Source organism: Marinifaba aquimaris (assembly GCF_013328345.1).
In the GTDB taxonomy this organism is placed as follows: Bacteria; Pseudomonadota; Gammaproteobacteria; order Enterobacterales; family Alteromonadaceae; genus Marinifaba; species Marinifaba aquimaris.
This window is the reverse complement of sequence record NZ_JABULX010000009.1, coordinates 57,672-114,242: the sequence shown is the minus strand read 5'-3', so window position 1 is coordinate 114,242 and position 56,571 is coordinate 57,672. Positions and strand designations below refer to the sequence as shown.

Sequence of the window (56,571 nt, the reverse complement as noted above, 5' to 3'; positions counted from 1 at the left end):
TAACCAAGGATGGCTTCGCAGGTTTGACGATGGATAAACTCGTCAATGCCTCCCCTTATTCCAAAGGCACCATCTACAACCACTTCTCTAGTAAAGAAGATTTGATCTCAGCACTAAGCACTCATTCTTTGAGCTTATTAATTGAAATGTTCAAAAAGCTTGAAGATTTCGACGGCAATTCAAGAGAGCACGTGCTCGCCGTCCACTTTACATATCAATTGTATTGTCAGCTAGAACCCACGCTATTCCTATGTGTATTAAGCGCTAGAACCCCTGCGGTGATGGAAAAAACCTCTCCTGAGCGCAATGCCATCATCAAGAAAAAAGAATTAGAAGTCACGGCAATGTGTGACCATGCCTTTCAACAAGGCTTAGCCGATGGCAGTTTAAAACTCTCGACTGGCGTTGCCATGCACGACTTAGTTTTTGCCAGTTGGGCAACCGGCTTTGGCACCAACGCATTATTGATAAATGCAAAAGCTGTCGAAGGCGTTTCTCGACTAGAACAAAAATACGCGCTGTTGCGCAACGTTAATTTTCTACTAGATGGCATGCAGTGGCAGCCATTATCAAGTGAATTTGATTATCACGATACCTGGAAAAAGCTCGAATTATTCTTTGCTGATTACCTCAAGCTATTAGAAGAAAGATAAAAAATTTAACCAACAAATGACGAAACGTCATTTATGTATAAAAAGACTACAGAACTTACAAAAAATACTAAACTTTAAACTTAACTGGGAGAACAGTGATGAAACTGAGCTTTATCAACGCAGTGCTCAGCCGCCCAATAATCACTATTTTATGTTGTATATTGATTGTAGCAGGGCTTGGCTACGGAACGTCTTACCTCACATTCAGAGGTGATTACAAAGTCTTTTTTGGTGACAATAACCCACAATTGCAAGGTTTTGAGGAAATGCAAAAAACCTTCAATAAAAACGACAATGTGTCGATTGTGATTGCACCAAAAAATGAAAATGTTTTTACTAATGAAACGTTCGAACTGATTTTTAAAATCACAGAAGATTCATGGCAAACACCATACTCTACCCGCGTTGATTCAATAACGAATTACCAACACACATCTGCAGAAGAAGACGACTTACTGGTTGAAGATATCTTATTAGATCCAGCCGATTTATCACCTGCAAAACTCGAATACGCCAAATCCGTTGTACTCAACGAACCTATGCTGGTTAATCGCCTTATTGCGCCTCAAGGCCATGTTGCGATGATCAACATCACGGTACAACTACCAGAAAAAGATAAAAACCAAGAAGTACTGGACGTAGTAAAGCACGTTCGAGACATGGTTGATAAATATAAGGCAGAGTATCCAGATACAGACTTCCATTTAGCCGGTATCGTCATGATGAACAACGGCTTTATCGAAGAAGCGCAAAGCGATGCCCAAACCTTAATCCCTGGCATGTTCTTAGCCATATTTATCATGCTATTGCTTATGTTGCGCTCATTCACTGGCATGTTTGCCACGATTATCGTCATTATCACATCGATTGTGGCCACTTTAGGAGGTGCAGGCTTAGCCGGTTTCTACATTTCAACACCAACAGTTAACGTACCAGTAATGGTCATGACACTCGCCGTAGCTGACTGTGTGCACATTATTGCGTCGATGCATTACTACTTACGCAAAGGCTTAAGTAAAAATGCAGCCATCACAGAGGCTGTTAATACCAACATCACGCCTGTATTTATCACAAGTGCAACCACGGCAATTGGTTTCTTAACGTTCAACTTCTCTGATGTTCCACCGTTAAGAGACTTAGGTAACATGGTTGCTTGGGGTGTAATGCTGGCATTTGTACTAGCCATCACACTATTACCAGCATTGCTAAAACTATTACCTGCAAGAGCAATCAAGCAAACTGACAATTCTAATTTCATGGAGCGTTTTGCTGAAGTTGTTATCGAAAAACGCACACCGATTTTAATTGGTTCGACCTTACTAATTGTCGCCGTGATTGCATTAGTGCCACAGAATAAAGTCAACGATGTACCTATTGAGTACTTCGATGAAAGTATTACTTTCCGTCAAGATTCAGACTTTATGGATCAACACTTAATGGGCGTTTCAACTATTGATATTGAAATCAGCTCAGGTGAAGAAAACGGTATCAATAAGCCTAAATTTATCAAACAACTCGATGACTTCTCTTTGTGGTTACGCGAGCAAGATAGAATTGATCACGTGTTCACCCTATCAGATACATTTAAGCGCTTAAACAAGAGTATGCATGGTGATGATCAAGCTTACTATCGCCTACCAGAAGACAATGAGTTAGCGGCTCAATACTTACTGATGTATGAAATGTCTTTACCTTACGGTTTAGATTTAAATAACCAGCTGAATATCGATAAATCAGCCGTCCGTTTAACACTCGCTATGGATAACGTTGGCTCTGACGAAATCCTAGCAATGGAACAAAAAGTACTGGGCTGGTTTAAAGATAATGCACCCGAATTAACAGTCCGAGGCGCAAGCCCTGCTCTGATGTTTGGTCACATAGGTGATCGCAACATGTCGAGCATGTTGATTGGCACAACGGTAGCGACAATTTTGATTTCAGGGTTATTAATCGTCGCATTGCGCTCATTAAAACTCGGCACAATCAGCTTATTGCCTAACTTACTACCTGCAGGCCTTGGTTTTGGTTTCTGGGCACTTTATTCAGGTAATATCAACTTAGGTTTATCGGTTGTAACCAGTATGAGCTTAGGTATTGTTGTTGATGATACCGTGCACTTTTTAGCTAAATATAAACTAGCAAGAGAAGCAGGAAAAACGGCGGAAGATGCTGTTCGCTACGCCTTTAGTCGTGTTGGACGCGCATTGTGGATCACGACACTCGTATTAGCTACGGGCTTTATGGTGTTGGCACAATCAGCATTCGCTTTGAATGGCAATATGGGCTTATTAACCGCTGTGATTATCGTCCTAGCCCTTATTGTTGATTTTCTATTCTTACCCGCATTTTTAATTTTAACGGATAAAAAGCAATATCCAGTCAAGGAGTCTGCGCATGCCGCTATTCAAGTTCAAAACTAAACGAATTTCTACTTATCTAACCGCAGGTTTACTCACTGCTGCGTTAGCCCCGTTTGCACAGGCACAAACGCCTGAAGAAAAAGGCTTAGAAATTGCAAAAACGCGTAAAGCAACCGACAGAGGCTGGAATAACAGCGAACAAGACATGAAAATGATCTTGCGCAACGCCCAAGGTAACGAAAGTGTTCGTGAAATGCGTAGCCGTGCGTTAGAAATAACCAATGACGGCGATAAAGGTTTAACTATTTTTGATAAGCCAAGAGATGTAAAAGGCACTGCCTTTTTATCTTTCTCTCATACGCTAGAGCCAGATGACCAATGGTTGTATTTACCTGCGCTTAAACGCGTTAAACGCATTTCTTCACGCAATAAATCAGGTCCATTTATGGGCAGTGAATTTGCTTATGAAGATATGAGCTCGTTTGAAGTCGAAAAATATGACTATAAATTCCTTCGCGATGAAGCGTGTCCAGTGCAACCTGAGCTCACTTGTTATGTTGTTGAGTCTAATCCAAAAGATAAGTTCTCTGGCTACAGCAAAACCATCGTTTGGATTGATCACAAAGAATATCGCATGTTCAAAGCTGAGTACTATGATAAGAAAAAAGACTTATTAAAGACGCTAGAATCAAGTGAATATAAACTTTATTTAGACAAATACTGGCGTGCTCATAAGCTATCTATGGTCAACCACCAAACGGGTAAAAGCACAGTGTTATTAACCGATAATATCCGTTTTAATACAGGCTTAACCGATAAAGACTTTGATAAAAACACTTTAAAACGCATTCGATAACGCGCACAGGGGCAAGTTACTTGCCCCTTCTTTTTATGCATATTATGAAAAAATTCAATCTGATCACACTCGCTTTGGCGAGTTTAGCGAGCACAAGCTTCACCAGCCAAGCAGTCGAGCTGCACAGCCAAATTGGCATTGAAGCTCGCTACTTTACTCAAGACCCCGCTCAATCCGAGCAAACCGATACACAAGGCGCCATAAGAGGCGAATTTGAGTTTTATTGGGATCTCGGTGGAAACGGCAATAACTTTATCTTCAAACCCTACTTTCGTGCCGATAGTGAAGACAGTGAAAGGCACCTTATCGATATCCGCGAAGCCATGTATTTACATGTAGGAGACGATTGGGAAGTAAGAGCCGGTGTTGGTAAAGTTTTTTGGGGGGTAACCGAAACGCTTCACTTGGTTGATATCATCAACCAGACTGATCAATTAGCGGCCTTTGATGGCGAAGAAAAGCTTGGCCAGCCTATGGTACAACTGAGCTTAATTCGAGATTGGGGTGTGTTAGAAGCCTTTGTTTTACCTTACTTTCGCGAAGCTGATTTTGCAGGCGCAGAAGGAAGACTAAGAGCGCCTTTACCTATACTCGATGAAGCGAAGTACGAGGATGATGACGAAGAAAATCACATAGATTTTGCACTTCGTTGGTCTCACACTCTAGGTGATTGGGATGTCGGATTATCATTGTTCGACGGTACTTCCCGCCAAGCAGAGTTCTTACCAACGGTGACCAAAGACGGCCTAGCCCTACAAGCCTTTTATCCTCAAATTCAACAAGCTGGCTTAGATGCACAAATGGTTTCTGGTGACTGGCTTTGGAAACTAGAAGCGATTAATCGCACAGGTGATCTAATTACTGATTACACTGCGGCAATTGGTGGCTTTGAATACACACTTGTTGGCCTATTTGACAGCGATATGGACTTAGGCCTCGTTGCTGAATACAGCTATGATGATAGAGATGATGCAGGTGTCACTGCTAATCAAAACGACCTAATTTTAGGTACGCGTTGGGTGTTAAATGATGCCGAATCAACAGAAGTGTTAATGGGCTTTAGCCAAGATTTGGACTACAGCGACACGCAAAGCCTGTTTATTGAAGGTAGTACCCGTGTTGGTGAATCGACCGTCATTAGCTTAGATGCGTGGTTCTTTACCAGTGACGACCCAGAAGAAATAAGCTACAACGTTCGCAAAGATGATTTCATCCAACTGGATGTCGCGTTTTACTTTTAAGCGACACAATCACTATAAAAAAGCCTGCAAATGCAGGCTTTTTTACTATCAATACTCAGCGGTTATGAGTTCAATTCGCATGAATACCAGAGTGAACCAGTAACGCATCCACTTTAGGCTCACGACCACGGAACGCTTTAAATAAGTCCATAGGTTCCTTACTGCCGCCCATTTCTAAAATATTATTTAAGAAAGACTGACCCGTTTCTGCATTGAAAATACCTTCTTCTTCAAAGCGCGAGAATGCATCGGCGGATAAAACTTCAGCCCATTTATAACTGTAATAACCAGCGGCATAACCACCGGCAAAGATATGACTAAAGCCGTGTTGGAAGCGATTAAAGCTTGGCGGAATAACAACTGCTGTTTGCGCACGGACTTGATCTAGGATCGTTTGCACATAACTTGCGTCAGCACCTTGCTGATACTCTAAGTGCATTCGAAAATCAAATAATGAAAACTCCAATTGACGCACCATCATCATCGCTGATTGGAAGTTTTTCGCTGCTAGCATTTTATCTAATATGGCTTTTGGCAATGGCTCGCCCGTTTCAAAATGGCCAGAAATAAACGCCAATGCTTCTTCTTGGTAACACCAGTTCTCTAAGAACTGACTTGGTAACTCAACCGCATCCCAAGCGACACCACTGATCCCCGATACTGCAGAAACATCGATTTGCGTCAGCATATGGTGAATACCGTGACCAAACTCATGGAATAAAGTCACCACTTCGTCATGCGTGAATAAAGCAGGTTTACCACCTACTGGTTTTGAGAAATTACAGGTTAGATAAGCAACAGGGTCTTGAATTTGACCCGCTTGAGTTAAACGGCGGCCTTTACAATCGTCCATCCACGCACCACCGCGTTTATTTTCTCTGGCGTAGAGGTCTAGATAAAAGCTACCGCGATGCTGACCAGCTTTATCTTCTATATTGAAAAACTTCACATCTTGGTGCCAGGTATCAATACCTCGTTGTTCAACAACCTTGATACCAAATAATTTTTCAACTGTTGTAAATAAGCCAGTTAACACTTTATCTTCTGGGAAATAAGGGCGCAGTTCTTCATCAGATATTTGATATTTAGCCTGCTTAAGTTTTTCTGCATAGTAGCTCATGTCCCAAGCTTTTAGCTCACTGACACCGTGCTCATTTTTAGCAAATTCGGTTAGCTCCGCTAATTCTTGTTCAGCTTGAGGTTTACTCTTAGCAGCTAAATCATCTAAAAAGGCAATAACTTGAGATGGGTTCTCTGCCATTTTAGTGGCCAATGACTTATCAGCGAAGGTATCAAAATCCAGTAGCTGTGCCAGTTCGTGGCGCAGTGCTAATGTCTCGTTAATAATCTCACTATTATCCCAAGTACCAGCATTTGGACCTTGATCAGATGCACGGGTACAAAACGCGTTATAAACTTCTTCTCTTAACTCTCGGTTATCAGAATAAGTCATTACGGGTAGATAACTAGGAAACTCCAGCGTAAAGAGCCAGCCTTGCTTTTCTTTTTGTTCAGCCGTTTGTTTAGCGGCAGCAATTGCCATTTCAGGTAAACCCGCTAAATCAGCTTCATCTGTAATCAGCTTGCTCCAACCTTGAGTAGCATCCAGTACATTATTACCAAATTGGCTACTTAGCTCTGATAAACGCACTTGTATTTCAGCGTATCTTTGCTGCTTCTCTTCAGGAAGAGCAATACCAGAAAGCTTAAAGTCTCTTAATGCATTGGTAATCGATTTTTGCTGTGCAGTACTTAACTCGGTAAATGACACAGCTTCAGAAATTTTGCGATACCCTTTATACAAGCCTTGATGTTGACCAACAAACGTACCGTACTCAGACAACAGAGGTAAACACGCTTCATAAGCGGCTCTTAATTCATCACTGTTCACAACTGAATGCATATGAGAAACAGGTGAAAATAATCGACTCAGTTTTTCATCAACCTCATCAAGCGGCATTACAAAATTAGCCCAGGTAGGCTCATCTATTTGCGTAACTTGTTCAATCACCTTTTTGCAATCGGCAATAGCGTGCTCGACGGCGGGTTGAATATGTTCAGGTTTGATAGCTGAAAACGGTGGTAAATGAAAATCTGATAATAGTGGGTTTGTCATGGTCTTTTCTTATCGTCAAAGGCTTTATTTAGATATGGCAACGACTTACGTGCTATTCAAGGTCAAAACACTAAAAACAATAAAACCACTCATTTAAAATGAAATTTGTAAAAAAACATGACAAAAAAGTCACAAAAATGTTCAAAAATCATCTCAATTAGCCACTTAAGACTTGAATCAGATAAAAACTTAGGCAAAATAGGGGTATTAGCAGTTTTTAACCAACATTGAGACGATGGATCGCTTCATACAAGACTTATCAGAACTTATTAGTCGTTACCAGGAAGAATCAGGAAAGCTTTTTGCTGCCTGCGCTACCAAAATCCAAGACGAATCCGACCTTGTCGATCGCGCCGAAATGATCGAAGCCTTAGATAATGCCTCTTCTCAAGCTCCTGCATTATTGCAATTAAGTACAGCCATTTTGGGTCAAGTTGAAGACTATGAGTCAGTCAATTTACCAAGAGAACCTCACCTTGCGCTAAAGGCACTAATGAAGGAACACAAGGTTAAACAAAAAGACTTAGCTGATATTGCTACTCAAAGCATCATTTCAGAAATTTTGAACCAAAAGCGCCGTATGACTGTTGAGCAAATCAAAGGATTTGCACAATACTTTGATGTACCCGTTACGACCTTCATGCAAAACTAATCGCGCTTAATTTTTAAAACCTTAACCTGCCTGCTCGCTTGAGTATTTACCACTAACAACTATAGTTCTTATAGACTTTCACTAACCTTACTTGGTTAACCCGTTGTTTACAGGTCGGTTTTTACTTAATGCACACTTGGACTTTTCAATATCAATCTAATTCACACTTTACTCAGCAATTAGAAGAACTCGACATTTTGTCACAAGTACATGGATATACTTGCTTAATTCAAGTATTTTCTGGCGTGATACAAAGTCATCACAATTTGCAAATTACCCGGTTACTTAGGGGCTTTTTCCCCGATGCTCATATCATTGGCATGACTACAGCTGGTGAAATATTTCAAGGCCAAGCGCAATCACTCACCAGTATCATCAGCATCACTATTTTTGAACACACCTGCCTACACTTTCACCTGATCCAGCAAACTGAATCCAATCAAAGTTGCGAGCAACAGTTACATTCAATCCTCAACAATACACCCGATAAATTAGCCGGTGTCTTGTTATTGACCACGCCGCTAACAGTAAATAGCGATCAAGCCATGCGAATGATACTGGCAGCTAAAACAGACTCGGTATTATTTGGCGGCGGCGCTGGCGATAATGGCGCGATGCTTGAAAGCTTCTTATTTGATGAAAAAGGTTATCACGACCAAGCTATAGCAGTAGTCATGTTCGAAGGCGAACAACTCAGTATCTTTCCCCATGCCCACTTAGACTGGCAACCCGTTGGTCGCAAAATGACAATCACCAAAACTCAAGGACAATGCATTGAAGAGGTCGATCACAAACCGGCCATCGACATCTACAAAAATTACCTTGGCATTAAAGATTTTGAAGACAGCTTTTTTGCTGAAGCACTTGAGTTTCCGCTGTTAATTGAAAAAGGCAATACCACACTTGCCCGTGTCCCCGTTTCTACAAATGAAAACGGCGGTTTGTCTTTTATCAGTGACGTAAAAACAGGTGATACGGTACAGTTGGGGTTTGGTAATGTTGACTGGATTAAACAATCGAGTTTGCAGAGGTTTGATCAATACAGTCATCAAAAAATTGAAAGCTTTTTTGTTTACAGCTGTGGTTGTCGGCGTTTCTTTTTACAAGAAGGTACCAGTATAGAATCAGCAGATTTAGAGAAAATTGCCCCTACAGTTGGCTTTTTCACCGCAGGTGAATTTTTTAATCACAACCAAAATAAAGACATGCTGAACCTAGCATTTACGTGTGTCGGCATGACGGAGAAAAACCAAAACCAAAACCACAACGTGATTGAAAAGCCAACCATGGCTTTTCAGCAAAAAAGCTTATTGCCCAGCTCCAGCGATTACTATGCCGAAAAACATGTCAGAGTACTGAAAAAGCTGACTAATTTACTCAACATCGCGACTCAAGAAATCGAGAATTCACTCGATAGTGCTAATCAAGCCAGTCAAGCAAAAGGGCGTTTTCTCGCGAATATCAGCCATGAAATTAGAACGCCGTTAACCTCAGTCATGGGTTATGCAGAAAGATTGCTAGAAAAAGACGTTGACCAAGATACCTTGCAAAACGCTGCGGACAAAATCATTACCAATGCAGAGTTTGTTAAAGACATTATTAATGATGTACTCGACTTTTCTAAGATGGAAGCCAACCAATTAGAGGTACACAATACAGAAGTGAGTACTTGCAAACTTTTACATGACATCCTGAATTTAATCGAACCTCAAATACAAAACCCAGACGTCAGCTTTGAACTCGATTTAGACTTTCCATTACCAGCCAAAATTCTAGTAGATGACGTCAGACTAAAACAAGTCGTGCTTAATTTGCTAAGTAATGCCATCAAATTTACCAACCAGGGGAAAATTAAACTATCAGTCAAATACCAAGCAAGTACCTTATCACTAGCCGTGCAGGACACGGGCATTGGAATGACAGAAAGCCAAATTGAGAGACTTTTTAAACCTTTTGAACAGGCTGATTTAAGTACCACCAGACAATACGGTGGTACAGGTTTGGGTTTAAGTATCTCTAAACAACTTTCCAAAATGATGCAAGGTGATATTAAGGTTCAAAGCTTAGTTGATTTAGGAAGTTGCTTTACTTTTTACTGCCAAGCGCCAGCGCTAAATGACGAACAATTGAACCAAGCCATTTGGCTTGAACAGCAAGAGCAAATGCAACACCCAACGGCAGAAGAGTTCAACGTCAATGCCAAGGTGCTTTTAGTTGAAGATCACCAAGATAATCAAGCTTTATTTAAGGAAGTATTTGAATTACACGGCTTGTCTGTAGAAACTGCTGACGACGGTGAACAAGCCGTAGAACAAGCCTTAGCTGAACATTTCGATATGATTTTTATGGATGTACAAATGCCCAAAATGGATGGCATCAGTGCAACTCAATTACTCAGAGCAACGGGGCTTGATACGCCCATTATCGCCTTAACCGCGAATGTGATGAGTCACGAAATAGCAGAATACTTAGCAGCTGGCTTTAGTGATCATTTAGCCAAGCCGTTAAAGCAAAATGAGCTGAGTCAGGTTTTATCTAAACATTTAGCAATGGATATTGATCAGCAGCCTGATATTCAAATTGATATTGGCGAATATGCGGATAAATACAGCCAACAATTAACAGCAGATATAGATGCGATGCAAATGGCATTAGCACAAAATGACATGACAGCAATGAGTAAACACGCTCATCGTATTAAAGGCAGTGCTGCCTCGTTTGGTATGCCAACAGTGGCACAACTGGCAGGAGAAATAGAAGAGCTTGCCAATGCAGGACACGTTAATGCCATCGCAGCACCACTTAACTTACTGAGTGAATTGGCCGATGACGACTTATAAGGTCGCAATCCCCACAATCAGTACCCAAAGCGCAAAAAATACCTTCAGGCGACGCGCAGATAACCGCGCGACTAAATGACGAGCCAATAGCCCCCCTAGCACAGCGCCGGGGCCAGCAAATAACACCACATGCCAATATACATTGGGTTCAAACAGCCAATGTTGTGGTGTTGATGTCCATACGATAATGGCAGACACCACAACTGCAGAGGCAACGGCCATTGTTACATCAAAGCGTCGTAAAATCAGATAAATAGCCATAACTTCACCGACACCGACAGACAACCAAGCAGTGATAATTCCACCAAAATAGCCAATTAAAATTAGCGCTACGACGTCATACCACTTCAATAAGTCAGGCGCTTTATCATGCTTGATCTTATAAACCGAAAATAAGATGCCCACACCCAATACAATGGAGAAAATACTGAAAACGTGGTGCAGAGACGACGGTGAGGCGAGATCAAAGCCATAAACACTCCACAAGCCAAGTATGGTCGGTAATAGCGTCACAAGAACAATGGGTTTAAAAGCTTGCCAATGTTCATCATAGGCTTTTTCTCGGCGATAAAAAGCGCACCAAGTTAGCGCACCGGCAGTCATACCAAAACATTGAATAGTAAAGCTAGTTGCAACAGCCTGCAGCTCGGTAAAGCCCAGTTGATTAAACATGGGAATAAATACGACTCCCCCGCCCGCACCCGTCGAGTTGGCAAAAATAGCGCCGAGCACACCGAGGAATAGAAAAGAAAAGTAGTCTGAAATTACGTCGAAAGTATTGGGAATGCTAAATAAAGTAATTAGCCATAACGTCAAACCAACAACTAGAACGGGGAAGCGTTTTAATCCCAGTGGCATGCGTTTTATAGCGTTTAATCGACTCAACTTGATCTACCTTTGACGAAATAGGTCTGATTTATAACGTGATTTTATTCAGACAACAAGTGATATACGTTCTCTTTCGTAAAGTTGATCGCCTGTAAGGTATTCAAGCTATTTTTGTCCATTTGATAAGCATGCAAGATTTCTTTTGCCTGACCAGGCTCTAAAATTTGAGCCGAAGCGAGTGTTTTATATATACAAAAGCCGCGAGCTTGCATGTAAATACTCGCTTGAATAGGTTGTTCACCCGTATTTTGTACCACATCAACCAAATCTAGATTAGGTGTGTCTAAGGTGGCGCTGACATGTGGCAGCAAGCTAGGTGAAAAGTTAAAGAGCTTGGCCAAAGCATGAGGTGTTGGCTGATAATCCGTGACTAAAGACAACCTGAGATCATCTCTAAGCTGCATGGCTTTTTCTTGCGCTGAAGCTTTTACAATTTTGGCTTGCGCCGTATATAAATGGGTAAAAACAAATTCGGGTAAAATAGCCATCGCAGCATATAAATAAGCACTTACCGCGTCTTCGCCTTTCGATTTAGCTAACTTATACGCCGCGAATGCTGTCATTTTTTGGAATTGTAATAATCGCCCCCAAACTGACTTCATCATTCCTGCGTAAAGTTTATAGCTGTGCTCAATAATTAAGTGCGGTAGTAGCAGGCTCACGCCTTTTGTGCCGAATATATTGAGTGCTGCTTTAACGTCTTTACACTCACCATTGATATTCAAGCCCATCGCATTGCGGACCGACGCACTATTGGCTAATCGAATATAGTCATTAACCAACCATTCGCACGGTGTGACTTGTGCAATAAGTTGGTTGGTAGAAAGTGTAGAGGAAGCTAAATCAGCAAAAATGGGTTTTAAATAAGAGAGATCTTTGCCGTCAGCAAGGTATTTGAGCGGTTTGGTAATGACCTTATCGAGCTGTTTTTCTAGCATTAAATCAATACTGTGGTAAACCGAATCGATTTGCTCTTGTCTGCGTTTTTTCTCAATTGCACGTTTGCGAATGGCTTCTACTTCAATATCTAAGCGGACTCGATTGGCCTCTTCTTGAGCTAGCTCAGCTTCAATATCGAGTTCGTGATCTTTAGGTTTGCCAAGCGCAATATATTGAGCAATACGATTATCAAATTCAGCTAATTGAAACTCATCTTCTTGTGCCATTTTCATCGTGTAAGCGATGAGTTTGGGCGTTTTTTTAAAGAGTTTTTCAGGCAAAGGCGCCGATGCGTCGCCCTCAAAAGGTAAATCGTCAAACATATCACTCATGCAAAGAGCCTAAATTTAGAAAGCAAATATGCTTTTAGCTTGGTCAATACGGCCACAAACCGTTTTGGTATTTTCTGTACTCAGAATACCGTGACCTTTGTTGCCTTGACAATAGTCTTGATAAAAAGCCATTAAGCCCGTTTTTGATTGGACTAGGTCATTGACAAAGTTAGACTCGGCGCGACTGAAATTTGGCCACTCGTTGCCAATGGTTTTTTTGATATCTTGATATGAAAAGTCTTTCAACTTTTGTGTTCTGTCTTTTGCGGTTTCTAACGTGTCATCCACTAAACCGTCAAGCCAACCTTGTACTGGCTCTCTAAACTCGGGTTGCTGCCATGCATAATGAAGTCCTGCAAGTATCATAATTAAATAAAATAATTTCTTTAACACAGCTAACACCTTGCATTATTTGATCTTAAACAGTCTTTCACTGCTTTTATGTTTTTTGTTAGCTTAGAACAACTTATAATTAAGCTAAACTAAAAAGCTAACTATGGACAAAGCTAATTTACCGTATTCAGTGCAAACAGCAAAATAAATCACTGTTTTAACATTTTGAATAAGGTGTAATAGTGTCAATCCACGCTTTCATACGCTTGCCGTTAAAGAGCTAATTATGAGCCACGAGAAAGACAATCAGGTACACAAAATTGAGATCCAGCAACCTGTGGATCTCGTCAGTAAAAAGTACGCAAGTCGCAGCCGCATTTATGTGCGCGCAGTCGAAGGCATCTATCAAAAGCTAAGGCAGCGCATTGGCTTTATCTTTATGGCATTGTTTATGGTCATGCCATGGCTGCAATACAACGACCGCCAAGCGTTATTGTTCGATATTGAACAGCAACAGTTCCATATTTTCTCAATGACCTTGTGGCCGCAAGATTTAACCATACTTGTCTTTATCTTTATCATCGCCGCGTTTGCTCTGTTTGTGGTGACTACTTTTTTAGGTCGAGTATGGTGCGGCTATACCTGCCCCCAGACGGTTTGGACCTTTATTTTCATGTGGTTTGAAGAAAAGCTCGAAGGTTCTCGCCACCAAAGGATGAAACTAGATAAGCAGCCCAACGACTTTAATAAAGTTTGGCGCAAAACCGCTAAACACGCCTCTTGGATAGGCTTTTCTCTATTTACGTCACTGACATTTATCGGCTATTTCACGCCAATCGATAAACTGTTTGTTGATTTTCTAACATTCAATTCGACCTTCTGGTATGCCTTTTGGGTACTGTTTTTCACATTCTGTACATACGGGAATGCAGGCTGGATGCGTGAGATCATGTGTACGCACATTTGTCCCTATGCGCGCTTTCAATCAGCAATGTTCGACAAAGATACTTTTACTGTTTCTTACGACGCCAATCGAGGCGAGAACCGCGGCCCACGTGGACGTAAACAAGACCCTAAAGACCTTGGCTTGGGCGACTGTATCGACTGTAATTTATGTGTTCAGGTGTGCCCTACTGGTATCGATATTCGCAACGGCTTACAATACGAATGCATTAATTGCGGCGCATGTATCGATGCTTGTGATGGTGTAATGGAAAAAATGCGCTACGAAAAAGGCTTAATTAGCTACACCACAGAGCATGCACTTGAAGGTAAACCGACTAAACTATTTCGCTCTAAGCTAATGGGCTATTTGGTTATCTTAACTGTGATGACAGCAGGGCTCATTTATAACATAGCCAGCCGCGTACCATTTGAGTTAGACATTTTACGCGATCGCGGTCAGCTTTATCGCGAAACATTTACTGGCGAAATTGAAAATACTTATACGCTGAAGATCTTAAATAAATCTCAACAAGAGGCAGTATTTACACTTTCTACCCGTGAACTGCCAGAAGCAAAGTGGCTTGGTGATAACGCCATTAAAGTTGCACCCGGCCACGTCACAACACTGCCGATCAGCTTAGTGGTCGATCCTTACCTACTCGATATGCCGATTAACGATTTTAACTTTGTGATCAAAGCTGAATTTGCCGATGGCACGAGTGATAGCATAGAGCAGGAAAGTCGTTTCTTTAAACGTTAGGCGTTAATCATGCTAAGCTATTGAGTAATTTAATTGACGGAAATAGCTTAGTGTCTAACTCTTGTTCAGCCGATGCTTCATCGGCTTTTGCCTTTGCCACTCTCACACCTGAATTGATCTTAGATGCCATCGAAAGTACTGGCATTTATGTCACATCAGGCCTACTCCCTCTGAATAGTTACGAAAACCGCGTCTATCAATTTAACGCAGAAGACAGAGAAGGCAATCAGGCAAAATACGTCACTAAGTTTTATCGCCCTGCTCGCTGGAGCGATGAGCAAATCCAAGAAGAACACGATTTTGCCTTTGAATTAAGTGATGCTGAAATTCCTATGGTGGCGCCATTAAAAATAAATGGCCAAAGTATCATTCACTATCAAGGTCATCGCTTTAGCTTATATCCATGCCGCGGGGGACGTTCTTTTGAAAATGACAATCTCGATCACCTCGAATGGATGGGGCGCTTTATTGGTCGCATTCACACTGTTGGCAGTAAAAGTACATTCAAACACAGACCTACTATCAACAAAACAGATTACCTAGATCTCGCCAGACAAAGCATCATAGATAGCCAAATGGTGCCGATGCAAATTGAGACCGCCTTTTTTACCATTTTGGATCAACTGATCAGTGATACCAAACAAGCTTATCAAGTCACGACACCAGAAATTCGCTTACACGGGGATTGCCACCCAGGAAATATTTTATGGACAGATGCCGGCCCACATTTTGTTGATTTAGATGATGCACGTACAGGCCCAGCAATCCAAGATTTGTGGATGATGTTATCAGGCAATAGGCAACAACAAGAGTTACAACTCGATGTGATGTTAGAAGGTTATCAAGAGTTCGCCGAGTTCAATAGCAGTGAGTTAAAACTGATCGAACCTTTGCGCGCATTACGTTTAGTGCATTACATGGGGTGGATCGCAAACCGCTGGCAAGACCCTGCATTTCCAAGAAACTTTGCTTGGTTTGCCGAGCAAAAGTACTGGGAGGGACAAATTCTCGCGTTAAAAGAGCAAGTCGCCGAGTTAAACGAAAAACCTATACGTTTGCTGTCTGGTTTTTAAATGTTAAGCTAAAGCCAGATAATTGAGATACAAATTTCAGGATCAAGAATGAAAAAATTACTTTTAACACTCGCTACTGTTTGTTTATTACCTTTCGCTGCACTGGCTGCAAAGTACGAAGAAGGCAAACACTATGAAGTGATCGCACAAGCTGCGACAGCTAAACCAGAAGTAAAAGAGTTCTTCTCATACTACTGCCCACACTGTTTCCAGTTTGAGCCAATCATTAAAGACTTAAAGAAAAAATTACCTGAAGGCGTTAACTTAGACAAAGTTCACGTTAACTTCTTACCTCCGCGTAAACCAGAACAAGCGAACTTACTAACAAAAGCGTTAGCCAGTGCGCAATTATTAAAAGTTGAAGAGCAAGTAAGTGCAAAAATCTTTGAAGCGATTCACGTGAAAAAACAACAAAACTTCACAGAATCTGGTATTCAAGGCATGTTTGCTGCTGTCGGCATTGATGAGAAACGCTTCGCTTCTGTTTTCAACAGCTTCATGGTTAACGGCCAAGTCGGTCAGATGGCTAAAGCTCAAAAAGAAGCGCAAATCCGTGGTGTACCTGCTGTTATCGTTAACGGTAAGTACCGCGTATTAGGCGGTGTAGCTACAACTGAAGAATACATTGAGTTAGTTAATCACTTAACAACTTTAAAATAAACAAAGATGAAAATCGCTAAAGAGCCAGTTCTCGTTAGCGCTTGTTTATTAGGCCAGCCCGTGCGTTATGACGGGCAGGCCAAATCCTACCCCCACCCACTTTTTACCGCGCTTTCAGCCCTTAATCTGCTTCATTCATTTTGCCCAGAGTGTGCAGGTGGCTTACCGACACCGAGACCACCAGCAGAGCAACAATCAGATGGCCGAGTGATCACCCATCGAGGAATAGATGTCACCGAACAATTTGCCACTGGTGCAAAAAAGGCCTTAGCCCTATGTCAAGCAGAGCACATTAAATATGCCGTACTCAAAGCCAATAGCCCGTCTTGTGGTAATGAGCAAATATACGATGGCCAATTCGAAGGCCGTTTAATTGCAGGTCAAGGTGTGACAGCTAAACTGCTGACAGCACATCAGATACAAGTATTTAACGAACATCAACTCGACGAATTAACCAAATTGCTCGAGCGTCAGGCATAAAAAAAGCGAGGTCTTTAGCCTCGCTTTTTTGCTTTCATTATAAGTTTAGTTAATCACTTGTAATGAACCAGAACCATCTTCTAATAATTGATATTGGTTAACATTTACTAACTTGATATCACCACTGGCATCAGAGATTTCCGCTTTACCTGCAACATCTGATAGCTTGATATCACCACTTAAATCGTTGATTTTGATGTTGCTTGATGCATTTTTTACATCCACATCACCTGAAGCATCTTCGATATTAATTTGGCCATCAATCGCGACTAATTCGATTGAGCCAGAGCCATCTTCAATATTTAAACGACCCGATACATTTAATAATTCAATATCGCCGCTGCCATCTTCGATGTTCACATTGCCTTGAATTTCGTCTAACTCAATGCTGCCAGAACCATCGACAACAGTAATGCTATTTTTCATATTGCGAATAACAATATCACCGCTGTCATCAGAGATATCCAATGAAACAGAGTTAGGTACAACCAGTTTTAAATCGATGCGTTCTGCTTCTTGCCAGCTGTTTTGAAAAGGCTGCCAAACTTTACTGTTGATTTCTACGGTGTCACCATTTTGTTTAACCGTTAAATTATCCACCACTTCAACTTGGCCTGAACCCGAGTATAAAACAGCGCTTAATTTAATTTGGTTAGTGTCAGCGCCTGTGATGGCTAGGCTTCCCGCACCAGCATTAATATTGACTTGTTGTACGTCTGCCGCTTGATATGTCTTTTCATGCGTTTGTGTTTGCATGTCCTTATCGTGGCCTATCACTACTACGCAACCTGACAGGGTTAATACCGAAGTAGCAACAAAAGCACTGATTGCGGTTTTAACTGGGCTAAACTTAAACATGGTCATCTTCCTAATTGGTTATTTTAATCATATACAACCTATTAGCTACAAACACCGTGCCAAATTTAAAAAACCATAAAAATCAATAAATTAAAAAACAAAACAAAAACAACCAAAACAAAAGTGGTCAAAAACACTAAATTATGGCTAATTATTTAGCCAGCTGTATTTTACCGCTTGCAACGGGTGAAAAAATATCTGTACTGGTGCCAAGTAGATATTCATAGACTTGTTGATAAGCCAATACACTCTTTACGTATTCACGTGTTTCTTTATACGGAATCGTTTCAATCCATATATCTAAGTCGACGGGCTCCTCTTCAGGTAGCCATTCTATCACGCGATAGTAACCTGCGTTATACGAGGCAATCGCAAGTGTTTTTTGGCCATCGAAACGTCTGATTAAATCCGACAAATACCGTGTACCCAAATTAATATTGGTACTGGGGTCGAGTAATTTGCGTGTCGAGATTTTCTTACCTGCTAACTGTTTAGCGGTTCCCGGCATTAATTGCATCAAACCTTTCGCCCCTGCGCTAGAGCTCGCATCATGCATAAATGTCGATTCACGACGTGCTATTGCATAAGCTAATGTCAAAGGTAACTTATTGCGCTTTGCGTAACGGGTAAACTCTTTTTGATAAGCCAGTGGGAAGCGAATTTTCACATCATCGGTAAAGCCCGCCTGTGAGATCGTTCTCAATGCTTGGTCATGCCAACCCCATTCAGCTGCCATTAACGCCGCAGCGGCTTCTTCTTCTTTAGTTAACGAGCGCTTAAAGTGCCACCATTCTCGTCGAGCCTGTGTCAGCCTGCCCAACTCCCTAAGCTCTTTAGCACGTCGAGCTGCGGGGGCTTGTGCTAACGTATCTAAAACATATTGTCGCGTAACATAAGGAATATCATTCATATTGACCTTCTGGCCGGCTTTAGCAGCAGCCAAAAAGCCATAGTAATGACGCTTTTGTCCTATGCTTTGCATTTTACTGGCAGCACTTTGCATCATGCCCATTTCGCTTTGCGCCCGAGATAACCAATATTGATAAATCAATTCTTCGGATAATGGATGAGGTAAGGTTTCAATAAAGCGGGCGACTTGCACCCAATCTCTTTGGTGTAGATAACTCGCTAAATACCAATGCGCGATGCTTTTATCAATTTCTGAGCGTGGGATCTGCTCAAAGTAACGCAGCGCGCGTTTATCGCCTTTGGTTGCTAACGCAATGCCAAAAGCGCGATTAACAATAAAGCGATCGCCTTGATCAAAACTAAACTTAGCCTGTGCTTGTTGCCAAGTAGCCAGCGCCTTTTTGGGGTCACGCCAAATTAAACGCTTTAAGCCATAAACTAAAACGTCAGTATGTTCGCGATCCGTTTTTTTAATTCGGCTTAGGCGGCTGATATAACTAGGATCACGACGCGTTTTATGCCACAACTTACCCCAAGCTTGGTCTTTACTCGGCAATAAACCAATCAAATAGGGTAGCAAGGTATGTTTGCCACCATCAGCGGCTAATTTGATACGCGCTTTAACATGTTCAGTGGTCCGATAACCTTCTCGTGCCCAACGACTAAATAACACATCACATGCTTTTGGCTGTGACTGGCCTACTACCCAAAGCGCTTCAATATTGTCAGCAATAGTATGGAATTTAGCCCCAATGGCTAGGTCTGCACGCAATTTATAACAATTAAGCTCAGTATTTTCGGTTTGTCGGTAGTCATTTAAGAACAGTACCGACTCGCCTTTTTTTGCTAAATAAGTAAGCCAAGCTTTACGCAGTGGCCATTCAAGCGGCGTACCTGTGTAGAGTTTGAGAAAATGGCGAATGCGTTTTTTATTGACTAAATAAGGGTGCTTTTTCAGATAGGCCAATTCAACATAAGGCGCAAGCGGGTAATCGCCCAGCTGTTTAACGGCTTGGCGGTAGCTTTTGGTGCGTCCTTTCTTCGCATCGTACTCAGCTCGTTTAAATAATTTGCGTTGCTTTTCGAGAGAATCGTTTGATGCTACGGCAGAGGTAGCAATACTTGACACTGCGTAAACTGCAATTGCCAAGATCGACATGAGAGCTTTTTGCATTCAGTCCTGATTTGTTCATTAACTAAGCTTAGTATGACTACATACTTATATGAAGGTGAATTTGGATCAAGTCCTAAGCGGCAGAATTCATCGAAATTAAAGACAAAAAGTGTGAACAAAGATTTTCAAACATGCGTTTGAAAATCAGCGATTTAACACTAAGCTAAAAATAATAATAAAAGGGAAAATCCCTCCAACGCTTTGGAGCTCTAAATGATATTTGAAGGCCAAGCCATTAAGGCTGACTTTATTGAAGCAGGAATTGCAGAACTTGTTCTCGATCATCCTGGCTCAGTAAATAAGTTTGACCGTACAACGCTAGCAGAATTTAAACAGTGTATTGATGCCTTAGCAGACAATGCTCAAATTCAAGCGCTCATCCTCAGAAGTGCCAAACCCGCATTTATTGTCGGGGCCGACATCACTGAATTTATCCAAACTTTTAAGCTCGAAGACCCCGAGCTATTAAAATGGATTAAAAACGCCACCGACATTTTCGATGCGTTGGAAGATTTACCTTTTGCCACTATCTCTGCCATTAATGGCTTCGCTCTAGGTGGTGGTTGCGAAACGATCTTAGCGACAGACTATCGCGTGCTGGATGAAACCGCACAAATTGGTTTACCTGAAGTGAAGTTGGGTATTATGCCAGGCTTTGGTGGTACCGTTCGCCTGTCGCGCTTAATTGGTGCCGATAATGCGATGGAGTGGATCACCACAGGTAAAACACACAAACCACAAGAGTGCTTAGCCGTTGGCTTCGCAGACAGTGTAGTTAGCAGCGATAAATTAGAATCGGCAGCGCTTAACTTAGCTAGAAAACTTGCTCACGGCGAATTTAACTGGCAAGCCAAGCGCGCAGAAAAGCTATCTCCGTTAAATTTATCCGTCACAGAAAAAGCCATGAGCTTTAATGTGGCAAAAGGCATGGTCTTTGCCAAAGTAGGTAATCACTACCCTGCTCCACATGCAGCGATTGAGTGTATTGAACGCGGAGCTGATCACAGCCGTGAACAAGCCATGGCTATTGAAAATGAAATTTTTGTCCGCTTAGCGAAAACACCAGAAGCTGAAGCACAAGTTGGCATTTTTATGGCCGACCAATTAGTCAAAGGCAAAGCCAAAAAAGCGACGAAAACGGTTGATAAAACCGAGCGCAGTGTGGTCATAGGTGCAGGCATTATGGGTGGCGGTATTGCTTACCAATCAGCATACAAAGGCACACCGATAACTATGCTAGACGTCAGCCAAGCAGCACTCGACTTAGGACAAGCCGAAGCAGCTAAATTATTGGTTAAACAAGTAGAGCGCGGTCGTATTGATGCCGCTAAACAAGCGAAAGTGCTAAACCAAATTACCCCATCAATGGATTACAAAGCGGTTGCCACGGCCGATATCGTCGTCGAGGCGGTGACAGAAAACCCAGCAGTGAAAGCGAAAGTACTTGCTCAAGCTGGCGAGCACTTGAATGAAAATGCCGTGCTAACAACAAATACATCGACAATTTCGATAGACCAATTAGCCGAATCTATAAACGCGCCAGAGCGTTTTTGTGGCATGCACTTTTTTAACCCTGTACACAAAATGCCATTAGTAGAAGTCATTCGCGGTAAAGCAACCGACGATGCGAGTATAAATAAAGTGGTTAGTTACGCCCAACAACTGGGTAAAACGCCCATAGTGGTAAACGATTGCCCGGGCTTTTTTGTCAACCGAGTACTGTTTCCTTACTTCGCAGCTTTCAACCAATTGTTAGTTGAAGGTGTCGACTTTGCGACTATTGATAAAGTCATGGAGAAACAATTTGGTTGGCCTATGGGGCCCGCTTATCTGCTTGATGTCGTCGGGCTTGATACCGCGTGCCATGCACAAAAAGTCATGGCCGCAGGGTTCCCTGAGCGTATGCCAGTACCCGAAAATAATTTACTCGAGGTCTTTTACCAAGCTGAGCGCTTAGGACAAAAGAATGGCCAAGGGTTTTATCACTATGGCGTCGATAAAAAAGGCCGCCCGAAAAAATCAGTTGATGAAATTAGCCAACAAATTATTGAGCAATCAGCCGGACAAACAACCGAGCTAGACAGTGAAACGATCATCGCTCGCTTGATGATCCCTATGATCAATGAATGTATTCGCTGCCTAGAGGAAGGCATTATTGCCAGCGCAGAAGAAGCCGATATGGCGTTGATTCTGGGGCTTGGTTTCCCGCCATTCAGAGGTGGTCCATTCCGCTACTTACAGCAAATGGGCATGGCACAGTTCATTGAACAAGCGAAAGCATTTGAGCACTTAGGTGCGATTTACCAAACCACGCAAGGTTTAGCTGAAAAAACAGCTGAACAACAAAGCTATTTAGCGCAATAAAAGGGGATAGCAAGATGAAATCAGTAGTGATAGTTGATTGCTTACGCACCCCAATGGGGCGCTCAAAAGGCGGTATTTTTAGAAATGTACGCAGTGAAGATTTATCTGCTGAACTGTTAAAAGCACTAGTTCAAAGAAATCCAAACATTGATGTAAACGAAGTTGAAGACATTGTTTGGGGTTGTGTAATGCAAACCCTTGAGCAAGGCTTTAACGTAGCGCGAAATGCATCTTTACTAGCCGGCCTGCCAGCGCATATTGGGGCCGTTACAGTTAACCGTTTATGTGGTTCTGCGATGCAGGCTATTCACGATGCTGCCAGAGCAATTATGTGCGACCAAGGCGAAATTATGATCGCTGGTGGTGTTGAACATATGGGGCATATTCCGATGACTCATGGTATCGACTTCCACCCCCTACTGGCTAAAAACATAGCCAAAGGTGCAGGTAGCATGGGCTTAACGGCCGAGTTACTATCAAAAACTCATGGTATAGATAGATTGATGCAAGATGAGTTTGCTGCGCGTTCTCACCGTCGCGCCCATTTAGCAACTATTGAAGGCCGATTTGATAGCGAAATTTGGCCTATTCTTGGCCATAACGCTGATGGTGAACTCATTAACGTTTACCACGACGAAGTGATTCGCCCTGAAACCACAGTTGAGGGGTTGGCTAACTTAAGACCCGTATTTGACCCTGCTCATGGCACCGTCACGGCAGGTACATCTTCAGCCTTATCAGACGGAGCAGCTGCCGTATTATTGATGTCTGAAGAACGTGCACAAGCTTTAGGCGTTAAACCTATTGCCCGCATTAAATCGATGGCAGTAGCTGGGTGCGATCCATCAACGATGGGCTATGGCCCAGTACCCGCAACCCAAAAAGCATTACAGCGCGCAGGACTAACAATTCAAGATATTGACCTATTTGAATTGAACGAAGCGTTTGCCGCACAATCTTTACCTTGTATTAAAGCATTGGGTTTAATGGATGTGATGGATGAAAAAATTAACTTAAATGGCGGCGCAATTGCTCTTGGCCACCCACTGGGGTGCTCAGGTGCACGTATTAGCACCACCTTGCTTAACTTAATGCAAAGCAAAGATGTCGAGCTAGGCTTAGCCACTATGTGTATTGGTTTAGGCCAAGGTATTGCCACTGTATTTGAACGCGTAAATTAACTTTACAGCCCCTTCGGTCTGCACTTTGCCTTACTTGAAAAGCGCAAGGTGCAGGCCGCTTTTCTTTCAACATATTTGCAAATTGCAAAAATCCGAGACAACTTCATCCTCAATCGCATTTGCAAAATGCAAATAAACAAATCACCTCAGTGACCATAACTAAATCTAAACCACTGATAATTAATCACTTTTAACAATTAGCACACTTCTTGTAATAGCAGAACTATATCCCCAGTTTAAAGGTGCTCATAATGAATAGTATTCAAATATTAAAAACCATACTTGTCTTAGCCACTAGCTTTGTTTTCATTCCCTTTAGTAATGCAGGGCTTATCACCTTTGAGCAAACAGCCAATAACCAACAACCTGTTGATAACCAAACAATTGCTCTTACAGATTATTTTATGGCGGGTGGTGTAAAAGTACGCTTTGGTTTTGATACCGATAACGACGACATTCTTGATATGCAAGCAGTGTTTGAAAAAGCAGGAAACAATGACAAAAACACTGGTTTTTGGGGCGCTTGGGGTAAAGATACCGCAGCACCGGGGTACGAAAATCAACTAGGTGACTTTTTTATCAGACAATCGAACGCTTATGATAATTTTGGTGTTTTTACCATTTTATATGATGCAGCTAACCCAGTAATGGCGGCATCGGGTGAAATTTGGGATATCGACCACTCGCAGCACCAAGGTACTGAGCAATTTTTAGTACAAGCTTTTAATGGCAACACTTTACTCGAAAGTATTTATTCACCAATGGGGGACAATATGAGTTTAGATGCTAAACCTTGGACATTTGCCTTTAACAATCAACCGAATATCAGCAAAATTGAAGTCACTTTTGTTGGTACCAAACAATCAGGTATAGGGCTTGCCTTTAACAACTTTGCACCCACACAAGACTTAACCCAAATACAAACAGTACCCGAGCCTGAAACCATATTGCTATTTTTATCTGGCCTTATTGGTATTGCCCTAATCCGTAAAAAGCAATGAGGTTTTCGCGACAAAAACTAACGTACTCACCTATTGAGAAACTGAACGATGTGCTCACTTTTATCCCCAAAATAGATGTGAGTGATACTTTTGCCGTAGTAGTAATCACTTAGCGAATTTGCTACAAAACCATAAAGAAGCTAAGTGCCCTATAAAAACATATCAAGCTTGGCTTGCACTGGTTCTTGCCATTTTATGATGCTACCCCATCACTAATTACTTTAACTATTAAAAACAAAGGATTGAAATATGTTAAGAGTTATTCCCAAACAATTATTTATATTAATTACTGTTCTTTTTGTCTCTTCGGTTACCGCCGAAATAGGTCAAGACAATCAAAATATCCCCCTAAACTATTTACCTGCAATAAAAGGCGATTACTTTAAATTGGACTCAAGGGTTATTGGCCGGGCATTTCATATCTATATCAGACTGCCAGAAAACTACCAAAAAGCGCAGGCTACTCAATACCCCATCGCTTATCTACTAGATGGAGATTCTCTTTTTCCTATTCTGGCGGCTAACCATTTATTTCTGACTTATGATGACAAGTTACCTGAATCTATTGTGGTAGGTATTTCGTATGGCTCATTTGACCCCAAAATAAATAAAAGAGGTTTTGATTTTTCGACCCATTCATCAAATTCAGATAAGGATCTGGGCGGAGCAAAAGACTTCCTAACATTTTTGAAAACTGAATTGATTCCCTTAGTTGAACAAAAATATAAAGCCGATAAAAACAAGCGAATTATCTTTGGTCAGAGCCGAGGCGGATATATGGTGCTTTACTCTGCATTTTCAGACCCAGACTTATTTTGGGGTCGTATCGCGAGTAACCCAACATTTATGCCAAATAAAGAACAGTTTTATGGAACACCGGCTAAATCTGAACGAAAGGATTTGCATTTAGTGGTTTCAAGCGGCTCACATGATTACCCAACCTTGAGACAAGCAGCACTTGATTGGCATAGCTCATGGGGGCAACGCGCTAATACACCGTGGGACATTCATTTTAAGACGATTGAAAATGGTACCCACTCAGCCAATAGTTTAGATAGTTACCGTTTTGGTATGAACGTTATTTTCGGCACAAGACAGGATTAATATGTACATAGGTGAAGTGGCAGAAAAAACCGCGTTGTCCATCAAGGCTATTCGCCTTTATGAAAGAAAGGTTTACTCATTCCGCTGCCAAGAAAAAGGCGTTACCGCGTTTATAACGAGTCGCATATCGAGATACTAAGCCTGATTAAAGAAGCAAAATCACCCGGGGCCACGTTAGCTCAATTAAAAGATGCACTCGTTTATACCGATGGCGAAGTAGATTGGGTTCGCGTTGGTCAATTTCTCACTGAAATGAAAAGTCAGTTAACCCAACAAATTGATGAACTGAACAATAAGATCAACAAAATAGATCAGTGTTTGGTATCGATAGAATCTTGTCCAAAAGGTATTGACTCTCCCCCTAGGGGAAGACATTAGAATCGCCATCGTTGTTAAAAACAAAGGAAATAAGCAAGATGACGAAGAAGATATTAGTACTTAACGGTAACCCGAAATCGAGCAGTTATGATCACCATTTAACGGATGTATACGAGATTGAAGCGAATGAATACTTTGAAGTTAAGCGTTTTAATCTCGCGGACATGGTATTCGACCCAAGCCTGAATACTGGCTACAACGCAGTACAAGCACTTGAACCTTGCTTAGCTGATTTTCAAAAAGCCATACTCTGGGCCGATCATATTGTCATCGTTACGCCTATTTGGTGGGGCGGTATTCCAGCAAAATTAAAAGGCTTGTTTGATAGAGCATTTTTGCCCGGCTTTGCTTTTAAATATGAAGGTGACAATTTGCTTCCTACTCAGTTGTTAACCGGAAAAACCGCCAGAATCATTGTCACTATGGATGCGCCGGCCGATTATGCTATTGAACAGGCCGACCCAGCACTTAAACAACTCGACCTTTATACCCTGCAGTTTTGTGGCTATGAAAAAGCAGAAGTAAACCTGTTTGGCTCGGTAATATCAGCAAGTAAAGAGGAGAAAAAACGCTGGGAAAAACAAGTCAAAGCAATTAGTTACAGTGGCAGCTACCCCAGAGTAGATGCTTGCAAAGGCGAAGTAAATCACCGTCAATAACGCATACATGCCGAAATTTACGTCAAGAAAAAAGTGAGGTTATTTCGGCTGTTCTTTTTTATTTATCCCTTATCTAACCGGCTTAAAACGAATATTATCTGACTTACTTTAACTGTATTTTTTTAAGGTGTTTAGATGAAGTTAGGTAGTTTATTTTTCTTGTTGTTATGCACTTTTCCAGTCTTTGCTGCGGTCAGTTTTACTCAGGTCAATGGCGCTAAAGTGGAATACGAAATAAGCGGCCAAGGCAAACATACTATCTTACTTGAAGCAGGTGGTAGTGCAGGTTTATCTGATTGGGACCCAATTTTTGAAGATTTAACAAAAAATGCCAAAGTGATTCGCTACTCTAGAGTGGGTAATGGCAATTCAGAGCCAATCAAAAAACACTACAGTGCTGAAGATTACGCTCAAGAAACCCAGCAATTTTTAACCGCCCTTAAAATTGAAAAGCCCATTGTTTATATTGCGCATTCTTATGGCGCACATGTAGCCCGTGTATTTGCAGCCATGTACCCTAATAAAGTATCGGCTCTTATGTTAATTGAACCGGCATCTGAACACGATGTCGATATTATGCGAAAAATTGATTTGCAGCAGGCTGAAAAAGAGATCGCACAAATCAAACTCGATGACTTGGCTAATGGCATGTCTAACCAATATTTAGACTTCTGGTCAAAACGCCCACTCCCCGATTACCCGCAGATACCTGATATTCCTGTAACCGTCATCGCCTCAACCAAAGAATTTAAAAACCCTTCCGTGCTCTTTTTCACCGACAAAGGCCGTGAAATGTGGGGCCAATTACACACAGATTGGGCACAAGCATTTCCGCAAGGCAAAGCGGTACTCACTAACAAGAGTTATCACTATCCTCAAAATGATGAACCCAAAATGGTGGTTGCTGAAGTTATTCAATTATTAACTCGTATTACGAGTCACCCATAATTAATGCGGCATAGCTGTTTTTATTGCCCGTAAGATGCCGCAACTGATATGGTAATCACAAGGCAAGTGTGATTGTTGCGTTTAATTAAACAATCGCACAAATAGCACTAACAAATAAGGGAGTTTAAATGAATACTTGGATTTTTTCCGCGGGTGTTGTCGGTATTTTTACTTCATTCGTTCATATTTTTGCCGGTCAAGTTGACCCCGTCAGGCCTTTTCTCAAATCAGATTTAGCTGAGGTTCCTAAAGCAACATTATTAGGTTGCTGGCATATGGTCTCAGCCATTTTGCTGCTATCAGGGTCAGCACTTGCTTATATTGGCTGGTATAACCTTACAGGTTGGCAAAATGTGGTGGCGGGTATTTCAGTCAGCTTTGTTATTTTCTCTTTCGTTTTCATTGCTGTTGGCTGGTCTTTTTTTAAACTGCAAACATTTATCAAACTACCACAATGGGTACTTTTATTGCCGATTGGAGTTTTAGGGCTTATAGGTATTCGGTAAAGGCGAGAGTGCGATGACACCTGCTATTAACTCGGCTAAAAAAGCTAAAATCACTTTTAACGTGCATGAATATCAGCACGACCCCGCTGCAGAATCTTATGGCTTAGAGGCTTCAACTAAACTCTCAATAGAGCCTGCCCGTGTATTTAAAACACTGGTGGTCAATTTAACCCCAGATGAGCTAGCAGTGGGTATCATCCCCGTTGATACACAGCTCAGTATGAAAGCTATTGCCAAAGCAGCGGGGGCAAAAAAGGCGGTAATGGCAGCACAACAAGATGTCGAGCGTGCAACCGGATATGTACTGGGCGGCGTCAGCCCATTAGGCCAAAAGAAACGCCTTAAAACCTTTATTGATAACACGGCAACACACTACTCCACCATTTATGTCAGTGCTGGGCGACGCGGTTTAGAAATAGAGCTTAACGCCAATGATTTGAGTAAATTAGTAAATGGCGTGTTTGCAGCGTTAGTGAGTTAATCACTAAAAATGATAAAACACGTTAAAGACCTCTTAGGTTAAATAGTCAGGACTTTTTATGGACAACATCATAGTTTCAACCCAGTGGTTAGCCGATAATTTACACGATGCTAACACGGTTTTACTCGATGCCAGTATGGCCAAAGTGGTGGGTAAAGAGCCCATCATTTACGATGCACCGGTTTACATTGCCAATAGTCTAAAACTAGACCTTGAAACTAAGCTTTGTGATAGCCAAGCAAGCAGTGCAAATGCGTTTCCGTCTGCAGATATTTTTAACAAACAGATGGAATTACTGGGTATCAATAAAGATAACCTTTTGGTGATTTACGATAACCAAGGGATTTATTCTGCACCGCGTGCATGGTGGATTTTTAAAACGATGGGCTTTGCTAACGTATTTGTTTTAGATGGCGGTTTGCCCAAATGGTTAGCAGAAGGTCGAGATGTAGTCAGCGAGCACAAAACACCTGCGCACTTAACTGACTCAGATACTTTTGTAGGCCATTTAAATCAGGCATTAGTCAGCGATGCAAGTGCCGTATTATCGAGTATTGATAACCCAGCGGTCAGTATTTTAGATGCCAGGGCCAGTGCTCGTTTTACAGGTACGGTCAGTGAACCAAGAGCAGGCCTGCGCGCAGGCCATATTCCAAATTCAGTCAATCTACCTTTTGCCCATGTATTGGATGACAACTGTTTTAAAACAGATACTGCATTAGCCGCTATTTTTGAACCTTTAGTGACAGATAATACAACTAAGCTGATCTTCTCTTGTGGCTCTGGTATTACCGCCTGCATTATTTTAATGGCCGCCCACATTGCCGGTTATAAAGACTTGGTGTTGTATGATGGCTCTTGGTCTGAATGGGGCGCCAATCACGCGTTACCCATTGCATAGTGCAGTGATAGAAATACAATAGACAATCTAATTAGCCTGAAAAAGCATGCTCTCAATCGATGCGAAAATCTGATAAAAAACTCGATAACCAATTGCGTTTAGCACTGACGGATGTATGTGAAACCGCACTAAAACAACTCGATGGCTTTCAATGGCTCACGCATTTGGTTAACTACAATAACTTTCCCAGTAGCCTGAGAATTGTGTTTATCTTTGATAGCAACGATCACTTAGCTCAGTACTTACAATCTAATGATAAAGACTATTTACTATCTCTGCTACAAACTGAGTTACAGCCGCTTAACCTAAAGTTGAAAAACATTGCCAAGCACGTTGAATATGACACAGAAGAAAGCTGTGAAAGCCAACATCAAGGCAATTGGGCGCTGCGATTGGGCTAAGCGTCTAGATCAGGTCAATAACCGCAAAAGGCTTGGTTTATCGTTAACGTCCACATAAGTTGAAGCCATTCTCAGCTCAACCTCTCGGAGTTAAAAAACCTATGCAATTAATCGTTGGTACAGATTCAACGTGGTCGCTCAGAACATGGATATGCGCACAACTAGCGAGTATCGAATGTGAGATAAAGGTCATTAACTTGAATGCGACCGATTACAAAACAACACTGAATAAACTATCACAAACGGGTTTAGTACCGACTCTTGTTGATGGTGCCTTGCAGGTCAATGATTCGCTAGCCATTACTGAATATTTCAATGAATGCTCAAACGGCGCACTGTATCCAAATAATCAGCAAGAAAGAGCTAAGGCGAGAAGTTTATGCGCACAAATGCACGCGGGTTTTATGAACTTAAGGGCAAATTGCCCTTTTACGTTACAGACGGTACCGCAACTTAACACCATTGGTGATGAAATGAATCATGAGTTGGCTCAAGTCACTGCAATCTTCAACTCAGCTAAGTTGCCCTTTATGTTTGAGAACGCCGGCGCCGTTGATGCCTTTTACGCTATTTTAGCGTTCAGACTGCAAAGTTATGGCATTCATTTAACAGGCAAAGCCGGTGAATATCAGCAAAGCTTACTGAGCTGGCCACTATTACAACAAGCCATTAGCGTTGCAACAGATTGGAAGAACACAGCTAGCACTAGCTAAAAAAGCGAAATACCCAACAATGAAACCGATACTTTTTATTTTAAAGATGCCATTTGAGGATGGTCCCGGAAAAATGTGGATTTGCTCTCACTGCGCCATGATTGAGGGCGCTTTAGCTTTTAATCCACACTGGCAAGCGGCCCTTGATATCCGCCGTATCGATTTTCCTAAACCCAGAGCAGAAGTTGTCGAGTTACTCGGAGAAGACAATCAATGGCTACCAGTTTTAGTACTGGACGACAAAGAAACGATAACCGACCCTGTCGGGATAATTAATTACCTAGCCCAAACTTTTGGCGGGGCAGCTGCTCATCCATAACGACATTTGAAAAAAGGGCTCAGTTAAGATGCATCTTAGCTGTGCCTTTAACGATATAATCCCTATCCCATCAACCGCCTTGAAGAAATAAGTGGGAGAGATAAGTGGAAGCGATTGAAAAAATACTCAGCTTTATGGTCGAGACCGAAAAGCTAAAAGATGTTATCCGCAAAACAAAACCTGTCGGCTTAAGTCGCTATGAAAATTCTGCCGAGCACAGTTGGCATGTGTGTTTATCCGCATTGATGCTAAAAGAATACGCCAATGAACCTGTCGATATATTACGTGTCATTAAGATGCTATTGATTCATGACTTAGGTGAAATAGATGCAGGTGATACCATTATTTATGGCAGTGAAACCCAAGCGCTCAAAGAGGAAGAAGCACAAGGCGTAAAACGTGTATTAGCGCTATTACCCAATGCTATGGACCAAGACTTAATCGAGCTTTGGTATGAGTTTGAAGCAGGAGAAACCGCCGATGCTCGTTTTGCCAAAGCAATAGATAGGGTACCGCCTTTACTACATAACCTACATGGTAATGGCCACAGTTGGTCTACTCATAACGTCCCCAAAGAACAAGTCTTTGCTGTTAATCAAAGAATCGAAAAAGGCAGTGAGGCGCTTTGGTCTGTGATCAAAGCTAAGCTCGAAGGTGCTGTCGTTGATGGCTTACTAAAATAAGCAAAAAATTATCCTCTCGATAAGAACTAATTTTATATCGCTACGTCTAAAACACGCTTTTAAGCATCTTGGGTGAGTGCACTGAAAGTACTTACTCTTTTTTAGATAACAAATAGAGTTAGATAAAATGTTTGAGTGGTTTAGCAGCCCAGAAGCTTGGGTTGCATTAGCAACGTTAATGGCACTAGAAATCGTATTGGGTATCGACAATATCATTTTTATATCGATATTGGTTGCTCGACTCCCCGTAAGCCAAAGACACAAAGCCAGACAAATTGGTTTGTCTTTAGCAATGGCCACACGGTTATTACTGCTGTTTAGCTTGGCGTGGGTCATGGGGTTAGTTGAACCCTTGTTTACCGTTTTTGAACATGAGATCTCAGGACGAGACATGATCTTAGTGCTTGGTGGTTTATTTTTATTGGTGAAATCAACACATGAAATACATCACAGCTTTGAAAAAGTGGAACCGAGTAAAACTCAGCTGGCTACATCGGGCTTTTTTACCGTTTTAGCGCAAATTGCTGTGTTAGATCTGATCTTTTCATTAGATTCAGTGATCACAGCCGTCGGTTTAGTTGAGCACTTGAGTATTATGGTTATCGCCATTGTGGCTTCGGTCAGCGTGATGTTATTTGCAGCTAAAGCCATTGGTGAATTTGTTGAGGCGAACCCCACGATTAAAATGCTGGCATTGTCCTTTTTAATCTTGCTTGGTTTTACCCTCATTGCCGAAGGTTTCGATGTTCACATACCTAAGGGTTATATTTACTTCGCAATGACGTTCTCGTTTGTTGTCGAAATGATGAATATCAAACTAAGAGCTAACCGTACAGAGCCAGTTGAAACCATTCAGCTGGCGAAAAAAATGGATGATACTCATGCCTAAAGCATTTGCGTAATGGCATAACAACAAGGTTTAAGGAATGAACTTAGCGTTATTTGATTTTGATGGCACCATCACCAATGAAGATACCTTTACTCAATTTATCTTCTTTGTGACCAACAAAAGACGATTAATACTGGGCTTAGTTTTACTAAGCCCAGTTATTATTTTATACAAATTAGGCTTACTTAAAGCCCCAACAGTAAGACCCATCATTGCTAACTTTGTACTATTTAATCGCACAACAGCAGAGATCGAAATACTCGCTGAACAATTTGTACAAAGCTACTTACCTCAGGTGATGCGACAAAACGCACTCGCTAAATTGCAATGGCACAAAGACAGAGGAGATACGCTTTATGTTGTCTCGGCAACAGTAGATGTGTATTTGCGAATTTGGTGTAGGCAAAATCAACTTAACTTGTTGTGCTCTAAAGTGGAACACAGCAAAGGGAAATACACAGGCCGATATGCCAATTTCGATTGCAGTGGCAACAATAAAGTCAAAGCGATTGAATCAGCGATAGATTTAAGCCGTTATAATAAAATTTACGCCTACGGCGATACACCTGAAGATATCCCCATGCTCAAATGCGCCGATCAAGCTTATTATCGTTGGCAGGATTTTGACCTGCGTTAACACCAATCCAACTCTTGGCTATTGCAGTTACTCCTCAGCTAAATTAAAAAGGGATAAAACTACCGTTATTTCAAGGAATAGAAATGAAGTATTTGCTACTTGGTACTTTGGTCTTATTAACCGCCTGCTCAACCAAACAAAACGATGAAAAGCATTGGATAAAACCTGAATCTACCACACTCAGTTGTGACCATTACTTCAGTCACAGCAGCGAACTAGGTGTATTGATAAATAACGTTTGGAATAAAAATGCCGCTCATGACAAGCCATGGTCACAATGTATCGAACAACGCGTAGTCGATAAGCAAATTCAACAGGGTTGGTCGTGGTCTTGGCCAAGTGATCAAAGCGTTATTTATGCTTACCCGCAAATAAGAATAGGTGCATCGCCTTGGGCACCCGAGCCTAAATACAATGCTGATTTTCCGCTGCAAATTGCGCAATTATCTGAACTGACTATCTCGCATGAATTGGAAATTGACACCAACGGCGAGCACAACACCGCGACCAGCATGTGGTTAATGGATGAACCCTATCAAGGTATTACAGCAAACAAATCGGTGATTGCAGCAGAAGTGATGATCTGGACTTACGAAACATCAGGTCACTTTAACCCTGCGGGTCGCAAGCACAGTGAAATAAAAATTGGCGGGCAAGTATGGGAAGTTTGGTATAAAAGTAGTTGGTATGATATGTCTGGCGAACACGATAACCGCTGGGCGTATTTAGCATTTCGAGCCAAACAATCGTCGATGAAAGCCACTATTCCAGCTTTACAGCTACTCAACTACGCCATAGATAACAACCTACTCGCAAATAATCTCTATATTGCTGATATTGAATTAGGAAATGAAGTTATGAAAGGCTCTGGCATTACTTGGGTTAAAAACTTCGAAGTCAGTTATCAATAAAATATAATTAAAAATCAGGATTTTACGTATTTATTTAAACGTTTAATAATTGTAGACTCAATACAACTCTTCTGTTTTGTCTTGACAAAGCCGCAGATAATTAAAATAAAAAATTGTGGTTATACCAATGTTGAAGGTTATCAATTTTGATCATTGAGAGTACCTTCTTTTATCTTTATTAGCTCAATAATTCGTTTATTTCGGGCTAAGTAACTCACAAATATGAGGGACAAACACCGTCATAGCTTTTGACGTAAATTTGTACCCACTTAATCTGACATTATTCAACAAAAAAGAGCATAAAAAGCTCATTATTATAAAAAGGAAAAGCCATGAATAAAGTTATAGCTGTTATTACAATGACTGCTGCCCTAGCTACAGGTTGTACAAGTGTTCCAATGGAACCAAAAGAAAAAAGCGAATTAGCTAAACAGTTTAATGCCCCTGCTGATGGTAAAGCAGGCGTTTATGTTTATCGATCAGGCCATTTCGGTGGTGCATTGAAAAAGGATGTTTGGATCAATGGTAAGTGCATCGGTGAAACTGCACCAAATGTATTCTTCTATGAGGAAGTTGAAGGAAATAAAGAACATAAAGTATCGACTGAGTCTGAATTCTCTCCAAATGACTTATTAGTGAAAACGGAAAGTGGTAAGAACTATTTTGTAAACCAATACATCAAAATGGGGGCCTTTGTCGGTGGTGCAGGCGTTGAACTTGTAGAAGAAGAAAAAGGTAAAAAAGCTGTTGCAAAATTAGGCATGGCAACAAAAGGGAACTGTAGCTCTTAATTTATAAATACCCTGGGAAAATACAGTAGATTAAACTGTATTTTCCATTTTTTCTGTACCTACATTATCTACTAGAACTGTCGTGTTTTCCTTCATCGCTCTCTAAAACAGGTTAATTTCTTTATCACCTTTGATTGCTAAAAAAACATAGCTAATGTGTTAACTTACTCAATAATCGAATATGAACACCAAATAGGATTGATATGATCACCATTGAAAAAGATGCAAAAGCGGAAGAAATTTTTATTCATGGTTCACCTGAGAGCTTAAGAGAATTTGCAAAAAAGCTATGGGCTATTTCAGAAAAGGGTGAAACCAAGGGCAAGCATAAAGAGCAGCTTACGACGAAGAAAGGTTCGCAAATTGAACTATCGACTAAACTACAAGGTGAACCGCGTAAACACAGCGTCATTAAAAAACTTACTATCTGCACAAAAACAGAATAACTCAATGAGTTAATTCAGACTTTAGCATGGAGCAATAATGAATATTGGCATTTATATCTATGAGCAAGCAGAGGTACTCGATTTTTCAGGCCCTTTTGAAGTATTCAGCACAGCTAAGCGACTAGCAGCTCAAGATTGGAATGTGTTTCTTATCGCTGAGAAACATGCACCCGTTACTGCTCGCGGTGGTTACCAAGTATTGCCACACTATAGCATTGATGATCATCCCCCCATCGATGTAATCGTGGTGGTGGGTGGCGTACACACCACAGAAATGCACAACACTAAAGTGCTCAATTGGATAGCGGCTACAGATAAAACCGCTCAGTATGTCGTTTCTGTTTGCACGGGTGTATTTATCTTAGCGAATGCCGGATTACTAAAAGGTTTACCGGTGACTACCCATGGGGAAGATATTCCCGATTTAATCGGTCAATTTCCTGAGTTAACTGTGATTGATGACAAGCGTTGGGTCAATACAGATAAGTACACGACATCTGGTGGTATTTCTGCTGGGATTGATATGAGTTTGTTTTTAGTCTCTCAACTACAAAGCTTAGACTTAGCTAAAACGGTAGCCAGACAAATGGAATATCAATGGCAGCAATCTGTCAGCTAAATACAATGGCATAAAAAGGGGTAAGTGATGAATATTAAAAAGCGAGTATTACTGTTATGTACGCATGCGGCTGTTGGTTTTATCGGCTTTATGTTAGGTATTTACATGCTGCCCATTTTAACCGCTCCCCCCTCTCCTACTCTGACCAGTATTAATAAGATGTCAGCCGATAGTCGCTATATCACAGAATTTACCAAAAATTTAAAAGGTAGTGATTTTTTGCACTGGGGAGAAGGTAAAGTATCTTTGAGCAATCAGCACATTACCTTGATGGGGAAATTGTCTCCTGGACCTGATTTTAAACTTTATCTATCACCTGAATTTGTCGAAACCGAAGCCGAATTTGAGCAGTTAAAGCCGTCGATGAAAGTCATTGGTGATGTAAATACCTTTACCAACTTTATCGTCGACGTTCCAACGGGGACAGACTTAGCACGATTCAATACAGTAGTGGTTTGGTGCGAGAGTTTTGGCGAGTTTATTACTGCCGCACAATATAAATAGTTTGAAATTCAACCTAATAAGCGTCATAAAAAAACGCTACAACAGATATATTACTTGGTAAAAACCAAGCTTAAATCACACAATCAATAAGGCGAAGGATAGTTATGCAAGATCATCACGCAGAATACTGGGGGATGCCCCTACACACATACTGTATGCTCATTCATCTAAGTCAACTAGCCAGCATTATCATACCTGGATTAGGTTTAATCATGCCTGTAGTGATGTGGCTAACCAATAAAGATAAAAATGAAGAGATAAATAAACACGGTAAAATAACCGTTAACTGGATTATTAGTTTACTTATCTACTCAGCAATTTGTGGGGTACTGACACTCATTTTTATTGGCGCAATTGGCTTTGCAGTACTAGCATTACTTAACTTTATTTTTGCGGTAGTGGCAGCCATCAAAGCGAAAAATGGCTTGTACTGGGATTATCCAATGACCATTAAATTTATTAAATAGCACGCACCTTAAAGCACTCAATTAAGGCTGAATGAATCTTCTTTTGTTCAGTCTTATCTTTCTTGTCACCTGCCGAATACCCCATTACGTTTGCTGATGATTAGATTACATTACCCCTCGATATTTTTTATAACACTCTGATATAACTATCACTTTTAAAGTAAAGGATATACTTTTGAATATTGAAGTAAGACAAGCAACCTTAGGTGATTTAACTGACTTAGTTTTGCTCTTTGATGGCTATCGCCAGTTTTACCAACAAACCTCTGACCTACATGGTGCTCATGACTTTTTGTCAGCCCGGTTAACGCAAAAAGAGTCCGTTATTTTTATCGCTTTGAACAATCAAAAAATGATTGGTTTTTGCCAGTTATACCCCAGTTTTTCTTCGCAATCGATGGAGCGAAGCTGGATTTTAAACGACTTATTTGTCGCACCTGAAACAAGAAAATCAGACGCAGGACGAGCACTACTAGAAAAAGCAGATGCTTACGCCAAGGAAACACAAAGCAAAGGCTTAGTATTGTGCACACAACAGACCAATACCCAAGCGCAAAGCCTTTATGAGTCTTTTGGTTTTGAGCATATTTCAGAGTTTAAGTGGTACTTTAAATCAGCAAAAAATAATTAAACCCTGTAGCTTTTATCAGATGAATATTGAATTTAAATCCGTTTGCAAAGCGCAAATACCTATGTCTCTTTTGCTATTGGCAGACCCTTGTGAAAAACAAATTGATGGCTATCTGAAAAATGCACAGTGTTTCGCCGCATTAGCTAACAATGATGTGATAGCAGCCTGTATTGTCTGTGCACTTGATGATGATACTGCAGAAATTGTTAACATCGCGACACAACCTGACTACCAACAAAAGGGGATTGGCAGTCAGTTACTGACATTCACAACAGAGCAGTTAGCTGCAATGGGATTTAAAGAGCTCGTGTTAGGTACAGGTACGTTTGGCTACCAGTTGAACTTCTATCAACGCGCCGGCTTTAGAGTTGATGCCGTTATCAAAGATCATTTCCTCGACCATTACAATGAAGCCATCTTTGAAAATGGCATTCAGCACAAAGACATGCTCCGATTGTATAAACACCTCTAGGCTAAGTGCCCAGTTTTAACATAAATCAACGCGCCATCATCTTTGGTATAGGGCGTATGCTGACTCAGATGCGGGCTGCGTATCCAAGTGCCTTTTGGATAACAACCGTGTTCATCGTAAAAAGTACCACCAAGCACTAAAATCTCTTCACCGCCCCAATGCTGGTGAGGTTTAAACTGAGTATTGGGCGCCCATTTAACTAATGCGACATGCTCGCCTTCAAATTCATGTAACGGCATAACGGTTAAACCATCCACTAAACCTAAATGCCAAGTTTGTGCAGTCGTATCAATCGCTTTTTGCTCTTGGTCTGCTTTAGAAAATTGCTGTAGTTTTACAAAAATAGTCGCCCCCTGTTCACCAATTTTAGGGGTATGTGCCGTGCCAATTGGGTTGCGAACATAGCTCCCCTGCCGATAGTCTTGATGCTCGTCACTAAATACACCTTCCAATACTAAGAACTCTTCACCGCCAGTGTGTGTATGCGCAGAAAATTCGCTATTTGGGGCATAGCGTACAATTGAAGTCGCTCGCGCAACTTCATCGCCAATTCTATCTAACATCATACGTTCAACCCCTGGCATAGGTGATGGGACCCATGAATAGTCCTTCGGCCTAACAACGACTCGTTGTTCAAAGTCAGCATTAATTCGTGTACTCACATCATTCTCCAAAGAAGGTGGCTGTTAGTGTTTTACGTTCAACGACAACAATAGGGTTAGCCAAAACCCACTGCTTGCTGTGATATATATTTTTCGTTGCTGTATAACTAGCAATATATAGAATGAATAAAAGCTTAAAAAGTAAGTACTTATCGGTTAGCTAGGTACTTTTTGGTACATCTTTATGAAAAGTATAGAAAAAAAACTTTCAAGAAAATATGCACCAACAGAAAGTGCAAAGATGGTTGAAGCCATTTGTGGCTGTAAATGGTCGATGACTGTCTATCAATTATTAAAAAATGATATCAATCGCCCTGGTGAAATGGTCAGAAGTGTTGAAGGCTTAACCACTAAAGTGCTCAATCAATGTTTGAAGAAAAACGTAGAATTTGGCATTTTAAAGCGCATTTCTTACCCAGAAGTACCGCCCAAAGTGGAATATCAAATCACAGATTTAGGGACCCAATTTATCAATATATTAGACCAGCTCCAAGCCTTACAAAATAAGATAAAGCAGCCCAATTAAATCCATATAACCATTTAAAAATATTTAAGGACGAATAATGTACAGTCATATCATGTTAGGTTCGAACAACATTGAACAGTCAAAACAGTTTTACGATGCATTAATGAAAGTACTTGGGCTTGCCCAAGGCGTCATCGATAGCAAAGGTCGTTGTTTATATTTAAACGAAACAGGAATATTGGGAATAACTCACCCGGTTAATGGTGAAGCAGCCACGCCGGGAAATGGTATGACAATTGGTTTTAAAGCGTCATCGCCCGAAATGGTTAATGCTTGGCATGCAGCTGGTATTGCCAACGGTGGAACCAGCTGCGAGCAACCTCCTGGCGTGCGCACTAGCCCGGAAAGAGATTTATATCTGGCTTATCTCAGAGACCCATTTGGCAATAAATTATGTGCCACCCACTTTATGTAAAAACACGGAGAGTTCATGATAGAAACAGAACGGCTGATTTTAAGGCAATGGGTTGATAGCGACTTAGCGCCTTTTACTGAAATGTGTGCAGATAAAGACGTGATGAGATATTTTCCTCACACGCTGGATGAGGAGCAATGCCAAAAAATGTTTGCTCGTATTCATGCACTGATTGCGAAACGCGGTTGGGGATTTTGGGCTGTAGAAACCAAAAGCGAAAATCAGTTTATTGGTTTTGTTGGCTTACATACTCCAAATGAAGCATTGCCTTTCGCGCCTTGTGTTGAAATTGGCTGGCGACTTGCCAAAGCCCATTGGCGCCAAGGTTTTGCAACAGAGGCTGCTCGTGCTTCTCTTAAGCATGCTTTTGAGCAGCTCAAGCTGGATGAAATTGTTTCCTTCACAGCGACCAGCAACATACCATCACAAGCAGTAATGCAAACAATAGGGATGCAAAACAGCCAGCAAAATTTCTTTCATCCAGACATTGCAAATGGGCATCCACTGCAAGAACATGTGCTTTATAAAATCAACAAACACGCTTGGCAAAAAATAACAAATAAGGGTTTTCAGTATGTATGAAGGCAGTTGCCAATGTGGTGCAATCGAATACACCTTAGCAGGTGGAATCGACAGTATTATTCATTGTCATTGTTCACGTTGTCGAAAGGCAACCGGTAGTGCATACGCGACCAATGGTTTTATCAATGCTGAAGATTTAAACCTAACAGATAAACAGCAAGCGCTGACGGTTTATCAAAGTAGTGAAGGTAAGCGAAAGTACTTTTGTAAAATATGTGGCTCGCCTATTTACAGTGCTAATGATAAATCACCGGGGCGTTATCGTTTGCGTTTAGGTTCGCTCGACACTGATATTAGCGAGCGCCCTATCTCGCACAACTTTGTTACCTATAAAGCCAATTGGGAAGATTTAGATGCTAAATTACCCAGATACCAAGCCCATGAACCAGGGCGCTAAGCCACAAAAATAATATACTGAGAATACTATGATTTACATCGCGGTAATCGTCACGTTAAGCCTATTAGGTTTATTGATGTTTATTCCTAAATTCAAAGCATCTTTTGAAAAATACGCCCTAGGCATTAATTTTATATTAACGTTATTTGCGACCTTAGTTGGCGTTTTAATGGCTATTTATATTTCAAACTATGAAGCCGAGAAAAAAGAGCAGAAAGATTTAATTAAGTTGCTCGGCGCGGCCAAGGTGTCGGTCTCGACCAGTATTGATTACAGTGAAAAGATCAATAACTACTATGAAACTCTCGCAGATGACAGCCCAGATAGATCTGACTTTTATGTCAAAAACAAACCACCCTATCCCGAGTATCTCGATTCGTTTTTAGCACAAGATATCATCAGTAAAAATTTATCTGCACAAACGTTAGAGTCGCTGACTGAAGCACAAATTAACCTGAAAAAAAGCCTTAATTACAATATCGATATGTACTTTGTTTTATTACAAGAAACTGAGGCCATCATTGATTTAGAGATTCAATTTCAACAAAACTTACTAAGCGCAAACACATTGGAACAAGAGCAAGATAAATTGTCAGCGCAAATACGCAGCAAGCTTAACTCGCTGCAATTAGATGCGAAGTAATGATAACTAACATCTAGCGTCATTTTTGAACTATACCTTAATAGCTAAATCGACAATAAGGAGCAAAGGGTGAGCATTCAAAAATGGGGCGGCATAGCAGCCATTACCGAAGCGTGTACCTATTTATTTGGTTTTGTACTGTTTTTTGGTGTACTTGATGCCACAGGTTATGACACACCAGCACGCTATCTCAGCTTTGTAATAGAAAACCGAGATACTTTTTTTGTTGGCTATTTAGTCATTGGCCTTTTATTCAGCTTTGCTTTAATCGTGCTTGTGCAAGCTGTTTACCAAACATTCAAACACATTGCGCCTGATTTAATGCGCTTTAGTGCTGTAGTGGGCTATTTGTGGGTAGGTATAGTGCTAGCCAGCAGTATGATTTTTTTAACCAGCTTGGCTGCACTTGCCGAATACCATGCAACTGACCCCGAGCAGGCTTTAGCAATTAATCGCGCCATTACCATAGTGGTGGATGCACTAGGCGGTGGCATAGAGCTGGTCGGGGCAATCTGGGTAATAGCCATTAGCTATGTCGGCTTAAAAGGCAAAGTGTACTCTGCCCTTCTACATTATTGGGGTTATCTGGTAGGACTAGCGGGTGTGCTGACACTCTTTTCTGGCTTGTCATTTTTAGCGACCAATCCATTTTTTGAAATCACGACAGCGATTTTTGGTTTAGGTCAAATTGTTTGGTTCATTGCATTAGGTATTAGCATGCTGAGACAAACACAGACGCAAGCAGTTGAATCAGTGCCAACTAAGGCAACGGCTTAGCATCTTTTAACTGTCACTTTTTATCTGCTCAACCTGAGGTTATGCTAACGTTTAATCTCTGATAACGGAAACAACAACAATGAAGCCATTATTAAATGTAATTACGCTCGCTTTTTTAATTTCAGCCTGTGCACCTGAGATAGGTAGTGAAGGCTGGTGTAATGATTTAAAAGAAAAACCAAAGGGCGACTGGACAGCGACTGAAGCTAAAGACTACACCAAACACTGCTTATTCAAAAAAGAAGATAAATAAACGATTCACCTGTTGTGCCTCAATATCGAATTATCAGCGTCATTGAGGAACACGATTTAAAAGCTAAATAACAACTAAAACAATAACTTACTTGAAATCATCATTGAGGTTGTTTTAAATGTAGCTTTAGCAATTGAAAACGGACTTTTCATGTCTCCCACCACAAGCAAAACAGCACCTGATAATTTAGCCAATTTTTATTTAGTACTTACCATCTTAGGTATTGCCGTGCCCTATGCTGCACTTGTACCTTGGGTGTTCGACAGTGGTTTGGCCATTGCGCTATTTATCGAACAAGCCATGCATAACCCCATCAGTATATTTGCTTGGCTAGATGTTGTTATCGCCGCAATTTGCTTACTTTTATTTATCATCATAGATGGCGCTCAGCATCAAATCAGATATCGATATGCTGCTGTTGTTGGCACACTCACTGTGGGTGTGTCTTTTGGTTTGCCACTTTATCTGTATTTAAAAGCGAAACAACATAAATAGCGCGATGTGAATGACAAGGTTATACTGAGCTCCCATTCAAATAGCATCGGAGATCTGAGCTTTGCTCCCCTATATTCTCGTTACCTTATCTTTTATCATTGCCTACGTATTTCATTACAAATACCCAAAAAACTTTTGGTATGCCAATAGCCTATCTGCTGTTGTATTCGTTGTGGTGACTTTAGTCAGTGCATTCGCATTTATGGATGGTCTGTTTGCCAATAATGCCGAATCTGCGGATATGCCAAGTATGATGGTGATGGTAGTTGGCTTGAGTTTGTTTTATGGCTTTTTAGTATCCTGCTTGTTAGGTTTTTTCCTTAAAACCATAGGCTTAATCAATAACAAGTAACGGCCCAATGACAATTCGATTAGCTCAACAAACCGATGTAGCCGCCATTGCTCACATTCATGTTCAATCTTGGTATTGGGCCTTTGACGGTTTAATGCCTGATGATTACATCAAAGGCTTTACCGAACAAAAAAGACAAGCAGAATGGCAAACCATACTCGACAATCAAACGGAAACCGTATGGGTAGCGACCATAGGCCAACAAGTCGTTGGTTTTTTATCTTACCCTGCCCCCCAAAACAATAAGCTGTTACTCAATAAGCTCTATCTTTTACCTCAATATGCAGGCCTTGGGCTTGGTCAAAAATTAATGGCAAAATTTGACGCTATTGCTAAAGATTTGGCCGTATCTCATCTTCAGCTATACGTGCTCGATAATAACGAAAAAGCCATTCGCTTTTACCAAAAACACGGCTTTGCTTTTGCATCAGGACAGTTGGAAGAGGAGTTTAACGGTCAGCTAATTATTGATAAATTAATGGAGAAACCCCTTTCACCTTAAATATTGCAAACTAAGTCGCTTTTTGCAGATTTTTCACCACAAAAGCGTTAGTTTGTTGTTTTTATTATCAAGGATGAAAGATGGTTCTTATCTATGGTATCAAAAGCCATTTAGACCCGATTAAAGCCCAGTTATCTGATGTTATTCAACAATCAATGACGCAAGTTTTGGGGTTACCGGAAGACAAACGGGCTCATCGTTTCTTCCCTATGGCGCAAGACGATTTTTTTGCGCCGGCTGGGCGCTCAACTGCCTACACTGTTATTGAAATTAACATGATGCAAGGTAGGCAAATCAGTACTAAAAAAGCGTTAATCAAGACACTTTTTGACAACATAGCATCCCAACTAGCCATTTCGCCAATAGATATCGAAATTACCATTCAAGAGCAACCTGCTCATTGCTGGGGCTTTCGCGGTATCACAGGTGATGAAGTGCAAGACTTAACTTACCAAGTAAACGTGTGATCAAAACCGATATGAATAAAATCAGTATTCGTTACTTTAAGCATCCTTATGCCGAATTTGTCCTAGGTAGTTACGATGATCAATTGTGCCTGTGTGACTTTCGTTACCGAAAAATGCGCGATACCGTCGATAAACGCCTGCAACAATATTTAAAAGCCAGTTTTGTAGAACAAAGTAATGACGTATTGATGGAGACACAAAGCCAGTTAAATCGCTACTTTTTAGGGGAATTGAAATCGTTTGATTTGCCTTTACTCATGGTCGGATCTGAATTTCAACAGGCCGTCTGGCGAGCTTTAATGAATGTTGAGTATGGCCAAACAGCCACGTATAAAGACTTAGCCGTTGCCATCAATAATGAAAATGCGGTCAGAGCAGTAGGCACAGCCAATGGTGCAAATGCACTCGCTATTATTGTGCCTTGTCATCGTATTATCGGCGCTAATGGCGAATTAACGGGTTACGGTGGTGGCTTACCAATGAAAAAGCGCTTGCTCGAACTTGAGCAAAATTTGTTTATATAAATTGAATACTGATTGGAGTAGCTTATGGATTACCTCAGTTTAAATAAAACAGCGTGGGACAACCGAACAAAAATTCACGTCAAGTCAATGTTTTATGATCTGGCTGCATTTAAAAACGGCCGTAATTCATTAAATGAAATCGAGTTAACCCAAGTTGGCGATATCAAACACAAAAGCCTATTGCACTTACAGTGTCATTTTGGCCAAGATACTTTATCTTGGGCTCGATTAGGAGCAGACGTCACAGGGGTTGATCTATCGACAACGGCCATCGAGCAAGCCAAAAAACTCACTGAAGAACTTGGCTTATCTGCCGAGTTTATCGCTCAAGACATTTATCAATTTGGTCAAACCAATCAAAAGCAGTTCGATCGTGTATTCACCTCTTATGGGGTACTGTGTTGGTTACCTGATTTATCACTGTGGGCGCAAACAATCTTCAAAGCGCTTAAACCGGGCGGTCAATTCCACCTCGTTGAATTCCACCCATTTAACGATGTACTAAGCGGTTATCGTTATTTTCCAAGCGACGAACCCGATATCGAAACCGAAGCGACTTACACAGAAAATGCTAACGATGAATTAGAAACGCTGGCGACTTGGAATCACCCAATTAGTGAAGTGATCAACGCTTTAATACAAGCGGGCCTGCAAATAGAGGCAATGAATGAGTTTGCCTATAGCCCCTACCCTTGTTTTGATGGTCTGGATTACGTTGCAGGAAAAGGCTATCAGCTTTTACACAAAGGTCAGCCCATCCCTTTAGTCTATTCAATTAAAGCGACCAAATAACGCAAACCTAGGAGAAAGCAGATGTTATATCAAGGAAGCTGCCATTGCGGTGCTATTAACTTTCGTTTTTCTGGTGAAGAAATTAAATCGGGTCTGCGTTGTAATTGCAGTTTGTGTGAGCGCAAAGGCGCAGTGATGACTACATATACTGTGCCACCAGAAGAAATGGAAATTATTGCTGAGGATGACACCTTAGGTAAATACGAATTCGATAGCAAAACGGCCAAGCACTATTTTTGTAAAAAGTGTGGCATCTATACGTTTCATCAAACATTGAGAAAACCTGGGCAATACCGTGTCAATTTAGGTTGTATCAAGGGCATAGCTGCTAGCACCATGCCTTATGAAATTTTCGATGGTGCATCTTTGTAGAACCAATTCATACGAACAAGGAACAATAAATGAGTAGGATAGTTGTAGTAGGCGCAAGTAGAGGGATTGGTGCAGAGATAGCGCAATATTTTCAGCAACAAGGCCATGAGGTTTACAGTGTTTCGCGCACCTATTCAGAATACGGGCAATGGATTGAAGCAGATATCACTGACGAAAATGGGATTTTGACTGTAGTGCAAATACTTCAGCAAAAAACAGTTGATTTGTTAGTTTACTCAAGTGGGATTTGGGAAACACTCGGCTTTACTGAAGATTTTGATTTTTGCCAAACAACGGCCGCTGAGACGTTTAATATTATGCAAGTCAATCTGGTTGCGCCAATAGAAATCACTAAACATCTAGCTCCCAATCTAGCCACAGCGAATAACCCAAGAGCCATTTACTTAGGTGCATTATCCGGTGTAGAAAATCGGGCATCGGATCAAGTGGCCTACAACGCCAGTAAGTTCGGATTAAGAGGCGCAATTCAAAGCCTACGCATAGCGCTTAAAGACCAAGGTATCGGCTTTACAACTTTTAATCTTGGTAATGTCGCCACCCCAGAAGTATTAGAAGATATTGCCCAAGGCCGAATGGCGCCGCAAGAAGCGATTCCAATTGCAGATATTATCGCCAGTATTGAATACATTTGTGAATTATCACCCACTGTAGAAATAGCCGATATCGATTTAATGCAAAAATAACATTGAACAACATGATAGAGAGAAAACCCGGCATTTATCAGGGCAGAAATAAATCATCTGCCTATAAAGATTTAGTTTGGACAGTCGCGACATCAAGTGATACCTCAGTTGATATTGAGCAACAAACTGAATTAACCCTAGCAACCATTGAGCAGAACCTGCTTGAGCTTGGCTCGAATAAGCAACAAATTGTCTCAGCACAAGTTTACATCGCCAACATGGCAGATAAAAATAAGATGGATAAAGTATGGCAACATTGGATAGGTGATAACCCTGAACATTGGCCACAGCGCGCATGCTTGGGCGTTGATTTAGAAGGTGATGTATTAATTGAAGTAACCGTAACAGCGATTAGAAATCAACCACATTGAGCACAAAGAAAAGGAGAGAACCATGTTAACCAATGACGTTTTGACAGCAATTGAAGACAGCGTTTTATGCTGGCTAGCCACGGCAGATAAAGACGGGTTTCCGAATGTCTCACCCAAAGAAATCTTTGTTGCTCATGGCGAGAGTACATTGTTAATTGCGCACATCGCTTCACCACATAGCATTAAAAATATTAAGCAAAACCCCAAGGTTTGTGTCAGTTTTGTCGATGTCTTTAAACAGAAAGGTTACAAGGTTAAAGGACAAGCGACACTGTTAACACAAGGTTCAGCTGAATATCAGCAAGCATTGCCAAAATTACATAAATTAGCAGGAGATGCATTTGTAATTCAGGCGATCATCGAGGTCTCTATCGATAGCTGTAAAGCGATTTTAGCGCCAAGTTATTTATTTAACCCTGAAACAAAACAAAGCGATCAAATTGCTTCTGCCATGCAAACCTATGGCGTAAAACCACTTTAAGCATGCATAGCTTCAAGCTAAAAAGGCCAGCATAGTCATTGCTGGCCTGACCACTAAATTAATCCACTCAGTATATTGTACAAAATTTAATCTACACCTATACTGCTTAACAAGTAAAATATGTGGTTTAACCACAATAATAAAATTTAAGCAGGGACCGCTTAAAGTGCATTCGGCAATGTTCAAACTTGCTGACTTTGTTCCCCACTTATTTGCCAATAAGGAAGAACAATGCACGGACTGATCCTCACCTTTTGTCTGCAAATTTTAAGTTTATTTATGGGCGCTAGAGTACTGAATATCGATATTCGCTTCTTTGGATGCCTGCTGTTAACGACAATTCCTATGACGCTTTGTTATCTGTTTAATGGCACTTTGGGTTACTTTCTTTGTATTGCCTCTATTGTAGTGATCATTCGTCGTTTTGATGACAACGCAAAACTGTTAAACACACTGTTGTTTGTTTTAGTTGCGATTGGCTTTCAATTCATGCTGGCCAAATTTGTGCTCACCGGGCAAATTGACCAGCAAATTCAAACCGAATTTTTAAACTTGATTCAATAACAGTCCAAATTAAAGTCCATTCATCACAAACAACACTTGCAGCAATAAGATAATAAATTACATAATGCTGTTTTGTCTTTTCAAACTAAGTCGCTATTTTATTTGGATAAAATTGCGCTTTTAATGCCACTTGGCTAAATACGACTAATGGCACAAACTCAGCTCAAACCTAAAATTATAAGAACAAAATGATCAGCCTATACTCACCAAAGCAAATCAAAATTGCCACCTTCTTCGCAGGCCCCCTTGCCGCCGCATACCTGCTACATCAAGCTTTTAAAGGCATAGGTAAAAATACACTCGCCAAGCAAACCCTCTGGGGCAGTATACTGCTCAGCGTCGTTGTTATTTTGCTTTTACCTTATTTACCAGAAAAAATGCCTAGCACAGTTATTCCTATGCTTTATCTGGTTCCTGTTGCTCTGTTGCTGCAAAAGCAGTACTTGAGTAAAGATGAAATTACGGCATCAGAGCATTTCTACTTTGAATCAAATTGGCGGGTCGCATTTGTCTGTATTTGTTCAATTTTGGTGTTCTATTCACTGGCTTTCACCGTCGTTAAGCTCAATCGAGACAGCAATAGTATTGCCGAGCAGCTCAGTGATAATATTAACAAAGCAGAACTCACCTTAGACCCTACCTTATTCACCCATACGCAGGCGATTAAAGACCCTGATGGCGCAGGTGTTATTTGGGATTTTTATGTTCCTGATAATAGAGTCAATGATTTCATCCAAACACCGAAACCAGAGCTACAAAAATTTGCGGTGCAATTACTCGGTAAGTCTTTCCTGCAGAATATTACTGACTATGACGTTTACATCATCGTCAGATTTAAAAACCAACAAAATAACATTGTGACCAAAGTGGTGCTTTCTCCTACTGTGGTTCGCTCATTATGGTTACCCAAATAATGAAACTTACCTCGACAAAAGCGGCTACTAACGAACAATTTGAAGCCTTAAAAAAGGGTTTAAATGGCTTTAACGAACAGACAACAGGCGAGCTAAAACGCGAACAAATTGCTAGCTTTATAGAAGATGAGCAAGGCCAAGTGCACGGTGGTATTCTTGCCGAAATAAACTGGGGCTGGGTTTATGTACAAGGTATTTGGATCAGTGATAACTTGCGTTTACAAGGTTGGGGCAGCAAATTGCTTTTGGCAATAGAAACAGATGCTAAGGCCAAAGGTATTAAAAATATTAGGCTTGAAACAACCAGCTTTCAGGCCCTCGGGTTTTACCTTAAACAAGGCTTTGAAGTCTTTGGCGAATTGGCCGATATGCCTCCAGGACACACCAGTTACTTTTTAAAGAAGGCATTAAACTAAGGATCAAACGATGACAACGGCAGCCATATTTGTTGATGTGCAAAATGTTTACTACACCACAAGAAGTGCCTTTAAACGCAACTTTGATTACAACCAATTTTGGGCGCGTGTTTCACAAACCCACGAGATAACAGTCGCTAATGCCTATGCTATAGACAGAGGAGATGAAAAACAGCGTCAATTCCAAAATATCCTTCGCGCCATCGGCTTTGATGTCAAACTAAAACCCTTTATCCAACGCGCTGATGGCACGGCAAAAGGTGATTGGGATGTAGGCATAACAATAGATATGCTATTTGCCGCCCAACAAGTAGATAAGCTAATTTTGGTATCGGGGGATGGCGATTTTGCCTTGCTCGTGGATACCATCAGGCAAAAATATCAAATTGAGGTAGATGTTTATGGCGTTGAGCAACTCAGTGCGTTAGCGTTAACCAACTCTGCTAGCCAATATCACCCTATCGATGATTCCCTATTGCTTTAGCGCATTATGTTGCAATCCTAAACGTTTAAAACTTGCCACTGCAGTTGCTGCCATTTCAGTGCTTATCGGTTTATTAACCTTTGTACTCAATTGGCATGTTTTTAAAGGCGGAATACCTGGTTATTACTATGTACTGCTGCCTGGAAATTTAGTTTTAGCCTGCTTTACTGAAGAAATTAATTTTTGGCCCAAATTCACCTTATTATTTACTGGCCAGTTTATTGTCAGCTGGCTGATTGGCTATTTAAGTAGCTTGTTTTTTCTTCGCAACCAATAACCATAACGATGAAAAACGCCACCTGCTCTGTGCAAACTTGGTTTTGTCGAGAAATATCAAGATTGGCCGATTTTGTTTTGCTAATCAGCATTTATATTCGTTAGACTAGACCTTAATTCGCTTATCTCGTTCGAGACATATCTGAAGTGAGCGATCATATAAAAATTTTAGGGATGCACATGAAAATCACATCAATGGCTAAAGCCGGTTTACTCGCGTCAGCATTAGCAGGCAGCGTTGCTCAAGCAGACACCATTTACGGCCTTTATCTTGGCGCACAAGGTTGGAATGTAGGACCGGAAGGTAGCTTCGAATCAGATCAAAACAGCTTAACGCCAACATCGGCAGACTTTAGCTATGACGATGAAACAGCCACGTCTTTTTATATCGCCTTAGAGCACCCGGTACCATTACTACCTAATATCAAATTCCGTAACAACGATATGGATATCTCAGGTAGTGTAAAAGGTACACTTAACTTTGATGGTGTGACATTCACAGATACCGCAGCGACCTCTGGTGACCTAACGAACTCAGACTACATTTTGTATTACGAAGTATTAGATAACGGTGTTGTTAGTCTAGATTTAGGTATTAATGGCAAGCACATTGATGGCGAATTAACAGTACAAGGTAAGGATATTGCGGGTAACCCTATTTCAGGTACAGAAGCATTTGATGGTGTTGTACCTATGGCATATGCCTCAGCTGAAATTGGCCTGCCTTTCACGGGTTTAGCCGTATTTGGTGATTTTAGCTATGCCAGCTATGACGGTCATACTTTAGCGGATTATCAAATCGGTGTTGAGTACGAGCTAATTGATAATATTGCATTTGATATCAGTGTTCACGCAGGCTACCGCGCTTTCGAATTAGAGCTAGATGACTTAGATGGCATCAACTCTGATTTAGATGCAACCGGTGTATTTGGTGGTGTGCAATTACACTTCTAGCCGCTAAATGCTCATCCGCTTAAGCGCAAAAAGCAGGTCGACAAACCTGCTTTTTTTATGGCGGTCCACAAAGACTTTCTAAGGAGCGATCAACAATGGATTATCAAGACGTATTAATTTTTTGGTTTGAGCAATGCACGCCAACAGATTGGTTTAAAAAAAGTGATGAATTTGATCAACTCATTCATCAGCGCTTTGCCAAAATACATCAAATGGTCGCACAAGGCGAATGTGCACATTGGCGTGCAACAGCGCAAGGTTCGTTAGCTGAAGTCATAGTGCTGGATCAGTTTTCCCGCAACATTTATCGCGATCAAATAGCCAGTTTTGCGTCAGATCCAATGGCGCTGACGCTTGCTCAAGTTGCGATTGAAAAAGGTTTTGATCAAATGCTCAAACCTGAAGAAAAAAGTTTTCTCTACATGCCATTTATGCATTCTGAATCACGGTTTATCCATCAACAAGCGGTTAAACTGTTCAATCAGCAAGGTTTGGAAAACAACTATCAGTTTGAGTTAGCGCATCAAGCGATTATCGAGCGTTTTGGTCGTTATCCGCACCGTAATGCTATTTTGAATAGGCAATCGAGCGAAGAAGAATTAACCTTTTTTGCACAACCTAATTCTTCTTTTTAACGGGTGCTAATAAAAAATAACAAGCCCATAGAATAAAGCTTAAAGAAATTGGGCGTTAAGCGTGAAGACGTCAAACGCCCATTTACGACTACTCAGCAGGGATTAAAGCTTTAATTGCTTCGACTAACTCATCGAGCTCAACATCAATTTGTGATTCAGCTGTAGCTTGCCAGTTAATACCCGCGCATAACCCATCTCGCCACATACCCGGAACCCACTTTTCAGAAAAGTCAGCCCAACTAATTGGTAAGATTTCAAAATTGGCAAAGCCTTCAGCTTGCTCTAGGTAAGCCTGTGCCAATGCTTGGCTAGACCAAAAAGGCATGGCCTTGATATTTTCACTGTTATTGGGGGTAGGAATACCTTGCTCATCTCTAATCGTGAACAAATTTAAGTCAGAGGCGACTTGCTGATAAAAGTCGGCTAAGACTTGTTCTGTAGTTGTGCTCATTGAATGGGTTCCTGAATATGAAATTGCCGCTATTTTACGCCATTTTTCAAAAACCGACTCAATTAATTCTCCAGATGACTAACTTTATTCCTACCAGTCTGTTTGGCTTGATAGAGTGCTTTATCAGCCTGCTCCAGCATATGATCAATGCTGCTCAACTGCTCAATAGTACCACTGACTAAACCTAAGCTTATGGTCACAATTCCGATTCCTTGCGGATTAGTAGTGTGTTCAATAGCGGTGTCTTCTATCGCCTGTCGAACTCGCTCGCCCACGAGTAAAGCTTCTTTTTGCGCGGTATTAGGCAATAATAAAATAAATTCTTCACCGCCAAATCGAGCAACAATATCAGAAGGTCGAAAAACATTGTCTTGAATGATCTTCGCCATTTTTTTTAAACAGGTATCACCTCTAATATGGCCATAGTTATCATTGTATTGTTTAAAGAAATCAAAATCTAAGATTAATACACTGAGTGCTTGCTCCGCGCGAACGGCAATGCGCCACTCTCTGTGTAACACGTGTAAGAAAGTTTCTTTGTTCATCAAGCCTGTCATACCATCAATGTGTGCATGTTGACTCAACAAATCAATGGCCTTGAAGGTGTGGATACGTTTTTTGATGCGCGCGACATGCGCAATTAAATGCCCTTGCTGGTAAAGAATATCATTGGCACCTAAATTAAAAGCCAAACTCTCCAATGCTGGGTTTGGCCGTTCTAGCACACATAAAATAGGGTAATCTAACTGCTCTCTTTTAAACGCATTGAGCTCATTTAAATCGTGATTGCGTTTGTGGCTATCAAGCTGCAATGAAAAATTAATCAAGATCGCATCACATTCATGCTTTTCTTTGGATTGAATAAACCCTTCCAAATCGGTAAAACTCGATATTTCAAAGCCAAAAGCATCGTGTTGCAGTCTCTGGCAAAAACCATCTAAGTCGATACAAGCGATGTTGTAGCAGTCATTAAAATCACTGCTCCATTTAGAGGCAAGTTCGGCCCCTTCAGTCCCTTCTATAAATTCAACAAAATCGCTGTAGCGAGTTAATCCAAAAGAGACATCATCAGGCACTCTGACAAGTGCAGGTGTTTGCAACTCAGTTGATAAATTTCGCCAATCTTTGTGATGATTAAACAGTGTTTGTTCTGCGACTTGATCATAGTCAACCCAAGCTAACTGCAAACTAGCCAAAATCGCCTGTAGCGCATCAAACCTTGAAATATCGACACCAAACTGCCAGTAACTGCGAAATAAAAAACTGCGGTAGTCGTCTGCTCTATCTGGCCACAAACGTTCCACCATAATCATAGATAACAAGGCCAAACGGCTATTAACACAAAACGGAGGCGTGACAACGTCAATATCAACGACTTGTTTTTCAATATCAGCCACTTGTTGCTGTAACAACTTGTATGGCTGATCAGACTCAGAGGCAGGATCTAAAGTGGGGTTGTGTTCAACATAATGCCAATCAATGCAACTGTACTCAGTACATTGCAATAAGCGCTCGTGCAATATGTAGCTGTAGGGGCAATTAAAATCGATATAAGCAGTTAACACACTAAATACTTTTTAAATGTTTTGTATATCAGTGTAGCTTATCTTTTCTATGTTGATGATAATTCAGCAATTAGCCTAACAGACGACTTAAACAGTCAGGCTAAAACAAGATGTGTATATGAGGTTATCGCGCACCAAATACGACGATGTTTTTACCGTGAGCAGATATTAAACCTTGCTCTTCTAATTCCTTAATCACACGGCCAACCATTTCACGTGAGCAGCCTACAATGCGCCCTAACTCTTGGCGAGTAATTTTAATTTGCATACCGTCAGGGTGCGTCATTGCTTCTGGTTTTTGTGCAATATCCATAATGGCACGCGCCACTCGTCCCGTGACATCAAGAAATGCCAAATCAATTACTTTACGCGATGTATCTCTTAACTTCAGCGCTAGCTGGCTAGTAATTCGAGACAATAGCTCAGGTTTTTCATTATACAGTTGTTCAAAACGCGCGTAGCCAATTTCAGCAATCTCACAATCAGCTCGTGCTGTGACACAAGCACTTCGACTTTGACCGTCAAATAAGCCCATTTCACCGAAGAACTCACCGCCACTCAAATAAGCTAAAACGAGATCACGCCCTTGTTCGTTTTCAATGCTGACAGATACAGAACCCGAGACAAGGAAATATAAGGTAGTAGGTTTGTCACCCGCATGAATGATGATGTTTTTTGCAGGGTAATGACGACGAGTACAGTGGCTTACAAACCATTGCAGTAGCTCATCGTTGTTGAGACAAAAGGGAATTGTCATTGTAGGTTGCTTCCTAGCCCAATAATAGCGGCGTATTTTACTGAATTAAGTTGAAAGATAAATAGCAAACTGAGATTTATGGATATTTTATAAACAGTTCTTTACACACAAGTCTACTCTAGTTATTTACACCTTTACCCACAATTATTTAGATAACAACAGGATAGATACAAGATAACCTCAAGTTAACCACAAACTTATCAACAAGATATTTTACTACAGTATAAATATAGCAGATGACATTAAAGTGTAGCGCAGCTGATTAATTCCACCATAACTCGTCATGCTAAACCATATTTACGCAATTTAGCCAAACTGAGAATCAGTCCCTATTTCTAGGGATACGATTCATTCGCTTATCTACTAAGCTTTTTTAAGTGGTAAGGCTAGGAACCTCCGCCTTACTCGGCACTGAGTTGGCTAAATAAACTCAGTATATGTACTCACCAGATGGAATTAGGTTATGTTGAATTTTAAACGGCCATTAGTAAAATTGGCTCTCCCACTTGTACTTGCATTTGTTTCTCCCACCACTTCAGCTTTCAATGAGGTATATCAACAAAACCTCGCCGCTTTGAGTTACCTCACCAAATACGATGAAATTAATAACAAGCTAACGCTTTGGCAAAGATGGGCACTGAACGACATAACCAGTGGACCACTTATCGATAATGACAATAATGGCCTCATTGATATAGATATCAACCTAGATCCGACGCTCACTTTAAACCACCAAGTATGTGGTGAAGATCAAGCTCCTACAATAAGACAAGCCGTTATTTGCACTAATCAAGATGGCTTAGGTGGTAATACTCAAGCCGATAAAATTGGCTTTTCAACTCAAGGGCGAACGCTGCTGGCAGTTAGAGCAGGTAATCCGGCAGGTAAACGCGTGATGGTGATCACACAACAGCACGGTAATGAACCGGCTGCCACAGAAGCAGCCCTCAGTATTATTAGATGGTTAAGCTTCTCTCCTTTCCCACTTGCCAGAAACACACTTGAAGAGTTAGATCTTCTGTTTGTCGTTCGTGCTAACCCTGATGGTGGTGAGCCTGATATTGAAAACTGTGAAATTGAGCCTGTAGTCGGTGGAATCATGGATGCGGATTGCGCCTTTATCCGACAAAATGTCGATCCCAGTGCTGGCGGCGGTTATATACGAAGCAGTGAGGCCAATTTTGCCGGTATAGTTGGCCGTGGTTATGATTTAAATCGCTATCATCACGGCGACTTAAACCACCCTATTCGCCCGGTAGAAACTCAAGCTTTAGTCGCGGCAACCATAGCATTTCAGCCAGAAGTTATTTTGGATTTACACGGCGACATGCATAAATCTGATTGCCAATTAGATTACTCCAGTATTCAAGCCAACCAAGTACTAGGGGTATTACCAACAGGTCATTGCCATGATGACCATGAAGGTGAGAATCTGAGAATATTTAGCCCTTTTGCTGAGGCGCCAGCGCATTCAGCAAAAGAGCACTTGATTAGAAGTTTAGCCGTAGCAGTTATGGAAAAAGTCGACAATACTTTTGTCGGCTCTGTTGGGCGATTCTCTCAAGTTCAACTGGGTACAGGTAATATCGCAGCAGGTGATACTGGCAGTTATAAAAATATCGGTATCGCCGCGGGTGGCTGGGAAACCGTTAATTTCGCCAAAGTACTGAGACCCGATGTGATCGCCGTTATCAAAGGCTCACCAGTCACCAGTGTTAATCCACATTTATCTGAAGGTAGCTTTTTAAAAAGACAAATTCACATCAATCGTGTAGCACTCTTTGAAGCACTCATCTCTCTTGCAGATTTTGCCCAAGTGCCGCCAACTGATGACAGTAACTTTTGCGATTACCCATTAGCATCAGGATTAATAGCAGAACTACCTGAGGAGTATTGGGGACATGCTCATTCTCACGGTGAACAGTTAGTACCGATTAGCCCTGAAATTGGTGTGCCTTTGTTTGTCAGTGGCAGCTGCCCATAGCTAAAAAACCGTAATAAAACTGCAATAAAACTAGGCTAAATCCCAACTAGCACCAGGGGTTTAGCCCTTTACTCATCTGACCTGCTAGATATTTTCTAACATTTTAAGTCATCTGCCGCACATTATAAATTTCGTCATTGTTTTATCGCGCTAACCCCCATAGAATCGTCTTATACATGTT

General features: G+C 41.1%; 69 protein-coding genes (1 of these 69 cut by a window edge). 58 read left to right on the top strand and 11 right to left on the bottom strand.

All coding sequences use genetic code 11. The features are described from left to right. From HR060_RS08135 to HR060_RS08120, 4 genes are all read left to right on the top strand, one after another. A protein-coding gene (locus tag HR060_RS08135; RefSeq protein WP_174199801.1) for a TetR/AcrR family transcriptional regulator crosses the window boundary here: on the top strand, positions 1–653 show its 3' portion. The gene continues 73 nt to the left of window position 1, outside the view; 653 of the gene's 726 nt are visible here — the last part of the coding sequence; its start codon lies off the left edge, out of view; the stop codon is at positions 651–653. A gap of 98 nt (positions 654–751) precedes the next feature. Next, the gene (locus HR060_RS08130) at positions 752–3,073 is read left to right on the top strand and encodes an efflux RND transporter permease subunit (RefSeq protein WP_174199800.1); all 2,322 of its coding nucleotides are present in this window, start codon (positions 752–754) and stop codon (positions 3,071–3,073) included. Then, on the top strand, positions 3,048–3,869 hold the full coding sequence (locus HR060_RS08125; RefSeq protein WP_174199799.1) for an outer membrane lipoprotein-sorting protein: 822 nt from the start codon (positions 3,048–3,050) through the stop codon (positions 3,867–3,869). The genes HR060_RS08130 and HR060_RS08125 overlap by 26 nt, the downstream gene beginning before the upstream one ends. Positions 3,870–3,913: 44 nt before the next feature. Continuing rightward, positions 3,914–5,110 carry a hypothetical protein gene (locus HR060_RS08120; protein ID WP_174199798.1) on the top strand — a complete coding sequence of 399 codons (1,197 nt, stop codon included), beginning with the start codon at positions 3,914–3,916 and terminating at the stop codon, positions 5,108–5,110. 70 nt (positions 5,111–5,180) lie between these two features. Here the strand turns inward: HR060_RS08120 and prlC are convergent, their stop codons facing one another. Continuing rightward, on the bottom strand, positions 5,181–7,226 hold the full coding sequence (prlC, locus tag HR060_RS08115) for an oligopeptidase A (RefSeq protein WP_174199797.1): 2,046 nt from the start codon (positions 7,224–7,226) through the stop codon (positions 5,181–5,183). Positions 7,227–7,461: 235 nt separating this feature from the next. Here prlC and HR060_RS08110 point away from each other — a divergent pair, with 235 nt between their 5' ends. Both HR060_RS08110 and HR060_RS08105 read left to right on the top strand, forming a co-directional pair. Further along, entirely contained in the window at positions 7,462–7,878 is a 417-nt protein-coding gene (locus HR060_RS08110; RefSeq protein ID WP_174199796.1) for a helix-turn-helix domain-containing protein, read from the top strand. A gap of 128 nt (positions 7,879–8,006) precedes the next feature. Beyond that, complete coding sequence (locus HR060_RS08105) at positions 8,007–10,718, top strand: FIST N-terminal domain-containing protein (protein WP_174199795.1); 2,712 nt, start codon at positions 8,007–8,009, stop codon at positions 10,716–10,718. On the opposite strand, the gene HR060_RS08100 is transcribed toward HR060_RS08105, so the two are convergent. The 3 genes from HR060_RS08100 to HR060_RS08090 are packed head-to-tail and all read right to left on the bottom strand — an operon-like array spanning position 10,713 to position 13,270. Further along, positions 10,713–11,603 carry a sulfite exporter TauE/SafE family protein gene (locus HR060_RS08100; RefSeq protein WP_246283119.1) on the bottom strand — a complete coding sequence of 297 codons (891 nt, stop codon included), beginning with the start codon at positions 11,601–11,603 and terminating at the stop codon, positions 10,713–10,715. The genes HR060_RS08105 and HR060_RS08100 overlap by 6 nt on opposite strands. Before the next feature lie 44 nt (positions 11,604–11,647). After that, positions 11,648–12,877 carry an HDOD domain-containing protein gene (locus HR060_RS08095; protein WP_174199794.1) on the bottom strand — a complete coding sequence of 410 codons (1,230 nt, stop codon included), beginning with the start codon at positions 12,875–12,877 and terminating at the stop codon, positions 11,648–11,650. 15 nt (positions 12,878–12,892) lie between these two features. Beyond that, positions 12,893–13,270: a hypothetical protein gene (locus HR060_RS08090; RefSeq protein WP_174199793.1), complete on the bottom strand. Its 378-nt coding sequence runs from the start codon at positions 13,268–13,270 to the stop codon at positions 12,893–12,895. A 226-nt stretch (positions 13,271–13,496) separates the two neighbouring features. Here HR060_RS08090 and ccoG point away from each other — a divergent pair, with 226 nt between their 5' ends. The 4 genes from ccoG to HR060_RS08070 are packed head-to-tail and all read left to right on the top strand — an operon-like array spanning position 13,497 to position 17,128. Next, positions 13,497–14,915 carry a cytochrome c oxidase accessory protein CcoG gene (gene ccoG / locus HR060_RS08085; RefSeq protein ID WP_174199792.1) on the top strand — a complete coding sequence of 473 codons (1,419 nt, stop codon included), beginning with the start codon at positions 13,497–13,499 and terminating at the stop codon, positions 14,913–14,915. Between the two features lie 50 nt (positions 14,916–14,965). Beyond that, positions 14,966–15,988: a serine/threonine protein kinase gene (locus HR060_RS08080; protein WP_174199791.1), complete on the top strand. Its 1,023-nt coding sequence runs from the start codon at positions 14,966–14,968 to the stop codon at positions 15,986–15,988. Positions 15,989–16,036: 48 nt separating this feature from the next. Continuing rightward, positions 16,037–16,648, top strand: a complete 612-nt coding sequence (locus HR060_RS08075) for a thiol:disulfide interchange protein DsbA/DsbL (RefSeq protein ID WP_174199790.1) — start codon at positions 16,037–16,039, stop codon at positions 16,646–16,648. Between the two features lie 6 nt (positions 16,649–16,654). Further along, positions 16,655–17,128 carry a 2-thiouracil desulfurase family protein gene (locus HR060_RS08070; protein WP_174199789.1) on the top strand — a complete coding sequence of 158 codons (474 nt, stop codon included), beginning with the start codon at positions 16,655–16,657 and terminating at the stop codon, positions 17,126–17,128. 45 nt (positions 17,129–17,173) lie between these two features. Here the strand turns inward: HR060_RS08070 and HR060_RS08065 are convergent, their stop codons facing one another. Both HR060_RS08065 and HR060_RS08060 read right to left on the bottom strand, forming a co-directional pair. After that, positions 17,174–17,986 (bottom strand): DUF4097 family beta strand repeat-containing protein, encoded by an 813-nt coding sequence (locus tag HR060_RS08065; RefSeq protein ID WP_174199788.1) that lies wholly within the window; start codon positions 17,984–17,986, stop codon positions 17,174–17,176. 151 nt (positions 17,987–18,137) lie between these two features. Further along, the gene (locus HR060_RS08060; protein WP_174199787.1) at positions 18,138–20,069 is read right to left on the bottom strand and encodes a lytic transglycosylase domain-containing protein; all 1,932 of its coding nucleotides are present in this window, start codon (positions 20,067–20,069) and stop codon (positions 18,138–18,140) included. A gap of 213 nt (positions 20,070–20,282) precedes the next feature. Between HR060_RS08060 and fadB the strand changes: the two genes are divergently transcribed. From fadB to HR060_RS07940, 24 genes are all read left to right on the top strand, one after another. Further along, positions 20,283–22,433: a fatty acid oxidation complex subunit alpha FadB gene (gene fadB, locus HR060_RS08055; RefSeq protein WP_174199786.1), complete on the top strand. Its 2,151-nt coding sequence runs from the start codon at positions 20,283–20,285 to the stop codon at positions 22,431–22,433. A 14-nt stretch (positions 22,434–22,447) separates the two neighbouring features. Then, a complete protein-coding gene (fadA, locus tag HR060_RS08050) occupies positions 22,448–23,614 on the top strand; it encodes an acetyl-CoA C-acyltransferase FadA (protein WP_174199785.1) in 1,167 nt (388 codons plus the stop codon). A 251-nt stretch (positions 23,615–23,865) separates the two neighbouring features. Beyond that, the gene (locus tag HR060_RS08045) at positions 23,866–24,615 is read left to right on the top strand and encodes a PEP-CTERM sorting domain-containing protein (protein WP_174199784.1); all 750 of its coding nucleotides are present in this window, start codon (positions 23,866–23,868) and stop codon (positions 24,613–24,615) included. Between the two features lie 249 nt (positions 24,616–24,864). Further along, positions 24,865–25,719 carry an alpha/beta hydrolase gene (locus tag HR060_RS08040; protein WP_174199783.1) on the top strand — a complete coding sequence of 285 codons (855 nt, stop codon included), beginning with the start codon at positions 24,865–24,867 and terminating at the stop codon, positions 25,717–25,719. A 78-nt stretch (positions 25,720–25,797) separates the two neighbouring features. Beyond that, complete coding sequence (locus HR060_RS08035; RefSeq protein WP_343044194.1) at positions 25,798–26,097, top strand: MerR family transcriptional regulator; 300 nt, start codon at positions 25,798–25,800, stop codon at positions 26,095–26,097. 38 nt (positions 26,098–26,135) lie between these two features. Further along, on the top strand, positions 26,136–26,756 hold the full coding sequence (locus HR060_RS08030; protein ID WP_174199782.1) for an NAD(P)H-dependent oxidoreductase: 621 nt from the start codon (positions 26,136–26,138) through the stop codon (positions 26,754–26,756). 135 nt (positions 26,757–26,891) lie between these two features. Continuing rightward, positions 26,892–27,704, top strand: coding sequence for an alpha/beta fold hydrolase (locus HR060_RS08025; protein ID WP_174199781.1), 813 nt, complete (start codon positions 26,892–26,894; stop codon positions 27,702–27,704). Between the two features lie 128 nt (positions 27,705–27,832). Next, entirely contained in the window at positions 27,833–28,210 is a 378-nt protein-coding gene (locus tag HR060_RS08020) for a hypothetical protein (protein ID WP_174199780.1), read from the top strand. A gap of 13 nt (positions 28,211–28,223) precedes the next feature. Continuing rightward, the gene (gene ybaK / locus HR060_RS08015; RefSeq protein WP_174199779.1) at positions 28,224–28,691 is read left to right on the top strand and encodes a Cys-tRNA(Pro) deacylase; all 468 of its coding nucleotides are present in this window, start codon (positions 28,224–28,226) and stop codon (positions 28,689–28,691) included. Positions 28,692–28,749: 58 nt separating this feature from the next. Then, positions 28,750–29,592, top strand: coding sequence for a sulfurtransferase (locus HR060_RS08010; RefSeq protein ID WP_174199778.1), 843 nt, complete (start codon positions 28,750–28,752; stop codon positions 29,590–29,592). Between the two features lie 59 nt (positions 29,593–29,651). Next, on the top strand, positions 29,652–29,993 hold the full coding sequence (locus tag HR060_RS08005) for a Fis family transcriptional regulator (protein ID WP_174199777.1): 342 nt from the start codon (positions 29,652–29,654) through the stop codon (positions 29,991–29,993). Positions 29,994–30,094: 101 nt separating this feature from the next. Then, the gene (locus HR060_RS08000) at positions 30,095–30,706 is read left to right on the top strand and encodes a glutathione S-transferase N-terminal domain-containing protein (RefSeq protein WP_174199776.1); all 612 of its coding nucleotides are present in this window, start codon (positions 30,095–30,097) and stop codon (positions 30,704–30,706) included. Between the two features lie 19 nt (positions 30,707–30,725). Then, complete coding sequence (locus HR060_RS07995; RefSeq protein ID WP_174199775.1) at positions 30,726–31,025, top strand: DUF3088 family protein; 300 nt, start codon at positions 30,726–30,728, stop codon at positions 31,023–31,025. Between the two features lie 104 nt (positions 31,026–31,129). Continuing rightward, positions 31,130–31,708: an HD domain-containing protein gene (locus HR060_RS07990; RefSeq protein WP_174199774.1), complete on the top strand. Its 579-nt coding sequence runs from the start codon at positions 31,130–31,132 to the stop codon at positions 31,706–31,708. Between the two features lie 127 nt (positions 31,709–31,835). Next, on the top strand, positions 31,836–32,597 hold the full coding sequence (locus tag HR060_RS07985; RefSeq protein WP_174199773.1) for a TerC family protein: 762 nt from the start codon (positions 31,836–31,838) through the stop codon (positions 32,595–32,597). A gap of 37 nt (positions 32,598–32,634) precedes the next feature. Then, the gene (locus tag HR060_RS07980; protein WP_174199772.1) at positions 32,635–33,234 is read left to right on the top strand and encodes an HAD family hydrolase; all 600 of its coding nucleotides are present in this window, start codon (positions 32,635–32,637) and stop codon (positions 33,232–33,234) included. Positions 33,235–33,317: 83 nt separating this feature from the next. Further along, positions 33,318–34,145 (top strand): GH12 family glycosyl hydrolase domain-containing protein, encoded by an 828-nt coding sequence (locus HR060_RS07975; RefSeq protein ID WP_174199771.1) that lies wholly within the window; start codon positions 33,318–33,320, stop codon positions 34,143–34,145. A gap of 332 nt (positions 34,146–34,477) precedes the next feature. Next, positions 34,478–34,936 carry a DUF2846 domain-containing protein gene (locus tag HR060_RS07970; RefSeq protein WP_174199770.1) on the top strand — a complete coding sequence of 153 codons (459 nt, stop codon included), beginning with the start codon at positions 34,478–34,480 and terminating at the stop codon, positions 34,934–34,936. Between the two features lie 203 nt (positions 34,937–35,139). Further along, positions 35,140–35,382: a hypothetical protein gene (locus tag HR060_RS07965; protein ID WP_174199769.1), complete on the top strand. Its 243-nt coding sequence runs from the start codon at positions 35,140–35,142 to the stop codon at positions 35,380–35,382. Positions 35,383–35,419: 37 nt separating this feature from the next. Further along, positions 35,420–36,001 carry a DJ-1/PfpI family protein gene (locus HR060_RS07960; RefSeq protein ID WP_174199768.1) on the top strand — a complete coding sequence of 194 codons (582 nt, stop codon included), beginning with the start codon at positions 35,420–35,422 and terminating at the stop codon, positions 35,999–36,001. 27 nt (positions 36,002–36,028) lie between these two features. After that, positions 36,029–36,505 carry a DM13 domain-containing protein gene (locus HR060_RS07955; RefSeq protein ID WP_174199767.1) on the top strand — a complete coding sequence of 159 codons (477 nt, stop codon included), beginning with the start codon at positions 36,029–36,031 and terminating at the stop codon, positions 36,503–36,505. A 104-nt stretch (positions 36,506–36,609) separates the two neighbouring features. Then, positions 36,610–36,972, top strand: coding sequence for a DUF4870 domain-containing protein (locus tag HR060_RS07950; protein ID WP_174199766.1), 363 nt, complete (start codon positions 36,610–36,612; stop codon positions 36,970–36,972). A gap of 175 nt (positions 36,973–37,147) precedes the next feature. Next, positions 37,148–37,603: a GNAT family N-acetyltransferase gene (locus HR060_RS07945; protein ID WP_217434889.1), complete on the top strand. Its 456-nt coding sequence runs from the start codon at positions 37,148–37,150 to the stop codon at positions 37,601–37,603. A gap of 19 nt (positions 37,604–37,622) precedes the next feature. Then, positions 37,623–38,075 carry a GNAT family N-acetyltransferase gene (locus tag HR060_RS07940; RefSeq protein ID WP_217434888.1) on the top strand — a complete coding sequence of 151 codons (453 nt, stop codon included), beginning with the start codon at positions 37,623–37,625 and terminating at the stop codon, positions 38,073–38,075. Here the strand turns inward: HR060_RS07940 and HR060_RS07935 are convergent. Beyond that, positions 38,072–38,737, bottom strand: a complete 666-nt coding sequence (locus HR060_RS07935; protein ID WP_174199765.1) for a cupin domain-containing protein — start codon at positions 38,735–38,737, stop codon at positions 38,072–38,074. The genes HR060_RS07940 and HR060_RS07935 overlap by 4 nt on opposite strands. Positions 38,738–38,921: 184 nt before the next feature. Between HR060_RS07935 and HR060_RS07930 the strand changes: the two genes are divergently transcribed. The 21 genes from HR060_RS07930 to HR060_RS07830 all read left to right on the top strand — a co-directional run bounded on the left by HR060_RS07930 (position 38,922) and on the right by HR060_RS07830 (position 49,768). Next, positions 38,922–39,263, top strand: a complete 342-nt coding sequence (locus HR060_RS07930) for a winged helix-turn-helix transcriptional regulator (RefSeq protein ID WP_174199764.1) — start codon at positions 38,922–38,924, stop codon at positions 39,261–39,263. A gap of 37 nt (positions 39,264–39,300) precedes the next feature. Further along, positions 39,301–39,678 (top strand): VOC family protein, encoded by a 378-nt coding sequence (locus HR060_RS07925; RefSeq protein WP_174199763.1) that lies wholly within the window; start codon positions 39,301–39,303, stop codon positions 39,676–39,678. 15 nt (positions 39,679–39,693) lie between these two features. Beyond that, positions 39,694–40,260 (top strand): GNAT family N-acetyltransferase, encoded by a 567-nt coding sequence (locus HR060_RS07920; protein ID WP_174199762.1) that lies wholly within the window; start codon positions 39,694–39,696, stop codon positions 40,258–40,260. Then, on the top strand, positions 40,253–40,657 hold the full coding sequence (locus tag HR060_RS07915) for a GFA family protein (protein WP_174199761.1): 405 nt from the start codon (positions 40,253–40,255) through the stop codon (positions 40,655–40,657). Before HR060_RS07920 ends, HR060_RS07915 begins: the two co-directional genes overlap by 8 nt. 28 nt (positions 40,658–40,685) lie before the next feature. Continuing rightward, positions 40,686–41,300 (top strand): hypothetical protein, encoded by a 615-nt coding sequence (locus HR060_RS07910; protein ID WP_174199760.1) that lies wholly within the window; start codon positions 40,686–40,688, stop codon positions 41,298–41,300. Positions 41,301–41,369: 69 nt separating this feature from the next. Next, positions 41,370–42,077 (top strand): DUF4386 family protein, encoded by a 708-nt coding sequence (locus tag HR060_RS07905; protein WP_174199759.1) that lies wholly within the window; start codon positions 41,370–41,372, stop codon positions 42,075–42,077. Positions 42,078–42,156: 79 nt separating this feature from the next. Further along, positions 42,157–42,330 carry a DUF3012 domain-containing protein gene (locus tag HR060_RS07900; protein WP_174199758.1) on the top strand — a complete coding sequence of 58 codons (174 nt, stop codon included), beginning with the start codon at positions 42,157–42,159 and terminating at the stop codon, positions 42,328–42,330. Positions 42,331–42,480: 150 nt separating this feature from the next. Then, a complete protein-coding gene (locus HR060_RS07895) occupies positions 42,481–42,825 on the top strand; it encodes a DUF2834 domain-containing protein (RefSeq protein ID WP_174199757.1) in 345 nt (114 codons plus the stop codon). Positions 42,826–42,886: 61 nt separating this feature from the next. Further along, positions 42,887–43,177: a hypothetical protein gene (locus HR060_RS07890; protein WP_174199756.1), complete on the top strand. Its 291-nt coding sequence runs from the start codon at positions 42,887–42,889 to the stop codon at positions 43,175–43,177. A gap of 7 nt (positions 43,178–43,184) precedes the next feature. After that, the gene (locus HR060_RS07885) at positions 43,185–43,679 is read left to right on the top strand and encodes a GNAT family N-acetyltransferase (protein WP_174199755.1); all 495 of its coding nucleotides are present in this window, start codon (positions 43,185–43,187) and stop codon (positions 43,677–43,679) included. A gap of 80 nt (positions 43,680–43,759) precedes the next feature. Next, positions 43,760–44,146, top strand: a complete 387-nt coding sequence (locus tag HR060_RS07880; RefSeq protein WP_174199754.1) for a tautomerase family protein — start codon at positions 43,760–43,762, stop codon at positions 44,144–44,146. Positions 44,147–44,157: 11 nt separating this feature from the next. Then, entirely contained in the window at positions 44,158–44,670 is a 513-nt protein-coding gene (locus tag HR060_RS07875) for a methylated-DNA--[protein]-cysteine S-methyltransferase (protein WP_174199808.1), read from the top strand. 24 nt (positions 44,671–44,694) lie between these two features. Then, on the top strand, positions 44,695–45,462 hold the full coding sequence (locus tag HR060_RS07870) for a class I SAM-dependent methyltransferase (RefSeq protein WP_174199753.1): 768 nt from the start codon (positions 44,695–44,697) through the stop codon (positions 45,460–45,462). 21 nt (positions 45,463–45,483) lie between these two features. Next, complete coding sequence (locus tag HR060_RS07865) at positions 45,484–45,834, top strand: GFA family protein (protein WP_174199752.1); 351 nt, start codon at positions 45,484–45,486, stop codon at positions 45,832–45,834. 29 nt (positions 45,835–45,863) lie between these two features. Then, positions 45,864–46,538 (top strand): SDR family NAD(P)-dependent oxidoreductase, encoded by a 675-nt coding sequence (locus HR060_RS07860; protein WP_174199751.1) that lies wholly within the window; start codon positions 45,864–45,866, stop codon positions 46,536–46,538. A gap of 11 nt (positions 46,539–46,549) precedes the next feature. Then, positions 46,550–46,909: a RidA family protein gene (locus HR060_RS07855; RefSeq protein WP_174199750.1), complete on the top strand. Its 360-nt coding sequence runs from the start codon at positions 46,550–46,552 to the stop codon at positions 46,907–46,909. A 22-nt stretch (positions 46,910–46,931) separates the two neighbouring features. Next, the gene (locus tag HR060_RS07850) at positions 46,932–47,390 is read left to right on the top strand and encodes a pyridoxamine 5'-phosphate oxidase family protein (RefSeq protein ID WP_174199749.1); all 459 of its coding nucleotides are present in this window, start codon (positions 46,932–46,934) and stop codon (positions 47,388–47,390) included. 231 nt (positions 47,391–47,621) lie between these two features. Next, on the top strand, positions 47,622–47,954 hold the full coding sequence (locus HR060_RS07845) for a hypothetical protein (RefSeq protein WP_174199748.1): 333 nt from the start codon (positions 47,622–47,624) through the stop codon (positions 47,952–47,954). A gap of 188 nt (positions 47,955–48,142) precedes the next feature. Further along, the gene (locus tag HR060_RS07840; protein ID WP_174199747.1) at positions 48,143–48,868 is read left to right on the top strand and encodes a hypothetical protein; all 726 of its coding nucleotides are present in this window, start codon (positions 48,143–48,145) and stop codon (positions 48,866–48,868) included. Next, a complete protein-coding gene (locus tag HR060_RS07835; protein ID WP_174199746.1) occupies positions 48,868–49,284 on the top strand; it encodes a GNAT family N-acetyltransferase in 417 nt (138 codons plus the stop codon). Before HR060_RS07840 ends, HR060_RS07835 begins: the two co-directional genes overlap by 1 nt. Positions 49,285–49,294: 10 nt before the next feature. Then, complete coding sequence (locus HR060_RS07830; RefSeq protein WP_174199745.1) at positions 49,295–49,768, top strand: NYN domain-containing protein; 474 nt, start codon at positions 49,295–49,297, stop codon at positions 49,766–49,768. Positions 49,769–49,992: 224 nt separating this feature from the next. Here HR060_RS07830 and HR060_RS07825 read toward each other — a convergent pair whose 3' ends face one another. After that, positions 49,993–50,136, bottom strand: coding sequence for a hypothetical protein (locus HR060_RS07825; RefSeq protein ID WP_174199744.1), 144 nt, complete (start codon positions 50,134–50,136; stop codon positions 49,993–49,995). A gap of 88 nt (positions 50,137–50,224) precedes the next feature. Here HR060_RS07825 and HR060_RS07820 point away from each other — a divergent pair, with 88 nt between their 5' ends. Together HR060_RS07820 and HR060_RS07815 are read left to right on the top strand one after the other, a co-directional pair. Continuing rightward, positions 50,225–50,998, top strand: coding sequence for a TIGR04219 family outer membrane beta-barrel protein (locus HR060_RS07820; protein ID WP_174199743.1), 774 nt, complete (start codon positions 50,225–50,227; stop codon positions 50,996–50,998). Between the two features lie 95 nt (positions 50,999–51,093). Then, on the top strand, positions 51,094–51,633 hold the full coding sequence (locus HR060_RS07815; protein ID WP_174199742.1) for a DUF924 family protein: 540 nt from the start codon (positions 51,094–51,096) through the stop codon (positions 51,631–51,633). An 88-nt stretch (positions 51,634–51,721) separates the two neighbouring features. On the opposite strand, the gene HR060_RS07810 is transcribed toward HR060_RS07815, so the two are convergent. From HR060_RS07810 to crp, 3 genes are all read right to left on the bottom strand, one after another. Then, on the bottom strand, positions 51,722–52,084 hold the full coding sequence (locus tag HR060_RS07810; protein WP_174199741.1) for a DUF2750 domain-containing protein: 363 nt from the start codon (positions 52,082–52,084) through the stop codon (positions 51,722–51,724). A 62-nt stretch (positions 52,085–52,146) separates the two neighbouring features. After that, complete coding sequence (locus tag HR060_RS19645; RefSeq protein WP_174199740.1) at positions 52,147–53,649, bottom strand: diguanylate cyclase; 1,503 nt, start codon at positions 53,647–53,649, stop codon at positions 52,147–52,149. Positions 53,650–53,773: 124 nt separating this feature from the next. Continuing rightward, positions 53,774–54,406, bottom strand: coding sequence for a cAMP-activated global transcriptional regulator CRP (gene crp / locus HR060_RS07800; RefSeq protein WP_174199739.1), 633 nt, complete (start codon positions 54,404–54,406; stop codon positions 53,774–53,776). 463 nt (positions 54,407–54,869) lie between these two features. Here crp and HR060_RS07795 point away from each other — a divergent pair, with 463 nt between their 5' ends. Beyond that, positions 54,870–56,390, top strand: coding sequence for a M14 family zinc carboxypeptidase (locus HR060_RS07795; protein ID WP_174199738.1), 1,521 nt, complete (start codon positions 54,870–54,872; stop codon positions 56,388–56,390). Positions 56,391–56,571: the final 181 nt, after the last annotated feature.

Bases quoted from the DNA above. Each gene is read 5' to 3' on its own strand.
- HR060_RS08130 (WP_174199800.1), top strand. From the start codon at position 752: ATGAAACTGAGCTTTATCAACGCAGTGCTCAGCCGCCCAATAATCACT.
- HR060_RS08125 (WP_174199799.1), top strand. From the start codon at position 3,048: ATGCCGCTATTCAAGTTCAAAACTAAACGAATTTCTACTTATCTAACC.
- HR060_RS08120 (WP_174199798.1), top strand. From the start codon at position 3,914: ATGAAAAAATTCAATCTGATCACACTCGCTTTGGCGAGTTTAGCGAGC.
- prlC (WP_174199797.1), bottom strand. From the start codon at position 7,226: ATGACAAACCCACTATTATCAGATTTTCATTTACCACCGTTTTCAGCT.
- HR060_RS08110 (WP_174199796.1), top strand. From the start codon at position 7,462: ATGGATCGCTTCATACAAGACTTATCAGAACTTATTAGTCGTTACCAG.
- HR060_RS08105 (WP_174199795.1), top strand. From the start codon at position 8,007: ATGCACACTTGGACTTTTCAATATCAATCTAATTCACACTTTACTCAG.
- HR060_RS08095 (WP_174199794.1), bottom strand. From the start codon at position 12,877: ATGAGTGATATGTTTGACGATTTACCTTTTGAGGGCGACGCATCGGCG.
- ccoG (WP_174199792.1), top strand. From the start codon at position 13,497: ATGAGCCACGAGAAAGACAATCAGGTACACAAAATTGAGATCCAGCAA.
- HR060_RS08075 (WP_174199790.1), top strand. From the start codon at position 16,037: ATGAAAAAATTACTTTTAACACTCGCTACTGTTTGTTTATTACCTTTC.
- HR060_RS08070 (WP_174199789.1), top strand. From the start codon at position 16,655: ATGAAAATCGCTAAAGAGCCAGTTCTCGTTAGCGCTTGTTTATTAGGC.
- HR060_RS08065 (WP_174199788.1), bottom strand. From the start codon at position 17,986: ATGTTTAAGTTTAGCCCAGTTAAAACCGCAATCAGTGCTTTTGTTGCT.
- HR060_RS08060 (WP_174199787.1), bottom strand. From the start codon at position 20,069: ATGCAAAAAGCTCTCATGTCGATCTTGGCAATTGCAGTTTACGCAGTG.
- fadB (WP_174199786.1), top strand. From the start codon at position 20,283: ATGATATTTGAAGGCCAAGCCATTAAGGCTGACTTTATTGAAGCAGGA.
- fadA (WP_174199785.1), top strand. From the start codon at position 22,448: ATGAAATCAGTAGTGATAGTTGATTGCTTACGCACCCCAATGGGGCGC.
- HR060_RS08045 (WP_174199784.1), top strand. From the start codon at position 23,866: ATGAATAGTATTCAAATATTAAAAACCATACTTGTCTTAGCCACTAGC.
- HR060_RS08040 (WP_174199783.1), top strand. From the start codon at position 24,865: ATGTTAAGAGTTATTCCCAAACAATTATTTATATTAATTACTGTTCTT.
- HR060_RS08030 (WP_174199782.1), top strand. From the start codon at position 26,136: ATGACGAAGAAGATATTAGTACTTAACGGTAACCCGAAATCGAGCAGT.
- HR060_RS08025 (WP_174199781.1), top strand. From the start codon at position 26,892: ATGAAGTTAGGTAGTTTATTTTTCTTGTTGTTATGCACTTTTCCAGTC.
- HR060_RS08020 (WP_174199780.1), top strand. From the start codon at position 27,833: ATGAATACTTGGATTTTTTCCGCGGGTGTTGTCGGTATTTTTACTTCA.
- ybaK (WP_174199779.1), top strand. From the start codon at position 28,224: ATGACACCTGCTATTAACTCGGCTAAAAAAGCTAAAATCACTTTTAAC.
- HR060_RS08010 (WP_174199778.1), top strand. From the start codon at position 28,750: ATGGACAACATCATAGTTTCAACCCAGTGGTTAGCCGATAATTTACAC.
- HR060_RS08005 (WP_174199777.1), top strand. From the start codon at position 29,652: ATGCGAAAATCTGATAAAAAACTCGATAACCAATTGCGTTTAGCACTG.
- HR060_RS08000 (WP_174199776.1), top strand. From the start codon at position 30,095: ATGCAATTAATCGTTGGTACAGATTCAACGTGGTCGCTCAGAACATGG.
- HR060_RS07995 (WP_174199775.1), top strand. From the start codon at position 30,726: ATGAAACCGATACTTTTTATTTTAAAGATGCCATTTGAGGATGGTCCC.
- HR060_RS07985 (WP_174199773.1), top strand. From the start codon at position 31,836: ATGTTTGAGTGGTTTAGCAGCCCAGAAGCTTGGGTTGCATTAGCAACG.
- HR060_RS07980 (WP_174199772.1), top strand. From the start codon at position 32,635: ATGAACTTAGCGTTATTTGATTTTGATGGCACCATCACCAATGAAGAT.
- HR060_RS07975 (WP_174199771.1), top strand. From the start codon at position 33,318: ATGAAGTATTTGCTACTTGGTACTTTGGTCTTATTAACCGCCTGCTCA.
- HR060_RS07970 (WP_174199770.1), top strand. From the start codon at position 34,478: ATGAATAAAGTTATAGCTGTTATTACAATGACTGCTGCCCTAGCTACA.
- HR060_RS07965 (WP_174199769.1), top strand. From the start codon at position 35,140: ATGATCACCATTGAAAAAGATGCAAAAGCGGAAGAAATTTTTATTCAT.
- HR060_RS07960 (WP_174199768.1), top strand. From the start codon at position 35,420: ATGAATATTGGCATTTATATCTATGAGCAAGCAGAGGTACTCGATTTT.
- HR060_RS07955 (WP_174199767.1), top strand. From the start codon at position 36,029: ATGAATATTAAAAAGCGAGTATTACTGTTATGTACGCATGCGGCTGTT.
- HR060_RS07950 (WP_174199766.1), top strand. From the start codon at position 36,610: ATGCAAGATCATCACGCAGAATACTGGGGGATGCCCCTACACACATAC.
- HR060_RS07940 (WP_217434888.1), top strand. From the start codon at position 37,623: ATGAATATTGAATTTAAATCCGTTTGCAAAGCGCAAATACCTATGTCT.
- HR060_RS07930 (WP_174199764.1), top strand. From the start codon at position 38,922: ATGAAAAGTATAGAAAAAAAACTTTCAAGAAAATATGCACCAACAGAA.
- HR060_RS07925 (WP_174199763.1), top strand. From the start codon at position 39,301: ATGTACAGTCATATCATGTTAGGTTCGAACAACATTGAACAGTCAAAA.
- HR060_RS07920 (WP_174199762.1), top strand. From the start codon at position 39,694: ATGATAGAAACAGAACGGCTGATTTTAAGGCAATGGGTTGATAGCGAC.
- HR060_RS07915 (WP_174199761.1), top strand. From the start codon at position 40,253: ATGTATGAAGGCAGTTGCCAATGTGGTGCAATCGAATACACCTTAGCA.
- HR060_RS07910 (WP_174199760.1), top strand. From the start codon at position 40,686: ATGATTTACATCGCGGTAATCGTCACGTTAAGCCTATTAGGTTTATTG.
- HR060_RS07900 (WP_174199758.1), top strand. From the start codon at position 42,157: ATGAAGCCATTATTAAATGTAATTACGCTCGCTTTTTTAATTTCAGCC.
- HR060_RS07895 (WP_174199757.1), top strand. From the start codon at position 42,481: ATGTCTCCCACCACAAGCAAAACAGCACCTGATAATTTAGCCAATTTT.
- HR060_RS07885 (WP_174199755.1), top strand. From the start codon at position 43,185: ATGACAATTCGATTAGCTCAACAAACCGATGTAGCCGCCATTGCTCAC.
- HR060_RS07880 (WP_174199754.1), top strand. From the start codon at position 43,760: ATGGTTCTTATCTATGGTATCAAAAGCCATTTAGACCCGATTAAAGCC.
- HR060_RS07875 (WP_174199808.1), top strand. From the start codon at position 44,158: ATGAATAAAATCAGTATTCGTTACTTTAAGCATCCTTATGCCGAATTT.
- HR060_RS07870 (WP_174199753.1), top strand. From the start codon at position 44,695: ATGGATTACCTCAGTTTAAATAAAACAGCGTGGGACAACCGAACAAAA.
- HR060_RS07865 (WP_174199752.1), top strand. From the start codon at position 45,484: ATGTTATATCAAGGAAGCTGCCATTGCGGTGCTATTAACTTTCGTTTT.
- HR060_RS07860 (WP_174199751.1), top strand. From the start codon at position 45,864: ATGAGTAGGATAGTTGTAGTAGGCGCAAGTAGAGGGATTGGTGCAGAG.
- HR060_RS07855 (WP_174199750.1), top strand. From the start codon at position 46,550: ATGATAGAGAGAAAACCCGGCATTTATCAGGGCAGAAATAAATCATCT.
- HR060_RS07850 (WP_174199749.1), top strand. From the start codon at position 46,932: ATGTTAACCAATGACGTTTTGACAGCAATTGAAGACAGCGTTTTATGC.
- HR060_RS07845 (WP_174199748.1), top strand. From the start codon at position 47,622: ATGCACGGACTGATCCTCACCTTTTGTCTGCAAATTTTAAGTTTATTT.
- HR060_RS07840 (WP_174199747.1), top strand. From the start codon at position 48,143: ATGATCAGCCTATACTCACCAAAGCAAATCAAAATTGCCACCTTCTTC.
- HR060_RS07835 (WP_174199746.1), top strand. From the start codon at position 48,868: ATGAAACTTACCTCGACAAAAGCGGCTACTAACGAACAATTTGAAGCC.
- HR060_RS07830 (WP_174199745.1), top strand. From the start codon at position 49,295: ATGACAACGGCAGCCATATTTGTTGATGTGCAAAATGTTTACTACACC.
- HR060_RS07825 (WP_174199744.1), bottom strand. From the start codon at position 50,136: ATGCTGATTAGCAAAACAAAATCGGCCAATCTTGATATTTCTCGACAA.
- HR060_RS07820 (WP_174199743.1), top strand. From the start codon at position 50,225: ATGAAAATCACATCAATGGCTAAAGCCGGTTTACTCGCGTCAGCATTA.
- HR060_RS07815 (WP_174199742.1), top strand. From the start codon at position 51,094: ATGGATTATCAAGACGTATTAATTTTTTGGTTTGAGCAATGCACGCCA.
- HR060_RS07810 (WP_174199741.1), bottom strand. From the start codon at position 52,084: ATGAGCACAACTACAGAACAAGTCTTAGCCGACTTTTATCAGCAAGTC.
- crp (WP_174199739.1), bottom strand. From the start codon at position 54,406: ATGACAATTCCCTTTTGTCTCAACAACGATGAGCTACTGCAATGGTTT.
- HR060_RS07795 (WP_174199738.1), top strand. From the start codon at position 54,870: ATGTTGAATTTTAAACGGCCATTAGTAAAATTGGCTCTCCCACTTGTA.